The organism is Pedobacter sp. A2324, from assembly GCF_059693705.1.
The window spans coordinates 922,747-966,665 of sequence record NZ_JCASSK010000002.1 but is presented as its reverse complement, the minus strand read 5'-3'; the positions used below and the strand labels follow the sequence as shown (position 1 = coordinate 966,665).

At 40.2% G+C, this 43,919-nt stretch carries 36 protein-coding genes and 1 tRNA gene (1 of these 37 running past the window's edge); 15 read left to right on the top strand and 22 right to left on the bottom strand.

The annotated features are described in order from the left end of the window. Nucleotides 1–715: 715 nt before the first annotated feature. The 3 genes from AC570I_RS09315 to AC570I_RS09305 all read right to left on the bottom strand — a co-directional run bounded on the left by AC570I_RS09315 (nt 716) and on the right by AC570I_RS09305 (nt 2,845). Nucleotides 716–789: transfer RNA gene (locus AC570I_RS09315), tRNA-Asp, on the bottom strand. Between the two features lie 102 nt (nt 790–891). After that, entirely contained in the window at nt 892–1,965 is a 1,074-nt protein-coding gene (gene prfA, locus AC570I_RS09310; protein ID WP_497405239.1) for a peptide chain release factor 1, read from the bottom strand. 136 nt (nt 1,966–2,101) lie between these two features. Continuing rightward, on the bottom strand, nt 2,102–2,845 hold the full coding sequence (locus tag AC570I_RS09305) for a UDP-2,3-diacylglucosamine diphosphatase (protein ID WP_497405238.1): 744 nt from the start codon (nt 2,843–2,845) through the stop codon (nt 2,102–2,104). 150 nt (nt 2,846–2,995) lie between these two features. Here AC570I_RS09305 and AC570I_RS09300 point away from each other — a divergent pair, with 150 nt between their 5' ends. From AC570I_RS09300 to AC570I_RS09290, 3 genes are all read left to right on the top strand, one after another. Next, nucleotides 2,996–5,122 (top strand): prolyl oligopeptidase family serine peptidase, encoded by a 2,127-nt coding sequence (locus AC570I_RS09300; protein WP_497405237.1) that lies wholly within the window; start codon nt 2,996–2,998, stop codon nt 5,120–5,122. 234 nt (nt 5,123–5,356) lie between these two features. After that, the gene (locus AC570I_RS09295; protein ID WP_047799586.1) at nt 5,357–6,367 is read left to right on the top strand and encodes an NAD(P)/FAD-dependent oxidoreductase; all 1,011 of its coding nucleotides are present in this window, start codon (nt 5,357–5,359) and stop codon (nt 6,365–6,367) included. A gap of 112 nt (nt 6,368–6,479) precedes the next feature. Next, a complete protein-coding gene (locus tag AC570I_RS09290; protein WP_047799587.1) occupies nt 6,480–6,806 on the top strand; it encodes a 2Fe-2S iron-sulfur cluster-binding protein in 327 nt (108 codons plus the stop codon). 65 nt (nt 6,807–6,871) lie between these two features. On the opposite strand, the gene AC570I_RS09285 is transcribed toward AC570I_RS09290, so the two are convergent. From AC570I_RS09285 to AC570I_RS09270, 4 genes are all read right to left on the bottom strand, one after another. Further along, the gene (locus AC570I_RS09285) at nt 6,872–9,478 is read right to left on the bottom strand and encodes a glycoside hydrolase family 2 protein (protein WP_497405236.1); all 2,607 of its coding nucleotides are present in this window, start codon (nt 9,476–9,478) and stop codon (nt 6,872–6,874) included. Nucleotides 9,479–9,708: 230 nt separating this feature from the next. Then, entirely contained in the window at nt 9,709–11,037 is a 1,329-nt protein-coding gene (locus AC570I_RS09280; RefSeq protein ID WP_497405235.1) for an alpha-L-fucosidase, read from the bottom strand. A 14-nt stretch (nt 11,038–11,051) separates the two neighbouring features. Beyond that, complete coding sequence (locus AC570I_RS09275) at nt 11,052–12,743, bottom strand: S41 family peptidase (protein WP_497405234.1); 1,692 nt, start codon at nt 12,741–12,743, stop codon at nt 11,052–11,054. Nucleotides 12,744–12,904: 161 nt separating this feature from the next. Then, the gene (locus AC570I_RS09270; protein ID WP_047799590.1) at nt 12,905–13,120 is read right to left on the bottom strand and encodes a hypothetical protein; all 216 of its coding nucleotides are present in this window, start codon (nt 13,118–13,120) and stop codon (nt 12,905–12,907) included. A gap of 171 nt (nt 13,121–13,291) precedes the next feature. Between AC570I_RS09270 and AC570I_RS09265 the strand changes: the two genes are divergently transcribed. Then, nucleotides 13,292–13,894 carry a porin family protein gene (locus AC570I_RS09265; protein ID WP_047799591.1) on the top strand — a complete coding sequence of 201 codons (603 nt, stop codon included), beginning with the start codon at nt 13,292–13,294 and terminating at the stop codon, nt 13,892–13,894. A 178-nt stretch (nt 13,895–14,072) separates the two neighbouring features. On the opposite strand, the gene AC570I_RS09260 is transcribed toward AC570I_RS09265, so the two are convergent. The 5 genes from AC570I_RS09260 to AC570I_RS09240 form a co-directional block, all read right to left on the bottom strand. Then, the gene (locus AC570I_RS09260) at nt 14,073–14,195 is read right to left on the bottom strand and encodes a T9SS type B sorting domain-containing protein (RefSeq protein ID WP_497405233.1); all 123 of its coding nucleotides are present in this window, start codon (nt 14,193–14,195) and stop codon (nt 14,073–14,075) included. A gap of 465 nt (nt 14,196–14,660) precedes the next feature. Beyond that, nucleotides 14,661–15,014 carry a hypothetical protein gene (locus AC570I_RS09255; protein ID WP_497405232.1) on the bottom strand — a complete coding sequence of 118 codons (354 nt, stop codon included), beginning with the start codon at nt 15,012–15,014 and terminating at the stop codon, nt 14,661–14,663. Nucleotides 15,015–15,099: 85 nt separating this feature from the next. Then, nucleotides 15,100–15,903 carry a DUF4397 domain-containing protein gene (locus AC570I_RS09250; RefSeq protein ID WP_497405231.1) on the bottom strand — a complete coding sequence of 268 codons (804 nt, stop codon included), beginning with the start codon at nt 15,901–15,903 and terminating at the stop codon, nt 15,100–15,102. A 17-nt stretch (nt 15,904–15,920) separates the two neighbouring features. Next, complete coding sequence (locus AC570I_RS09245) at nt 15,921–17,471, bottom strand: SusD/RagB family nutrient-binding outer membrane lipoprotein (protein WP_497405230.1); 1,551 nt, start codon at nt 17,469–17,471, stop codon at nt 15,921–15,923. 11 nt (nt 17,472–17,482) lie between these two features. Continuing rightward, on the bottom strand, nt 17,483–20,566 hold the full coding sequence (locus AC570I_RS09240) for a SusC/RagA family TonB-linked outer membrane protein (RefSeq protein WP_497405229.1): 3,084 nt from the start codon (nt 20,564–20,566) through the stop codon (nt 17,483–17,485). Nucleotides 20,567–20,805: 239 nt separating this feature from the next. Between AC570I_RS09240 and AC570I_RS09235 the strand changes: the two genes are divergently transcribed. Together AC570I_RS09235 and nagB are read left to right on the top strand one after the other, a co-directional pair. Beyond that, nucleotides 20,806–21,552, top strand: a complete 747-nt coding sequence (locus AC570I_RS09235) for a DeoR/GlpR family DNA-binding transcription regulator (protein WP_497405228.1) — start codon at nt 20,806–20,808, stop codon at nt 21,550–21,552. A 331-nt stretch (nt 21,553–21,883) separates the two neighbouring features. Beyond that, a complete protein-coding gene (gene nagB / locus AC570I_RS09230) occupies nt 21,884–23,809 on the top strand; it encodes a glucosamine-6-phosphate deaminase (RefSeq protein WP_497405227.1) in 1,926 nt (641 codons plus the stop codon). 60 nt (nt 23,810–23,869) lie between these two features. Here the strand turns inward: nagB and AC570I_RS09225 are convergent, their stop codons facing one another. The 3 genes from AC570I_RS09225 to AC570I_RS09215 form a co-directional block, all read right to left on the bottom strand. Next, nucleotides 23,870–24,883 carry a LacI family DNA-binding transcriptional regulator gene (locus AC570I_RS09225; protein WP_497405226.1) on the bottom strand — a complete coding sequence of 338 codons (1,014 nt, stop codon included), beginning with the start codon at nt 24,881–24,883 and terminating at the stop codon, nt 23,870–23,872. A 55-nt stretch (nt 24,884–24,938) separates the two neighbouring features. After that, nucleotides 24,939–26,099 carry an acyltransferase family protein gene (locus AC570I_RS09220; RefSeq protein ID WP_497405225.1) on the bottom strand — a complete coding sequence of 387 codons (1,161 nt, stop codon included), beginning with the start codon at nt 26,097–26,099 and terminating at the stop codon, nt 24,939–24,941. 66 nt (nt 26,100–26,165) lie between these two features. Next, nucleotides 26,166–27,707 carry a glycoside hydrolase family 10-like protein gene (locus tag AC570I_RS09215; RefSeq protein WP_497405224.1) on the bottom strand — a complete coding sequence of 514 codons (1,542 nt, stop codon included), beginning with the start codon at nt 27,705–27,707 and terminating at the stop codon, nt 26,166–26,168. 203 nt (nt 27,708–27,910) lie between these two features. Between AC570I_RS09215 and AC570I_RS09210 the strand changes: the two genes are divergently transcribed. Continuing rightward, nucleotides 27,911–28,813, top strand: a complete 903-nt coding sequence (locus AC570I_RS09210; RefSeq protein ID WP_497405223.1) for a DUF8428 domain-containing protein — start codon at nt 27,911–27,913, stop codon at nt 28,811–28,813. A gap of 13 nt (nt 28,814–28,826) precedes the next feature. On the opposite strand, the gene AC570I_RS09205 is transcribed toward AC570I_RS09210, so the two are convergent. From AC570I_RS09205 to AC570I_RS09190, 4 genes are all read right to left on the bottom strand, one after another. Beyond that, nucleotides 28,827–32,558, bottom strand: a complete 3,732-nt coding sequence (locus AC570I_RS09205; protein ID WP_497405222.1) for a sensor histidine kinase — start codon at nt 32,556–32,558, stop codon at nt 28,827–28,829. 90 nt (nt 32,559–32,648) lie between these two features. Further along, a complete protein-coding gene (fabD, locus tag AC570I_RS09200) occupies nt 32,649–33,530 on the bottom strand; it encodes an ACP S-malonyltransferase (RefSeq protein ID WP_497405221.1) in 882 nt (293 codons plus the stop codon). An 86-nt stretch (nt 33,531–33,616) separates the two neighbouring features. Beyond that, nucleotides 33,617–34,252 carry a GTP cyclohydrolase I FolE gene (folE, locus tag AC570I_RS09195; protein WP_047799603.1) on the bottom strand — a complete coding sequence of 212 codons (636 nt, stop codon included), beginning with the start codon at nt 34,250–34,252 and terminating at the stop codon, nt 33,617–33,619. A 12-nt stretch (nt 34,253–34,264) separates the two neighbouring features. Next, on the bottom strand, nt 34,265–34,675 hold the full coding sequence (locus AC570I_RS09190; protein WP_047799604.1) for a 6-pyruvoyl trahydropterin synthase family protein: 411 nt from the start codon (nt 34,673–34,675) through the stop codon (nt 34,265–34,267). A gap of 85 nt (nt 34,676–34,760) precedes the next feature. On the opposite strand from AC570I_RS09190, the gene mqnB reads away from it, so the two are divergent. Both mqnB and AC570I_RS09180 read left to right on the top strand, forming a co-directional pair. Beyond that, entirely contained in the window at nt 34,761–35,384 is a 624-nt protein-coding gene (gene mqnB / locus AC570I_RS09185) for a futalosine hydrolase (protein ID WP_497405220.1), read from the top strand. A gap of 40 nt (nt 35,385–35,424) precedes the next feature. Next, a complete protein-coding gene (locus AC570I_RS09180) occupies nt 35,425–36,276 on the top strand; it encodes a menaquinone biosynthesis family protein (RefSeq protein WP_497405219.1) in 852 nt (283 codons plus the stop codon). A gap of 47 nt (nt 36,277–36,323) precedes the next feature. Here the strand turns inward: AC570I_RS09180 and AC570I_RS09175 are convergent, their stop codons facing one another. The 3 genes from AC570I_RS09175 to AC570I_RS09165 form a co-directional block, all read right to left on the bottom strand. Next, a complete protein-coding gene (locus tag AC570I_RS09175; RefSeq protein ID WP_197082400.1) occupies nt 36,324–37,019 on the bottom strand; it encodes a response regulator transcription factor in 696 nt (231 codons plus the stop codon). A gap of 171 nt (nt 37,020–37,190) precedes the next feature. Continuing rightward, nucleotides 37,191–39,017: a sensor histidine kinase gene (locus tag AC570I_RS09170; protein WP_497405218.1), complete on the bottom strand. Its 1,827-nt coding sequence runs from the start codon at nt 39,015–39,017 to the stop codon at nt 37,191–37,193. Between the two features lie 441 nt (nt 39,018–39,458). Continuing rightward, nucleotides 39,459–39,824: a DUF3127 domain-containing protein gene (locus AC570I_RS09165; RefSeq protein WP_047799608.1), complete on the bottom strand. Its 366-nt coding sequence runs from the start codon at nt 39,822–39,824 to the stop codon at nt 39,459–39,461. 70 nt (nt 39,825–39,894) lie between these two features. Between AC570I_RS09165 and AC570I_RS09160 the strand changes: the two genes are divergently transcribed. From AC570I_RS09160 to AC570I_RS09135, 6 genes are all read left to right on the top strand, one after another. Then, complete coding sequence (locus tag AC570I_RS09160) at nt 39,895–41,073, top strand: THUMP domain-containing class I SAM-dependent RNA methyltransferase (RefSeq protein ID WP_497405247.1); 1,179 nt, start codon at nt 39,895–39,897, stop codon at nt 41,071–41,073. A 65-nt stretch (nt 41,074–41,138) separates the two neighbouring features. Further along, the gene (locus AC570I_RS09155) at nt 41,139–41,633 is read left to right on the top strand and encodes a hypothetical protein (RefSeq protein WP_053058391.1); all 495 of its coding nucleotides are present in this window, start codon (nt 41,139–41,141) and stop codon (nt 41,631–41,633) included. Between the two features lie 325 nt (nt 41,634–41,958). Then, nucleotides 41,959–42,240, top strand: coding sequence for a helix-turn-helix domain-containing protein (locus tag AC570I_RS09150; RefSeq protein ID WP_047799609.1), 282 nt, complete (start codon nt 41,959–41,961; stop codon nt 42,238–42,240). Between the two features lie 75 nt (nt 42,241–42,315). Continuing rightward, on the top strand, nt 42,316–42,960 hold the full coding sequence (locus AC570I_RS09145; protein WP_497405217.1) for an HD domain-containing protein: 645 nt from the start codon (nt 42,316–42,318) through the stop codon (nt 42,958–42,960). Nucleotides 42,961–43,041: 81 nt separating this feature from the next. Next, entirely contained in the window at nt 43,042–43,569 is a 528-nt protein-coding gene (locus tag AC570I_RS09140; protein ID WP_497405216.1) for a hypothetical protein, read from the top strand. Nucleotides 43,570–43,658: 89 nt separating this feature from the next. Then, a protein-coding gene (locus AC570I_RS09135; protein ID WP_497405215.1) for a putative DNA modification/repair radical SAM protein crosses the window boundary here: on the top strand, nt 43,659–43,919 show its beginning. The gene runs 999 nt beyond the window's last position; 261 of the gene's 1,260 nt are visible here — the first part of the coding sequence; its start codon is at nt 43,659–43,661; its stop codon lies beyond the right edge, outside the window.

Genomic DNA, 43,919 nt, shown 5'->3' with positions numbered 1-43,919 from the left:
TTTCTTCCCTTCCTTTCGGTTGGGAGTGCAAAGGTAGAAAACTTTTTTTAACTTCCAAATAAAATAATTTTTTATTTTTCTGTTAACGTTTTCTTCTCTTTTCAATCTGGCCCTTCAGCCATCCCCATCTTCCTCCGAAGCGGAGTGCAAAGGTAGGAAAAATAACCACCACCCAAAATATATTTCAGCTATTAACTCCTTCTTTCTCCTAAACCACTGTTTTTCAACCAGAAAAATTTAACCGCCATTAAAACATTTATCGCTTTGGGTTGTTTGCAAGCCCCGGCAGGAAAAGAACACTATATATAAGCTTCACTTTTCCTGTATCCTTTTGTGTCTTTGTGGTATAATCATTTAAGCGCTCTATTCCCTGGTTCACCGACACCAGGCTACAGCACACCCAACATCGAAAGCAGTAATAACCCCAAAATCCAACTCACAAAACCCCGTTTCCAGCATTCCGCTAGGATAAAAGCACCCAAAATCGGCCTTCAACCCAATAAGATGGCACTTTTATAGGCTCCTGATCCTAGCATGTTCCTTTCTTGTTCCTACCTTGTTCCTTTGTGGTACCTATCTGTTAAGTGCCATGGTACTGCGAAACACGAACCAAACACCTATTGCAAATACATGAAACTAATCGAAAAACCTAAAGTAGAATTGAAATGGCATCGAAACAAAAAAGCCTCAACTTTTTCAAGTTAAGGCTTTGTTGCGGAATGGACGGGACTCGAACCCGCGACCTCCTGCGTGACAGGCAGGCATTCTAACCAGCTGAACTACCACTCCTTTTGTTCTCCTTTAAAGTTAGAACCTCTTTCTCTTTCGAGGATGCAAATATAGAGACTATAACTTAATTCGCAAACTTTTTTTTAAAAAAATCACAAGGCGCTAATTACCAGCGCCTTCCTGCATTTTCTCTGCATTCTCAGCAAACTGTAATGCATCAATGATCTCCTGAATGTCCCCATCCATAATGGTAGGAAGATTATAAAGTGTCAATCCGATACGATGCTCGGTCACACGTCCCTGGGGATAATTATAGGTTCTGATCTTCGCAGAACGGTCACCCGTAGAAACCATCGTTTTACGTTTAGCCGCTATATCACCATTTTTCTTTTGCAATTCAATATCATAAAGCTTGCTACGCAACATCTCCATCGCAATAATACGGTTACCCAATTGCGATCGCTCACGCTGACAAACCACTACAATTCCAGATGGCTTATGCGTGAGCTGTACTTTCGTCTCCACTTTATTCACGTTCTGTCCACCAGCACCACCCGAACGGGATGTCTGTAATTCAATGTCAGCAGGATTAATGAATAAATCGATTTCTTCTGCTTCAGGTAAAACGGCAACGGAAGCAGCAGAAGTATGTACACGACCCTGGGTTTCCGTATCAGGTACGCGCTGTACACGGTGCACACCACTTTCATACTTTAGCTGACCATAAACGTCTTCCCCACTCACTTTTAAAATCACCTCCTTGTAACCGCCAGCCGTACCTTCAGTTACATCCACCGTTTCGACATTCCAGCCCTTGGTTTCAAAATAACGAGTGTACATCCGGTATAAATCCCCTGCAAATAGCGCAGCCTCATCTCCACCTGTACCACCACGAATCTCAAATACCGCATTTTTAGCATCTTCCGGATCCTTAGGAATCAACATCAGCCGGATACGGCTCTCCATTTCATCCTGCTGAGCCAACATCAGATCCAGCTCTTCTTTTGCCATCTCCCGCATTTCAGCATCCTTTTCGGTCGCTAAAATCTCTTTATTGGCATCAATATTACTCATCACATTTTTGTAGACTTTATATTCATCTACAATTTTGCCTAAATCCTTGTATTCTTTATTTAAAGCTGCGAAACGTTTCATATCCTGAATCACGTCCGGATTACTCAACGATTCCTCTACATCTTCCCAACGTAGTTTTATAGCTTCTAATTTATCTAACATAATATATTCTAATTGAAATCCTTAAAATTAAGTAACCCCGAAATCTTAAGAAATGCAAAAATAAGGAAAAAAGCTGAATTAGTTTGAACGCACAAATAACCTATGCCGAAAACATTAAACCCTGAATAAACTATTATTATGATTTGTAGTATTCAAGTTTTAAGTCAATACCATCAAAAACGGCATACGAACTGTAAGTTAACCACTCTCCTATGTTAACATACCTGCTACCATTTCCCAGGGCAAGATCTAAAGGCAGGTGCCTGTGCCCAAATATGAAATAATCGAAATGCTGTTTCTGCAATTGTTCTTTTGCATAAATGGCCAGCCAGTCGCGATCAACACCCGAAAAAACTTCTTGCACCGTTTGAGCAGCCCTGCTTCCCTGACTCCAGGCATTGGCAATTCCAATACCTAAATTAGGATGCAACCGCGCGAAAAGCCATTGGCAAAGCTTACTTCTAAATATTTTTCTCAAGAATTTATATTTGGCATCACCCGGACCCAAACCATCTCCATGATGCAGATAGAATTTTTTATTGCCACGGTCAATCACCAGCTCATCACTAATGATCTCCATTCCAATTTCCTGAGCAAAATAATCCCGAACCCACATGTCGTGATTGCCTTTAAAGAAATAAATCTTGATTCCGGAATCGGCCATAGCGGCCAGCTTCCCCTGCAATCGGATAAAACCTTTGGGAATCACCTTGGCATACTCAAACCAAAAATCGAAAATATCGCCCATTAAGAATAGCTCACTACAATTTGGCTCGATAAATTCAAGCCAGCTTACAATACGCGCTTCACGGGCACGGCTTTCCTCATAATTTGGAGTGCCTAAATGAAAATCAGATGCAAAATAAATGTTCTTGGCCATGCGCAGCTTCAAAGGTAAATGAAAAAGTTGGGAGTCTGAAGTCGCACCATCCAATTGCAATATAAAACAAATTCCCCAAATGAACATTGAGGTACATAGCATAACCAACCCAATGGAAAAACATATATTAGTAAATAAATTTTCCTTTCTATGAAAAAACAAATTCTATTAAGCTTATTTGCATTCACGCTGTTTGCCTGTAATGAAAGCAAAAAGCCCGCAGAAAATATCACAAGAATGAAATATCCTGAAACGAAAAAAGATAGTACCACCGACAATTATTTCGGAACAACCGTTGCCGACCCCTACAGGTGGTTGGAAAATGACACTTCCGCAGAAACAAAAGCATGGGTAGAGGCTGAAAATAAGGTTACCCAAAACTACCTGTCACAAATTCCCTATCGTGATGACATGAAGAGAAGGCTGACAGAAATATGGAACTACCCTAAAGAGTCAGCACCATTTAAAGTTGGGGATTACTATTTCTTTACCAAAAACAACGGACTCCAAAATCAAAGTATCTGGTTTATAAAAAAAGGACTGGATGGAATGGAGCAGGTTTTTCTTGACCCCAATACCTTAACTGCCGACGGAACTGCAGCGGTTTCTCTATTGGGTTTCTCTCATGATAAAAAATACGTAGCCTATTCTGTTGCACAGGCCGGTTCAGACTGGAGCAATATATATGTAATGGAGGTGGCATCAAAAATGAAACTCGGCGATGAACTAAAATGGACAAAATTCTCTGGTGCAGCCTGGAAAGGCGATGGTTTTTATTATAGCAAATTCGATGAACCGTTTAAGGGTACTGATCTTTCAGCAGCCAATAAGTTTCAAAAGGTATATTATCACAAACTCGGCGATCAGCAAAAAGACGATCAATTGATTTTTGAGGACAAAACCAACCCAAACTTATATTTTGGAGCCAGTGTTACCGAAGATGAACGTTTTTTGATCGTATACGCCAGTGCAGGAACATCAGGAAATGCACTATACTATCAGGATCTGAGTGCCGCAGGAAGCAAACTTGCCATATTGGTTAAGGGCTACGAAAATAACCATAGTATTATCGATAATGTGGATGACAAATTATTACTGAACACTGATCTTGATGCCGAAAATAAACAGGTTGTTTCAATCGATCCCAAAAACCCAGATCCCAAAAACTGGCAAAAGATTATTCCTGAATCTAAACTTGCGCTCGAAGGTATCGGTACCGGAGGTGGTTTTTTATGGGCTTCATACCTGAAAGATGCCAGTACAAATATTGTTCAGTTTGATTTGTCGGGCAAAAAAATCAGGGATGTGAAATTACCTGATATTGGCACCGTTGGTGGATTTGGTGGTTACAAGGAGGATAAAGAGTTCTTTTATACCTTCACCAATTTTACTACACCCGGAACAATTTACCGTTATGAAATTAATAAGGCTGAATCTGAGCTGTATAAAAAGTCAGAGCTGAAATTTAACACTGAAAATTACGAAACCAAACAGGTATTCTATACATCTAAAGACGGAACGAAAGTGCCGATGTTTATTGTTCATAAAAAAGGAATCCAACTTGACGGTAACAATCCTCTTTACTTATATGCTTATGGAGGATTTCAAATCAGCCTCACGCCCGCCTTTAGCTTATCAAGAATGTTGTTTATGGAAAAAGGTGGAATTTACGTGCAACCAAGCCTGCGTGGAGGAAGTGAATATGGCGAAGCCTGGCACAAAGGTGGAATGCTGAGCAAAAAGCAAAACGTATTCGACGATTTCATCGCTGCCGCAGAATACCTCATTAAGGAGAAATATACCAGTGCAGATAAAATTGCCATTTCGGGAGGTTCAAACGGAGGCTTGCTGGTGGGTGCCTGCATGACCCAACGTCCCGACCTGTTCAAAGTAGCCTTGCCTGCCGTAGGCGTTTTAGATATGCTTCGCTACCACAAGTTTACAGTCGGCTGGGGATGGGCAGTGGAATATGGCACAAGTGATAAGAAGGAAGACTTTGATTATCTGATCAGGTACTCTCCGCTACACAACATAAAATCAGGCATAAATTATCCTGCAACATTGATTACCACAGCAGATCACGACGACCGTGTAGTGCCTGCACACTCTTTTAAGTTCGCGGCTACATTACAGGAAAAATACAAAGGAAACAACCCAATGTTGATCCGGATTGAAACCAAAGCGGGCCATGGGGCAGGTAAACCAACAACAAAAATGATTGAAGAAGCCAGTGATGTATGGAGCTTTGTATTTCAAAATTTAGGGATGTCCTGGTAAGCAATCACGTGAAGTAATGCGTTCACATAGAATGCAAACTCCGCCATTATCTACCAAACCCATAGACCAATTATAATTCGCTCTGAACGTTAAAAAAACATTAAGTTTTGCTTTAATTCAAGTTAAAGCATATAAAATATTGAATAGAAAAACATTACAGAATTATCTAGAATATTTCTAAATAGAAAACATTGTAATGGTTTATTTAGTAACTTTGCGTCAAATTTTTTTAGAATGATCTCTACAGATATAGCCGTAATAGGCGCCGGTCCGGTTGGTTTATTTGCCATTTTTGAAGCCGGTTTATTGAAAATGCGTTGTCACCTGATTGATTATCTACCGCAGGTAGGTGGACAACTTTCTGAAATTTACCCTAAAAAGCCAATCTACGATATCCCAGGTTATCCATCGGTTTTGGCTCAGGAATTAATTGACAACCTGATGGAGCAGGCTAAACCCTTTCATCCGACCTTTACATTAGGTGAGCGGATCGAAGGTTTAGAAAAACGTGGTGAAGCCGATTTTGTGCTGACGACTAACATGGGCACTGTTATAGAGGCTAAAGTGGTTGTAATTGCAGGTGGATTAGGCTGTTTTGAACCACGTAAACCAGCAGTTGAAAACCTGGAGAATTTTGAAAACGGCAAGGGTGTTAACTACATGATCCTTGATCCTGAGAAATACCGTGGCGAGAAAATGGTAATTGCGGGCGGTGGGGACTCTGCATTAGACTGGACGATTTATCTTGCTGAAGTTTGCTCTGAACTTACCCTGGTACATAGAAGTGAAAGCTTCCGTGGTGCACCAGATTCGGTAGCTAAAGTAATGGCTCTGGCAGAAAGCGGAAAAATCAACCTGGTTTTAAACAGCAATTTACAGGCTGTACACGGAACTGATAAACTTGAAAAAGTGGAGATTGTGCAGAACCGTACCATGGAAAAAACGGTTGTAGATGCTGATCACTTAATTCCATTGTTTGGTTTAAGTCCAAAGTTAGGCCCAATTGAAGACTGGAATCTAAACATCAGTAAAAGTGCAATCGAGGTTAATGTAGATGATTATTCTACTAACATACCGGGAATTTATGCCATTGGTGATATTAATACCTATACAAATAAGTTGAAATTGATTCTTTGCGGTTTCCATGAAGCAGCACTAATGAGTCATAGTGCTTATTCCTATATGAATCCCGGTGTTAAGTATACCATGAAATATACAACTGTAAACGGAGTTTCAGAATTTTAAGCTTTGCGCTAATATTATTTTAATAAAAACTATTATGAATCTGTTGTTTTTTTCAATTGTATTCATGAATGCTTCGCAGTTTTAGTTATTTTTGCGCCTATAAGCGAGCAAAATGGAGAACAACATTACAATATACATGCAGGAGCCGGATGGCTCAGTTACAGAACACGAAGCACCAACTGATATGGGCTTAAGTCTGATGGAATTTCTAAAGGCATCAGAATACGATATCTTAGCCACTTGTGGCGGAATGGCCCTATGTGCAACCTGCTGTGTAGATGTTTTGGAAGGCGAAGAGAAGTTAAACGAAATGACGGATGATGAATACGCCATGCTCGATACTTTACCAGACCTGTTACCTAATTCACGTTTAGCTTGCCAGTTGCAGTTAAATAATAATATGGATGGCTTGAAAGTAAAATTACATGGGGTAAGTTAACCAGGAAAATATGATAAATGAAAAAGGCGATACTGCAAACAGTATCGCCTTTTTTGTGCCTTCAGCTATTGAATGGCTATTTTTTGTCGCTCAACATTCCAGCCGTAATATTCGATTGATAAATTACTTCCGCCGGAAGGATATTCGATGGTAATCGTTTTGCTTTCCCCAGGAAGAACGCTCACATAATTATCATCGTAAAATGCCGGCAATATCCGTTTGCCTGTGCCGCTTTCAATCAAAGCAACACGGTTAAAAAAGGCCACCGGGTTACCTGATGGATTACTCAGCGTTACACTAACCTGATTACTTTTCTGCTTAGCAGCAGTAACTTTTAATGCCGCTTGTTTTATATTTTTCAGGCCTGAATACTCCCCGTCCTTACCTGCAAGCCAGTAAATATTATCACTGATAACCTGCTGCTTAATATTTAAAAGTTTCAATGAAACAAAAACACCTTCTTTTTTATCAAGCTTTTTCAGAAAGTCGGTTAATGGAAAATACCTGCGTACTGATGATGAGCCGATAGAATTAAATGCCTGCGAATAAAAATAATCTTTACCGTCCATATCATAAACCTTTGCCTGAACCATCAGGTTAGTCAGGTCGGTTAGTCCGTTATTCACCACAGTTACCATGCTGTCTAATGGGTTCATCATGATGTGTAATGGCTCACTGCCTTTACGTAGACCATACAAACAGGCATTGGGGTCCAGGTAATAGTCGTACATCTGTCCACGTAATGCAGTCCACGGATTTTGTGTTTTCCAGATAATGGAGCCAGTGTACCAGTCCCACATCTTATTTGAAAAACCTTCCATAAGCGCACGATACTGATCGTAATTGACCAGCTGAGCTTTCATTGCAAAATCCCTGGCATCTTTAGCCTTACCATAAGGATTAATGTATTGATCATAACCAATATATTTATGGTAATCCCATACCGAATCCAGCTTACTTCCGAACTGTGGCGATACCATATTTTCTTTTGGCATAAAACGTTCAAGCGATTCGTAATCACCAACGCCTACAGAACCAACCTCTGAGTTATACGGAAATGTCTTTACCCCCCAGAAATGTTTTGGATCTTGTATACCATATGGACCATCACCATTTCCACCCAGTGCATTGAACGACATTTCATCGCTGTTTGAAAAGTCAAAAAATTTGCGCGTACCATCAAGGCGTGGTAAAATGTCATTCTTTATCGGATTTAAAATATCGTCAGGTGGGGTAATCTCGTTACCACCACACCAAAAGGCAAGAGAAGCATGATTTCTAACCATTTTTACCTGATCTTCTATCGCCGTTAATACCAATGGGTGGTTATCGGGATAATTCCGCCTGGTCCACTGATCTTCTTTTTTCATTGGATCTACCCAACGGCCATTACAGTCGCCACTAAACCAAAAATCCTGAAAAACCAATAAGCCATATTTATCACAGGCATTATAAAACTCCGGGCGCTCCAGAATAGCACCGCCCCAGATTCTGATCAGGTTCAGGTTCATATCCTTATGATACCTGATTTCAGCATCATAACGCGCATCAGTAAACCGCAGCATCGCATCCGAAATAATCCAGTTACCACCCTTAATAAAAATTTTCTGCCCATTCACATAGGTACCGATACTTTGAGTATGCTCATTCCAGATATTATCAATCTGTCTGATCCCTACATTCAGATTTTCCTGGTCCAACACCTGTTCTGCAATGATAAACTTAATGTTCATCGGATACAAATCCTGTTTACCATAACCACTGGGCCACCATAACTTCGGATTTTCCAAAGCCAGATCTGCAAAGGCAACCTCAGTATTCTTGTTTGCAGCAACAGAGATAGTTTTGCTTATCGTTTTACCTGCCATCTGATATTGTAAAATACCGGAAACTGGTTTCCCGGTTGGGTTTTCAACTTCTACAGAAACTTTAATGATGGCAGGCTTCTGTTGTGAATCTGGCAAACGTTTTCCGGGAACAAGCGTCACCACGTGTGGATTCTGGATGTTAATACCTTTGGTTTTTTCTATAGTTACTTTATCCCATATACCGGTATTCCGATCGCGGATGGGCTGAATCCAATCCCATCCCGCAGTATATTGGGTGGTTAGATTTTTGGCAATGGTACCATCTCCACCTTGTCCGCCGTTCGGGTCACCCGGAAAATCAGGCGGGTAAACAATAACAGCCAAACGGTTTTTACCTGTAGCATTTAAAAGCCTGGTAATGTTATATTTTGCCCTAATGTGCATGCCCACATGCGTTTGCGGATTTACCTTTTTACCATTCAGATAAAACTCAGCTTTGTAATTAATCCCGCGGAATTCCAGATAAACCTGTTCATTGCCAATGGCTTTTTCATTGAAATCCTTTACAAACCAATAAGTATAATAGTCGTTTCCCGTATGATAAATGTCAGGAATCTTTAAGTTGTTCATCCCGTAAAACGGATCAGGAACTTTTTGATTATTAAGTAATGTAGTCAACACTGTGCCCGGTACCGTAGCCGGAAGCCAGTTAGATAACGGGTAGGCCACATCCGAAAGCTGAATGCCATTTACTTTTACATCCTTGATATTACTGCAAAACCAGTCTTTATTAAGTTCATAACGTTGTTGCGCTCCAGCTACAAGACTAAAGCAGATTAACCCCAGCAATAAAATTTTTCTCATGTTCATTGATTTGTTTAGTTTACTAATTACCATCGGTTAAATGGGTCAGGCCAGTCGTCACGCAATCAATCCGGGGGTATTGTCTACGATTTGTATCAACCTGTATCTGTCATTAATCATCGACATCATTTCCGACGCCAATAAATTACTAAAGTAAAACGTTTTATGATTTTTCCCGCCAAATAATGAAATATTTTCGCCTTTCGAGCTATATTTAACAAAAATACGACCTAAATCACCTCTAATACCACCACGTTATCAATAGCAGGATCACTATAGATATTAGAAATCTCATACTTGCCTTTTTTGAAAATAACTTTAACAGGCACTCCGCCCTGCAGGCGGTAAGCTTTTTTGATTTTCTTAAAACCTGTGGGCGCAAAGCTTACAGAAATATAGTCAGAGTTAAGAAAGTGCAGATATATTTTATTGCCTCTCTGGGTCATGCTCCAGGCTTTTTCAGGTTTCAAAAACCCGGCTTTCGTACCATAAACACTTTCACCATTAATTTTTAGCCACTCCCCTACCTCATTTAGCCTGCGCTGAAACTCAGGCTGAATTTTACCGTTTGGCATCGGACCGATATTTAATAACAGATTAGATCCCAGGCTTGCAGCTTTCACCAGCATGTGCACGAGTTCCTTTGACGATTTGTAGCCTGTATCACTTAAATTATATCCCCACGAATTGGATATCGTTTCGCAGGTTTCTAATGGAAGTTGCTCAGATGGTTTCTGAAAACTTAACCCCGACTTATTCTCTCCGGGCAAATCACGCTCAAACATTTGAAAATCCTCGCCGGCGAAGGGAGTAAGGTGGTGGTTATTACCGATCATACACTGGGGTTGCAGTTTATGTATTAAACCATAGATTTCATTATACTTCCAGTCAATCCTCGATGTTCTGTCTGATGAACCTTCCGGCGCAGTCTGATCCCAGTGCCCATCAAACCAGATTCCACCAATCTCACCATAGTTGGTCAGTAACTCCGTTAACTGGTTTTTCATAAACTGAATATAACTGGCATAATCTCCCTTCCCTTTTCTCGCAGAGTATTGCCCCGTACGGCCGGTTTCATGTGGATAATCCTCCCGACGCCAGTCAAGCAATGAGTAATATAAGTAAAGTTTAACCCCTTGCTTATGACATTCATCTGCCATCATTTTCACCACATCCATTTTGTATGGCGTATTCATAATATTGAAATCCGAATATTTCGTTTCCCACATACTGAAACCATCATGGTGGCGTGTGATGAGTGTAATATATTTCATGCCCGCATTTTTAGCTAGGCTTACCCATTGGGCTGCATTAAATTCTACCGGATTAAAAAAGTCTTTGAGGTTACTGTAATTCGCCACAGTAAGTTTCCTGTCGTTCATCACCCATTCGCCACTGCCCGGAATGCTGAACGGGCCCCAGTGAATAAATAAACCGAAGCGGGCATCACTGAACCATTCCCTTTGTTTCAGGTTTGTAGCAGATGGACTGTAATCCTGGGCATGAAGCTGTATAAACCAGAACAATAAAAATATCGCAAAAGAAAGTCTTCTCATCATGGCATCCGGTTAATCTAATCAATAGAAGCAGTAGCCTTTGATGGCTTTCCAATCACCTTGTAATTTCCATCACCCTTTAAAATCGCGAGCATCTGTGGCTGATTGGTGAACAGGTTCTTAGCCGCAGCCAATTCCTTGTCGTACTGAAAGCTTTGCTCAATGCGGCCTTTTTCATAAAAATAACGACTCACAATCTGCGTTTCCAGTACGCGCTTGATTTCAGCCTTATGCGTTACCAGGTCGGTCTTTTTAGCAGAAGTTAATCTGGCCTTCAAATCATCCAAATCATTCTTTACCTCTACCGACTTATTTTCCTTCTCTGCCTCTGTACGGAGTTCGGCAAGTAACCTTTCCGTACGACTTTGATAACTAAGATCTTTATCTGCTAAACCATTTGTGAAGGCAGTGTAATCGGCATCAGTTAGTTGAAAAGATTTAGCAGAAGCTACATTCTGATTCGCTTTCCGGTATTGATTGGCGTAATTGAAAAACTGATTTTTGTTAATCATCGCAATCGTGATCGGGCTCAATTTATCTGCACTCACTACCACATCAGGGTATACGCCGTTACCACTATAAACATTTCGCCCGGATTTTGTATTGTACATTACCATTACCGAATCTGCAAACCGTCCTGCTATGCCATTTACATCTTTATGTGCATAGTCGAGTTTTTGAATACATCTGCCAGAAGGCGTGTAATATTTGGCTACGGTCACCTTTACCAGACTGTTATACGGCAGATTGAAAGTTTGCTGCACTAGCCCCTTTCCGTAACTCCGCTGACCAACAATGATCCCACGGTCCAGATCCTGCAACGAGCCTGCTACAATTTCCGATGCCGACGCAGAATTGCCATTTACCAGTACCACAAGTGGCAAATCAGCCGCAATAGGTGCAGATAGTGTTTTATATGCAATAGTTTTTTCTGCATTTTTTCCTTTTTGTGTTACAATCAGCTGATCCTTCCCCACGAAAAGGTTAACAATTTTAACCGCTTCCTGCAAAATACCGCCTCCGTTATTTCTCAAATCCAATACTATACCTTTTGGATTCTCTTTTTGTATAGCAACAAGGGCATCCTTTACCTCCTGTCCGGAGTTTTCTAAAAACTTATCTAGTTTAATATATCCTATCCCATCCCCGACCATCCCTGAATAGGAAACATTAGGCTGCTTAATTTCATCACGCACCAATTTCTTACTGAGTTCTTTGCCCTCACGGATGATAACCAGATCCACAGGGGTACCTTTCGGGCCACGCAAGAGCTGGCTGATCTCCTGCCGCTCTTTACCCTTTACTGCAATGCCATTGATGCTTACCACCTGATCTCCAGATTTTATGTCGCCTTTGTTCGCCGGATACCCCTCACTAATGTCGTTCACAAACAATTTCCCATCGATGAATACAGTGCTGGCCCCGATTCCCCCATATTGCGTACTTACATATTTTAATTTGTAGTCCTCTATCTCCGATTCAGGTACATACTCCGTGTAAGGATCAAGGCTGTCTAACATGGCGTCGATGCCCGTTTTCATCAGTTGGGGCGCATTGGTATCATCAACATAATTGATGTTGATCTCCTTATACAGGGAGGCAAAAATATCCAGGTTCTTAGATACCAGAAACAAATCTTCTTTAAAAGAATAAGATAGAACCGCACCACTGAATGCTGCTGCAAAAAGAACATATTTTAATTTTTTCATTCCCTTTAGATTGTAGATCCGATGAAACAGCTCAGCGCATAGCCGGGATTGCTCGGTTATAAACAAAGTAAATGTACAAAAACCTCAAAGGATTAAAAACAGTAAAATAGGAAAGTGGGTAAATTAAGCGTTACCCATAGGGGTGGCCCGAAGGTTAGTAACTACAATCTGTTACCCTTAGTATCGGCTAACGCTTTTTGAATGGTAAACTCAATATAAGTGCGGTCGCGTTTAACCAAACGCATCAAATCTGTCACCAACTGATCTTCATTACCCGGTGTAAAATCCAAAGGCTCATTTGCAAGGTCGCGGTATTTACGTAAGAACTTTGTTTTTACCTTAAATGCAGTTTCTGAAGTAAGTTGAAAATTAGCCATAGCACTTTTTATTTGCTGCAAAAGTAATAAAAAATATTTGTTAAGGATTGTGCTTTTAATCGCGCGGATGATAAATTATGCGCAGAAAGAGTTTCTGCACGATAATTGTGTTAAATCGCCGTTATAAAATCTAAACACATATTAAAGCCTTTTGAACTAAAAAAATCAATTATGAAAAAGATCATTTTATCTGTTGTTTTCCTAACAGTAAGTTGGGCAGCAGCTCAGGCACAAAGTTTTAACCTCGGTGTTAAAGCAGGTGTAAATCTTGCCAAAATAAATGCTGATTTTGCCAGCGAAGAAAACAGATTGGGTTACCAGATTGGTGCCTGGGCACGCATTGGTGGCTCCAGCTTTTATGTACAGCCCGAAGCTTACATTGGCAGTAAAGGAAATAAATTTGTTAGTGTGACTACAAATAACGGAACCGAGGTATCTGCAGAAGGTAAGGTTAAATTTACCACATTAGATGTGCCGGTTTTACTGGGAACTAAATTCGGTGCGAAAAACTTAAACTTCCGCTTAATGGCCGGCCCTGTCATTTCATTTGTATTGGATGAAAATTCCAGCTTTAGCTCGGCCTATCAGCAGGCTACAGATTTTGATAACTACAAAAACCAGGCATTGGGCTTACAGGCAGGTGCCGGTGTAGATGTAGGTGCAATTTCTGTCGACTTACGTTACGAAGCTGGTTTATCTAATATTAGCAAAAGCGAAAAGTATAGTCAGAAACCAAACTTGTTTCAGTTGAGTTTAGGGTTTAAGATTCTTTGAAAGATGACATACAAAGGCAGCCTCGAGGTTGCCTTTTTTATTTAATAATTGTCAAAATGCCACTTAGTGTCCCTCAGTTATTTACCAAGTCGATCAGGTAATAATAAATATCAACGGGAAGAGGTTTCACGTTAAAAGTCCCGTCAAATGCTTTTGTGTAACCTTTTGAGTAAAACAATCAGCTACCTATTCTGTTTAAGACCACAAATTCGGCGTTAGGGTAGTTTTCAACGCCCTCGATCTGCCAGATATCATTTATGCCATCCCCATTTGGTGTAAATGAATTAGGTACTCTGGGCACTTCTTTATTCTGGTTTTTAAAGTTTATCAGGCCGCTTCTTACTTCACACCCATAGCCGATTGGTTACCAGCAAACGATAAATCCCCGGTACGATTTGTTTAAACATTAGTTCTTCGGAAAGTACATTACCATCTACCCATTGATAACGAAAAGGTTGTGTACGCCCACTATGTCAATTACTATAATACTTATAGTTTTGCCATCACAGCTGGTAAAACTTTGCATTTTTGTTAAATCAATTACAGGAAGTGCTGCTTCAGTTACAATAAAACGTCCCGCCTCATTGCTACAACGCTCCCCATCTGATGCTATGAGTCTATATGTCCCTGGGAAGACATTCTCTAGGTTTTAGAGATTTGATTACCGTCTTCATCCAACCAGGTAAAAAATAGAGGAACATCTGCTTGGTAAGTTTTGATCTGAATCCCTCCATTGTTATTTCCGCAGCTTGCATTTATAATCCCATTAAATTTCAATTTTTTTAGAATTCATCAGCTTAAGTCCGTTAAAATACTCTTTTGCTATCCTGATTAACGAAATTTTGATGTTCGGATTATTGAGTGTCGAAACCGGCTGTGAGGTGGCATCTATAACGACATTAAAACTTATCTGAGGATGCTCACTTGCCAATGATACCGTAACATCTGATGATGTGCTTCCACTTAAATCAAAATAGATATAGTCGGTGGTGACGGTTCCATTTGCATTCGCCATGATAATCGCTTCACGCAGCGTACCGGGCCCTGAATCGCTGTTTGAGATAATAGTAAAAATATCCGCACTAAGCTTTCCCGTAATTAGGATGCAAATAAAAAACAAGATTGTCTTTGTCAGTACTTATGTCCCTCGAAAGAAAAGAAAGCAAAGTCAGCGAACTGACTTTGCTTATGGTAACAATCTTTACTTAATAGAACGTGGTATAAGTTGTAATAGTAGGGATAAAATTTGCGTTGCCTAAAACTCCTTTTATATAAATTGTATATGCCCTTCCTTTAGAAAATGTAAGTGAGGCTGAAGTTGTAAATGCAGCACCTGTTGCAGAATTAACTAAAATAAACTTATTTACAGGAGCTACTCCTGATCCAGGGGTTGGGATCTCTGCCCAGTTCGATGATGCATTATAAGAAACATTTGAAATAAGTTTTGGACCTGTGGCTACATCACCTCGAACCAAATCAAGATTTGGTGCACCATTTAAAACGTTGATTAATCTAACGAATATTTTTGAGGTGTCAAGAGCAGGTTTGATATCCTCGATGATTAGTGAAGAGGGAATTTTCTTGGTAGAGGTAGAGTATTGGCCAGTGGTAAATATGGTATAATATTTTCCTGCAACGGGATTGATAGGAGTGTTAAAAACTTCTAGCCCACCATCGGATGTTGCTGCAGCTACAATTTTACCGGTTAAAACATGGGCTCCTGGAGTAGTAGTGGCATAACCTAAATCGGGAAATAATGATGTTGCTGTGGTATAATTGTAGCCTGCATTTTCAGTACCCGTACTAGACAAACCAGCCGAAAATTTAATTCCGTCAATAAAGTAATTTATTGTTGGACTACTGGGAGTTACGTTGATAATCTTCAAGTAGGAGTACTTTGGATCACCTGGAGCAATAGTTTCATATTTACTATTCTCCACAAGGGAAAGTTTCTTACATGCTGAAAGCAGCAATACACAAACCGCGATTAGATAGAATATCTTTTTCATCTTTTGAATTTAGGAGTTTAAGGCTGCGAGAACCACATTTTAACGGTATGATAATTTAACTGATCAGCACCAATTTTTTTCAATGCTTCTACGTTCCAGATATACTCTGAGTTATATCTTGGACGGAATCGCTGTGCTGGTTTACCTCCATTATCGGAAAAGAATAATGGTGGGAAAAAGAATGTATTTAAGTAAGGATTATTACCCTTAGAGTCTCCTTCATTGTAGTTATATTTCCTCAGGTCGCACCACGTTTCTACAAAACCATAACCATACAGCGCTAAATATTTCTGCAACATAATATCCCTCAAAGTTAATGTAGCAGGCGTTTGTTTCACCGCAGCACTAGCAAGATAAGCTGTTTTTTCTGCTGAAGTAATTGCCGTGCCTAGTGCACTTACAAAATCTATGCTCAAAGAAATGCCATTAAGATAAGCAGTATGTGCCAAACCTAAGTTCCCCATTCTAAAAGCAGCTTCGGCTTTTATAAATTGAATTTCGCTCGCCGTCATAATCGGAAAACCAGCATTATCCTTGAACAAATATTTACCAAATGTTGCCCCAGGATTGACCCCATTCAAACTTCCCCATGGATTTGGAACTTGATTTCGAAGAGCCACAGTTCCTGGATCTGACGAGCCTGGATTAGTTCCTCTGTAAAGTCCATCTTGAGACGGTGAAATCATATTGTTCCGCCTTGGATCAATTACTGTTCCGCTTATTCCAACAAGATAGGTACCGTCAAGCAAACCAACAATCATCCTGGTTTGACGATACGAAGCCAGGTTAGCTCGTAGTGGGCCAAAGAAGTTACCATTAGCAGCGGAAGAGCCGGTATTGGGGACAATGAAATTATCTGAATTAGCTGCCAGAGACTTATCAGCATATTCAATAACTTTTGCAGGGTCATAACTCGCTTTATTGATTAGATTATTTGCATTTCGCGCTAAAAGGCCATAATTAAACTTGATCCATTTGGAATTGTCCCCTGCGTAAGCTAAATCGGAAGTTGCCATCTTCGCTACAGTTCCGGTGCCATCGGTTCTGGAAAAATTAGCTATTGATAGATTTGCCAATCTTACGACTTCAGCATATACATCCGCCTGGGAATCATAATCAAAAGTATAGCGATTAGGTTCATATGCTTGTTTGAGGATAATCTCTCCGTGATAATCCGTTGTGATCTGCCAACCCCAGGCTTTTAATGCCTGAGCCAATCCAACAAAATTCCACTCTTGCTTATCAGTGGATTTAGAAATGATAAGGTTTAAGTTACCGCCTAAACCATAATAATTGGTACGCCAGATTTCACCCGCCGCATCACTTGATGCAATGTACCCGTGGGTCTCACCTACATTTACGTTTCCGCCAAAGTATTGTACAATCGGTCCCACATATCGGGAATCAAACTGAGTTCCCCTTTCCATCTGCGCAAATAACGGAGGTGTCAATGTTCTGCTTTCAGCTTCTTGAGGAGTTGCAGGATCTGTATTAATATCCAAATATTTCTTACAACCGGATGATAGTATAATTGCACAACATGCAACTAATAAATATGCCTTTTTCATTTTACTTCTTGTTAAAAACCAATTTTAAGACCAAAATTATAACCTCTTGGCTGCCCCGCAGATCCATAGTCGATTCCATTACCTCCCAATCCTCCAGCAGCTGCGCTCAAACCACTGGTTTGCGGATCAACACCATTATAATTAGTTAACATTAACAGGTCTGTTCCGGTAAAGAATACACTTGCACTTTTAAAAACTTTGTTATTTGTAAATAAACTTTTAGGCAAGTTATAACTAAGGGTAATATCTTTTAGTCTTACCCAGTTAACATCTTTCTGAATAAAATCTGCGGTATTAAATGATGTTGAATAATAACTGGTCGTGATATAAGGGATCACTACAATATTATTTTTTGTTGGATTAGCAGTATTTTCCAATCCATCTCTAAAAACCCCCTCTATTATACGGGGAGTTTCACGATCTAAACTTAATTTAGACAATCCCCGAATGTAAAGGTACTCTTCAGTAGCGTTGTAAATATCTCCTCCAACTTTAATGTCGAGTAAGAATGATAGGTTGAAATTCTTATAGGTGAAACTGTTTGTTATACCAGCTGTAAAATCTGGAGTTCTGTCACCAACAAAAGTATAATTTGTATCCTTTATAGGCATTCCACTCGCAGGATTAATTAAAACCTGTCCAGCATTATTACGTAAATAGTTTGTTGCTGCAATAGAAAGCAGAGATGATCCTAATGAATACTGAGCTCTTGCATAATCAGTTAGCCAGGTATCAGATAAATAAAAGACATCTTGACCGGCAGGTAAAGAGATTAATTTTCCACGATTTCTTGAAATATTGGCTGATATATCCCAACTGAAATCTTTTTGCTTGATTGGCGTGCCCTTAACCATGAGCTCAAAGCCCCTGTTCCTAATCTTACCGCTGTTAATGTACCCTAAAATTGCACCCGTAGCATAACTTAAACGGGGAGCAGTTATTTGCTTGTCCGAAACATTTTCATAAATTGAAAAATCAAATGAAAGCCTGTTGTTAAAGAAACCTAATTCAAAACCTGCTTCCTTTGAGGTTGTAAATTCTGCCACCAAATTAGGATTACCTGCAGTAACGTCTGTTGCGAACCCACCACCGGTTGTGGTCTGGGCTAGTAATTTGGTAGAGGTCACATATGCATTTCTTGCATCCTTCCCAGATTGACCGTAGGAAGCTCTTAACTTTCCAAATGATAACCATTTTAAATTCTTTACAGCTTTAAGATCTGAAAACACAAAACTTAGTGATGCCGCGGGATAAAAAAAGCTGTAGTTAGCAATTGGTAAGGTGGAGGAGTAATCTTGTCTTCCTGTCAATGTAAGGAATAATACGTCGTCGTACCCTAATTCCGCTTGTGCAAATCCCCCTACTTTTCTTTTGATAATGTTATTGTAAGCAACCCGTTGTGTAGTTGGGTCGGTGTTATTAATGCTGTAATAATCCTGTTCGTAAAATCTGGTCCCGAATTGTGCATTGGTTTCGTCTGCATCATCTAATAAGTCGCCGCCGATACGTAATACGGGTTTAAATTTACCAAAATCCTTTCGAAAAGTGCCTACTAACGAGGCATTGAAAAGACGTTTAACATCGGTATAAGTATTTATACCACCTCCGGAATAAACGGTTCCAGAAACGTTAGACGAATAAGATTGCGGATGATAGGCTGACATTCCTGTTTGTGTGAACATATCAGCACCTACTCTACCGACAACGGAAAACCACTTAGTTGGCGTATAATCCAATCCGATGTTAGTGATAGAACGATTCAGTTTATCCGAGTTTGGGTTCTTATTAATTGCCCAATAAGGATTATCCAACTCTCCAGATAAACTTCCGGTAATAGTTCTACGTCCCCCGGTAGCCGGATCTATGTAATTACGCATATCATCAACAATTGGCCACGAAAGCGCACTTAGCATCGCACTACCTGACCCTTTGTAAATCTTGTCCGTTTTGGAAGATATGATGTTAATTGACGCGTTTAGACTTAGTTTATCGCTTATTCGGGAAACGCCACTCAATTTAAAGTTAATGCTATTATAACCTGTACTAGGAAGATAACCAGATTGATCTGTGTAAGATAAGCTTGATCTCACCGAGAGCTTTTCAGATCCTCCTTCCACAGATGCGTTATGTTTTTGAGTGAAACCAGTCTGATAAAAATTTTCAACATTATTATACATAGGCAGGTTCGCTGGATACTTCGCCCCAAAATAGGTACGCGTTCTCAACTCTTCATCAAAAATTCCCCCGGCGCCACCGCCATATACGGTCTGGATTTCCGGAAACCGGTAGGCATTCTCAACCCTGAAATTATTGCTATAACTTGCCCGCGCCGTTCCCGCCTTAGCTTTTTTGGTGGTGATTACTACCGCTCCTGAAGCACCTTCTGTACCATATAGTGCCGCAGCCTCGGGGCCTTTCAAAATTGTTATAGACTCAATTTCTTCTGGATTGATATCCATTCCCCTGTTGCCGTAATCATTTGTTCTGTTAAAATTTCCTTGTCCAACAAGGCTGTAATCAGAAAATGTTTTATTTGATATCGGCAGACCATCAACTACAAACAAGGGTTGATTATCTCCATCTAAAGAAACACCCCCGCGTATAATGATCTGAGACGAAGCTCCGGGAGCACCTGTGGTGGGTGTAATAATAGCACCAGCAACGCGCCCCTGCAACGCATTAAGAAAGTTATCTCTTTGCGTTTCCGCAATTTCTGTCCCCCTTAAAGTCTGGGCTGCATATCCAAGAACTTTTTTGGACCTGGATATCCCTTGGCCCGTTACCACAACCTCTTCCAGATTACTTGCGTCAGTAATCATGTTTATAGTAATTGATGTTTGGTTACCTACTGATATTTCTTGAGTCCGATATCCAATATAAGATACAACCAGAATATCCGTTTTAATAGCCTTTACAGAAAAATTTCCGTCAGCATTTGTTTGTGTCGCTACCATTGTGCCTTTCACGCGAATGGATGCTCCGGGAATCGGCCCATCCGTGGATGTGACCTTACCTGTTACCGTAATCTGTTGCGCTATGGCGTGCGCCAGCAACAAAAACGTACCAAGAATAGTTAGTAGTAGTTTTTTTTTCATAAACTTCCTAGTTTAGGATAATGAATTAGTTAGTTGATTGTTGTTAGTAGTTTGCCTTTAATAAAACACGCATAATCACGCACTTTACTTATCATTTAGCTAATATCACAATTGTTTTTTGAATTAAAAACAATTTAACAAACTATTTAACAAGGAGTAACAAAATTAAATTGCAGAAACACGCACAAACACGCAAATATTTGAAAACTATTTTTAAATTCGTTTAAACCAAACCATCTATGCTCAAAAAAGAACGCCACGACTTTATTATGCGACAGATCAATTTGCATAACCGCGTGCTTACCTCCGATCTTGTCCAGCTATTAAATGTATCAGAAGATACCATCAGAAGAGATTTACAAGAACTGGTCGACGATGGACTGCTATTTAAAGTTCACGGTGGAGCCCTCTCAAAATCATACCATAGCTCATTCGACGACAGCACCGTGTATGCACGTGAAAGCAAAATTACAATCGCCAAAAAAGCCATCACCCTCATCAAAGATGGAATGGTTGTTCTCATTGGCGGTGGTACAACAATTCTCGAATTCGTAAAACAGCTTCCACAGAACATCTCCGCAACCTTCTTTACAATCAGTCCCCTGGTCGCAGTTGAACTCGCAAAATATAATAACGTTGAAGTGATCCTGATTGGTGGCCTCTTCTCAAAAAATTCACAAATCACCTACGGAGGACATGTAATCAGCCAGTTATCCGAAATCAAAGCCGATCTTTGCCTCATGGGAACCAGTGCAATTCACCCAACCGAAGGCCTAACCGATACCGATTGGGAGATCAATCAGCTGAAAAAAGCCATGATTGCCTGTTCGAAAAAAACTGCTGTTCTTTGCATTTCCGAAAAGCTCGACATCACCCTCAGATTGAAAGTATGTTCAATAGAAAACATCAGCTATCTGGTTACTGAGCTCGAAAAAACAAATCAATCCTTAGCCGGTTACCATACCCGCGAACTGAATATTCTCTAAATAACCCTTAATCCATAGCTTAGGCTAGCATAAAGGCAGTATCAACTCAGGTTCCATGGGTTAAAAAATTCATACGAAGCAATATAACTCCACCTTTTAGCGTAAAAAGGTAGTCTCACTGTGGAGTAGAGGTGGAGTCAGAAATCACTATTTCCACTTGAGTACTAAGCGGAAGTGCTACATCAATTTGTTGTAAAAACGAACAAACGTTTGTTTGATAGCAGGAGACTAAATATAATTAAATACGTGAAATAAAAGTAATTGACCATCATTATAAATTGGTCATAACTATATATATTTACTGCTCCGTACATTAAAAACCATAAAAAAAATGGCTAGATTAAATCTACTGGAGGAGACACGCTTTGAGAAGCTTCCCGTAAGCGTGTTCGACAATCCAAAAATTGCTTCTGTTAATGTGGCACATCGCATTGCCAATCTCATTAAGTCAAAACAAGCAAATAATGCACCTGCAGTACTGGGCTTAGCAACAGGTGTAACCCCGATAGCAGTTTACGCCGAACTGGTTAGACTGCATAAGGAGGAGGGGCTTAGTTTTAAAAACGTAATTACCTTTAATCTCGATGAGTATTATCCAATGCAGCCTAACGCCGCACAGAGTTACGTTACCTTCATGAATGAAAACCTTTTCGATCACATTGATATCGATAAGAATAATGTCCACATTCCGGATGGCACCCTTCCTTTGGAAGATATTGCAGCTTTTTGTCTCGACTACGAGAAAAAAATTGGCGAACTGGGTGGTCTCGACATCCAGATCCTGGGTATCGGACGTACAGGACACATTGGGTTTAACGAACCAGGCTCAGCTCCAAATTCAGGTACCCGCCTGGTTACACTCGACGATTTAACCAGAAGAGATGCTGCCCGTGATTTTGGCGGAAAGAGCTTTGTTCCTACCAAAGCCATCACTATGGGTATCGGAACTATTTTCAAGGCGCGCGAAATCATCCTGATGGCCTGGAACCGTAAAAAAGCTTCGATTATTAAAAAGGCCGTAGAAGGTGAAATTTCAGGAGAAGTTCCTGCCACTTACCTTCAGCTTTCTGAACATGTCGAATTTATCCTCGATACACCTGCAGCCTCAGAACTTACACGCTTCGACACGCCCTGGTTGGTTAAAGATTGCATATGGACTGATTCGCTGATCCGAAAAGCGGTAATCTGGCTTGCAAATACACTTAAAAAACCCATCTTAAAGTTAACTGAAGACGATTATAATAATAATGGTATGGCACAACTGGCTACTGAAAAAGGGCCGGTTTACAACATCAACATTCATATCTTCAACAAATTACAACATACCATCACCGGATGGCCGGGAGGTAAACCAAACGCCGATGATTCTCAACGCCCTGAAAGAGCTGATCCTGCGAAAAAACGGGTAATTATCTTCTCCCCTCACCCCGATGATGATGTCATCTCCATGGGAGGTACATTTATCCGCTTAGTGGATCAAAAGCATGATGTTCATGTGGCTTACCAAACTTCAGGAAATACCGCAGTTTGGGATGATGATGCACTCCGTTTTGTAGAGTTTAACGTTGATTTCACGGAAAAGATGGGTGTAGAAAATGCACACCTAAAGGACCTCTATCAAAAAATGAGAACCTTTATTGAGCAAAAGAAACCAAATCAGGTTGATACCCCGGAAATTCAAACGGTAAAAGGCCTGATCAGGAAAGGCGAAGCAATAGCAGGAGCACGCTATTGCGGACTGGAAGACGATCATATCCATTTTCAGGCACTTCCTTTTTATGAGAGTGGAAAAAGTCAGAAAAATCCGGTTACAGATGCAGATATCGAACTTACAATTGAGCTGCTTCAAAAAGTAAAACCTCAGCAAGTTTATGCCGCAGGCGATTTTGAAGACCCCCACGGCACACACATTGTATGTTTTAACATCATCCTCGCAGCCCTTACCCGCCTGCGTAAAACCGAAGAATGGGCAAAAGATTGCTGGCTATGGATGTATCGCGGTGCATGGCACGAGTTTGAAACCCATGAAATTGAAATGGCAGTTCCGATCTCTCCAAAAGAACTCGAACGCAAAAAATACGCAATCTTTAAACACCAGAGTCAGAAAGACAGGGCCGTTTTTCCAGGAGATGATGCTAGAGAATTCTGGCAAAGAGCAGAAGACCGGAACCGGGAAACAGCAAAAGCTTATGACGACCTGGGCTTAGCAGAGTACGAAGCCATGGAAGCTTTCGTAAGATGGAAATTCGAAGACTAATGTAACTCATAAACTTCCGAAGTCTCGCCCATGCGGATTTCGGAAGTTTTAACGGCAAAACTACTTAACCGTAGATTGTCTTTCCACAATTGTCGGCTCAATCACCACCTTCGAAATTTCCTGATAGGGGTGCTTTTGAGAAACCATTTTTAAAAACAGCTGCGCACAAGCCTCCCCAATCTGGTTTGGATGCTGATCAACAGTTGATAACTGGGGCGTAACGTAAGCAGAAAACGATTCGTTGGAAAAACCAATTACCCCAACCGCAGGTGCCGCATACCCTAACTCCTTTAACCGCTGACTGGCGCCCAGCGCCGTAAAATCATCGCCGGCAAGGCAGGCGTCTGGCCGGTTACCAAGCTGCATTAATGTATCCGCACCGATCCTGCCATCCTCAATAGATAAGCCACCAAAAACCATATGCTCACTAACTATAGGAAGTTGATAATCTTTTAATGCTGCCTGATAACCCTTCAACCGGTCATCGAATAATTTAATGCCATGGATTGTGGTAATCATTGCGATGCTTCGGTAACCCTGCTTAATCAAATGTTCAGTCGCCTGATACCCCGCTTTGAAATCATCAAGGGTAACAGTAGGAACATTCAGTTCTTCAATAATACGATCGAATAGAATAAGTGGTTTATTCTGCATCACTACTTCTTTAAAGTGCGCCGCAGTTTTTGTTTCGAGGGATATAGATGCCATAAGCCCGTCGACCTGAGCTTCCAGAAGCGTGGTCACCCCGTTAATTTCATCCTGTAACGACTCATTAGATTGATAAATAATCACGCGGTATCCATGCGCCTTCAAAACTTCTTCAATACAATGAATGATGGTCGCAAAAAAATAAGTTTGTACGCTGGGTACAATTACGCCAATGATATTCGTTTTCCCTGATTTCAGCGCTGATGCGAGTTTATTCGGACTATAATTCAGTTGCTTCGCCTTTGCAATTACAGCCTTGCGTGTTGCATCACTTATTGCCGGAAAACCACTTAACGCCCTCGATACAGTAGAAACGGTAATATTGAGCGCCTCCGCGATATCATATATGGTTGTTTTTTTCTTCAAAATGGAAATTGATGGAATCGAAATTAATCAATTCAGAAGGTTATTTTCAGGTAGCTTAAACTTTGATGATGATGTTTCGCTTATACATGAAGTATAGCAGCACATAAAACCCTAATACGTATGAAATTGCCCACACCAAAGAAGCATTAATTGGAGAAAAGAATGGTGTGTAGCAGGTGCTATAAAATTTCTCCAGCAAGGGCGTTTTTGATCCGTCAGCATTGCTGATTTTAATGAAGTTTAGAAGCCTTGGCATGAGTCCTGCCAGAAAAAACACCGTGATGGCATTCACGCCATATACCACGAATGGTGTAGTTATCTTCTTATAACCCTGAACATCAATCAACCAGTAACAAAGTGCCAAGCCCACAACCGCTAGCCCACCCGCGTATAGGACATAGGAGCTCGTCCACAAAGCTTTGTTAATGGGAAACTGAAGGTCCCACAATAAAGCCAATATAACCGATGCAATACCAATAGTAAAAAGCCAGGCCACTTTTGTAGGATGGTCTACATCTTTTCGCCGCATCCAAACACCAACTAAAATACCAAACAGGCAAGTCCCCACCGCTGGCAATGTGCTTAACACCCCTTCAGGATCCCAGGTTTTGGATGATGCCCATGTATGCGCTTCTGTTAAAATACCCCTGTCAATCCATGCAGCCAGATTGGTTTCTTTTTCCAGGTTTGGATAACCTACTCCCGGAACGGGAACAAAAGTCATAAGCGCCCAGTAAATGGCCAGAATAGCAATGAAAACCCTGAATATTGTTTTAGTGGAGCATTTTAAGAAAATGATACTGCTGATGATGAATACAATGCCAATTCGCTGTAAAACCCCAAGTATACGTACGGTTTGAAAGGCTTCCAGTAAGCTTTTTCCATCCATAATCACAGCCATTAGCTTCCCGAAAATAGCTAGAAAAAACCCCAATAGATAAAGTATTACACCCCTTTTCACCGCTTTCAGGATAACCTTACTGTGATTTGCCGGATCTTTTTTACTGTTACCCATCGCAAATGCAATGGATACACCCACAATCCACAAAAAAAATGGAAAAATTAAATCGGTTGGTGTACACCCATTCCATTCTGCATGTTCCAGTGGTGCATAAATGTGGCCCCAGCTTCCGGGATTGTTTACCAGAATCATTGCAGCAACAGTTAAGCCCCTAAAAAAGTCTAACGACAGCAGGCGTTGTTTGGGTTCGGTCATAGTCTGGTTTGGTTAAGCAAACTAATTTAAAGCTTTTGCTTACCAATTCAAACTATCATATATACATTATTTTGCAAGCGGCACCTCAACACCTACCGGCCCGCCTGGTTCGCTTTCGTTCTTCAGGCGATCCAAAGCAGTAACCAGGTAACTATAGCGCTTTCCGGCTTCCACACTGGTATCAATAAATGTCAGATAATCCTCAAAACTGATTTTAAGAATGTTTTTGGGATCAAGCACCGAAATCTTCTCCCCTTCATCAAAACGATAAATCACATATCCGGATGCGGTTTCTCCATCCTTTGCTTTTAGAGGATTCTGCCATTTTAAATGCACACCATCCTTAAGCGCGTCAGCAGTTAATGCCTGGGGTTCATTCGGCGGAACTTCATCCAGCCATGGCATTTGCGGAGGTAAGGCCTGGTATTTATAAAGATCATTTTTCAGGGAATCACCTACGGCTCTACCCACAGTACTTAATGATTTAGAACTGAAAAAAACACTCCCCTGAATTCTATTGTTGTCTCTGATATAGCGGATTTGCCGCGGAAGTTCTGAAAGATTTCTCCAAGCCAGCTCCGCTTTAGAGTTTACCAGATAGGCGCCCTGACCGATATATACGTGGCGGGCGTAGTTGTTATTACTCCACCAGTCTACCAGCGTACCAAATGGGGCTACTCTTCTGGTAAAGGTAAAGTAGATCTGGGGATTGATATAGTCTACCCAGCCTTCTCTAACCCATTTCCTGCTATCAGCAAACAATTCTGCATAATTCGATAAGCCACTGGTTGCAGATCCTTCCGGATCTTCATTCTTATTCTTCCAGATACCAAAAGGACTCACACCAAACTTGACCCATTTTTTGTAATGATGGATACTGTCATCCAACTGCTTGATCAGCATGTCTACATTGTTTCTGCGCCAGTCTCTGATGTCTGTAAAATTGTTAGGAAACTTACTGAACGTTGCGCTGTCATTGATGGTTTGTCCCTCAATTTTATACGGATAAAAATAATCATCAAAATGAATTCCATCAACATCATAACCTTTCACCACATCTAAAATAACCTGAACAATATACTCCCTTACATCAGGAATCCCGGGATCAAACTGCTTTTTGCCGCCATAGGTAAAAAACCAGTCGGGATGTTTACGAAAAGCATGATCTTCACTAAACACCGTGCTGCTACTCATGCTTGCCCGGTAAGGGTTAAACCAGGCATGTAGCTCCATCCCCCTGAAATGAGATTCTTTTATGGCAAACGCCAATGGATCATATCCCGGTGCTGGCGCCAGCCCTTGTTTACCCATCAGCCATTGGCTCCAGGGCTCCCTCGACTTTGAATAAAACGCATCCCCGGCAGGCCTAACCTGTAAGATAATGGCATTCATCCCCTGGCTTTTATGCCGCTCAAGGATGCCAATAAGTTCCTGTTTTTGCTGATCAACCGTTAAACCAGGGCGTGAAGGCCAATCTATATTGGTTACTGTGGCTACCCAAACGCCCCTAAATTCTCTTTTTGGTGCAATTTTTGTTAAAGGTTGTGCATTTAATATATTCGGTATTACAGTTAAAGTTAAAAGTGCGTATAGTAAGTTTTTAAGCATTATTTCTGTATTGTTTTTTGTTCAGGGTGTGTGTTTTTGTTATTTTAATACAAATCAACATTAGCATTAAACGATTTTTTTCAAAAAGTCTTATAATCTTTTTAAAAATTATAATTTGCGCCCGCTAAAATTAATTGTGTACCCCATTTACCTATGGAACAACAAAAGTATATTAATTTAAGAAGATACAGCATTATTAAAAAATGGAACCACAAAAGATTAATAAGGGCGATAGAAACAAAATTTACTTCCTGGTCATCGTTATCGCTGCACTTGTTGGAGTAAATGCCTACCTTTTCTTTAAGGATCGACAGCAAAGCGAAAAGTTTGTTACTGTAAGCACTGAAAAGGATAAGTTACGGCTAGAGGTTGAGAAAATTGAAGTGGAGCTGGATAAGGTGAACGCCCTGAACCTTGATCTTAACGATAAACTTGTGGAAGAACAAAAGCTTGCCCGGGAAAAAATTGAAGAATTAAAACAGTCACTGGAAAAGAATCAAATCACTCAGGGGGAGCTCGACAAGGCCAATTCGCAAATCAACGAACTCAAAACCTTTGTAAAGAATTATAACGATCAGATCATACAACTTCAAAAAGACAATATCTTTTTAAAGAATAGTAAAGATAGCCTGGAAAATACCTTAAAAAGTATTAGCAACAAAGCTTCCAGCCTCGAGAGTGAAAACGCAAACCTGAATGCCAAGGTAAAGAAAGCCGCAGCCCTAAAACTCCAATCGGCCGACATCGTAGCTTTCAGAACTAAATCCAGCGGAAAAAAAATCGAAGTAACTAAATCTTCAACTGCAGAAAAGCTCAGTGTACGCTTCAATGTTGTGCCAAATCAGGTAGCCGAAAAAGGTCACCACAATGTTTACCTTAGGGTTTTTGATCCTGCGGGAAACCTCCTTGCCGACGAAAGCAACCGTTTCGAAGCCGACGGTCAGGAAATGCAGTTCAGCCATTCCATCTACATTGATTACAATAACGACGACAGCACCTACGTAATCGATTGGGCCAATCCAAAACCATTTATAAAAGGAATCTACACCGTTATCCTATATGCAGACGGAAATACCATGGGAAAAGCCCAGATCGAACTCAGGTAATTCCTGATGATGATTAGGCCAGTTTCAAACTTAAATAAAAAGTCGTCCCTGTTCCACTACCCGAAGTAAATCTGATAGTCCCCCCTGCATTTTCTATTGCTTGTTTTACAAAGGCCAGTCCCAAACCGGTCCCAGAAGTTTTGGTAGTAAAATTAGGCACAAAAATCTTATCCTGCAGCATTTCAGGAATTCCCTGGCCGTTGTCTTTGACTTCGATGTATGCCCTTAAATCATCATTATACAAACTCACGTTGATAATGCAATGGGTATGGCTGTCCATTGCTTCAATTGCGTTTTTAAATAGGTTATTAAACGTTCGAAGCAGCTGGTCATGATCAGCCAGTAACCTGATATCATGATCAGTTTTATTGAGCACATTAATTTCCACATTTTCAGTATTTTTATATACCTCCCTCGCCTGCTCAATAACCGGAACAATATCCAGCTTTTCAAGGTTCATATCAGGCATTTTCGCAAAGTTTGAAAACTCAGAGGCAATTTTCGAAAGGCTTTCAATCTGCTCAATAAAAGATTTACTGAACTTATTAAATTTCAGCTCGAAATTCGGATCCTTCTCCCTCCACGATTTATCCAGCAGCTGCACACCGAGTTTCAACGGCGTAAGCGGGTTCTTGATTTCATGGGCAACCTGTTTGGCCATTTCTCTCCACGCACTTTCCCGTTCAGACCGCGCAAGCTTCAAAGCACTTTCTTCCAGTGCCGCAATCATATTATTGTACTCTTTAATTAACGAACCAATTTCATCATGGCGCCGCCAAACTATCGGCTCACTCCTTTGCCCGATCTTGGTTTTACTGATACTTTCCTGAATAAAAGTCAGCGGACTGGTAATCTGATTAGCCAGAAATACCGCCAGAACACCAATGGCAACAAAAACCAATGCATAAATATTGATCAGATTACTCACAAACAAGGCAATTTTATCAGAATATTCTTCTTCATTAGAATAGTTTGGAAGGCCAATGTAGGCCACTGTTTTATTCTGTGCATTTCTAACCGGGGCATAGGCTGCTGCATAGGTCAGCGTTCCGATTTTTTCCTCTGAATTGATGTATTCTGACCGGTTTAAACTGTGGAGGTACGCGTATGCCAATGGACCCATTTTTCTACCAATCACTTTATAATTATACAGTTTCGGATACGTAGTCATCAATAAGTTACCATCAACATCGTAGAGATTCAAGTCGGCATTATTGATGTCAGCAAAGTTGTTAAATTCAGCAACGGCATTTTCGTCATTGGCAATCGTTCCGTTGTTGAATATCTGCTTCTCGAAATTCTGCTGAACTTTTCTGATCTTATCTTTAATCAGCAAATCCTGCTGTCCACGGTACTCCTTATCCATATAATAATAGGTTACCCAGCCCACTACAACCAGGGTAGCCACTACCGATAATACAATAACAACCTGGATTCTGGTTTTATAAAGAATCTTATTTGCGTTGATCATCAGCGACCGGTTGATACTGAACCAGCCTACTTTATCGTCATCCAGGCTTTTGATCAGCCAGATCAATCCATATAAAACCAGCGAAAAGATGATGAATACAAGGAAAAAGAAAGATAAGGCAGCCAGGCGCTCCACATAATCAACCTTTTCCTTACTAATCACAATCATTTTACTCGCACTCGGCTTATAAATCAAATGGCTGTAATGCAAATCAGGGTCATTGGTTACCACGAAGTCGTCCAGCTTTCCTTTAAATATACTGCCATCCAAGGGATAGGTATAGTTACCCGATTGGTTGAGTAATTTATTATTACTGTATAAGGCAATGGAATAACCCTTGAACTCCTGGTCCCGGGCCTGTTTCTGATCGCCTAAAAGATCTGGCAGCCGGTTGTTGTAGTTATAGGGTTTAGATCGCAGCTCCAGTACCAGTGTTCCCAAAAGACTCCCTTTGTCCACGATGGAAATGATTCCAAAATAATCCTGGTAACCAAAAGTATTATTAACCTGATAGAAATAATTCGATCCCTCAATTTTAACTGAGCCAACCTCAACCAGATTTTTATACTTGCTGATAGGCGGACTATCCGGATTGGCAATGGCCACGCCGGAGCTGTTATAAGGATAAATCTGATAATCGTAACGGGTCAGATAACCATCCAGATAATCCTTGATGTGGTTTTTCAATACCGCAGGATTTGTGGTTTGGATGTTGCTGAAATATTTGGTAAAAAAACCATCGTTAACCAGCTCGTCACCCAGAATTCCAAGCGCTACAATGGCACTGGGATCATAGGACGATTGCACCCTGGTAGCCAACGGCTCTCTTAAGCTTCGTTCTTTAATGTCTTTATACTTAGTGTACTTGATTGAAGTGTTAAAAGCCAGGCAAAAGAACACAATTGCAAATAATCCGATTGAAAATGTTTTCTCCTGAACATAAACCGCTCTGGCCACAATAAATAGAACCAGGGCAAACACAATGAAAAAGGCATTAAAGTCTACTACCAGTTTGTATACAAAAACACCCAGAAAGCCCGCCAAAAATATAACGATCCGGTCTCTGTTGGTAATGTTGAGCTGCATACTCACCGTTGCAGAGACAATGGTAATCAGATAAATCTGAAACCAGGCCAAACATAGAATCACAATCCCGACCCAGCTGGTGCCACTGAGCTTTAAGATATTGATAATGTCGAAGTTAATCTTCGAATTGTAGATCAGCCCAAAGAAAATATCATCAGTTTGCCACCCGATCCATCCGATAAAAACCATCAGTAATGCCTGAATGCATAAACCTACTGCCTTATTCTTTTTAACCCAGCCCGGAAACTGATATTGCGCTTTATGGTTAAACATGAAAAGCAAAAGCCATGTGGCCACGACAACATTTAAAAGAAAATCGCCAAGGGATGGCATAAGGGAACTATCGGCGTAGATCTTCGGGTCGAACAACTCAAGCGCAAAGCGGTGGTTGAACCAGCCAAAGTATAGATCAGAAAGCCTGAAAGCCAGAAAGAAAAATAACAAAAGGAATGTTGCCCAGGCGATATGCCCCCTCCGGGCAATGTATGAGCATAATGAGTTAAAGAACATACAAATGCAAGCGATACCTGCAATAAACATCCACAACTGGGTGTTGGAGTAATAAGAGTCGATGTAGCCAGGCTTAACCTTCAGGCCGAATAAAAATTTATCATCGCTGCTTTTAATAGTATAAATATCTTTATCCGTAAATGAAGCAATGGTTAACAGCCTGGATTTGGATAACAGCGGATCGAGATCGTTCTTGAAGTACTGGGTTTCTTTAAACTGATATTGCGACTGAATGGAGATTAAGAAAATAAAAGTAAAGTTCCCCTGCGTACTTTTAACCACCTCATACCAGCCATTTAACAGGTATAGTACCGAAATTCCTTCTTTAATCCCCAGCGGATCGATATCCGAAACCTTATAAGTGCTCCAGAATTTGAGCTGATTATTTTGATAGGTGAGCAGGTTAATCCCGTTGATTTTACGGTAAGTAGTAATGAAACGGATGGCATGCTCAGGTTTAAGATGAAACTGCCTGGCTAGTGCAACCTGCTGCTTATCGGCCAGAAAATCCTGTACTGCTTTTTCTTTGATCAACAGGTTTTCCTGTATCTCTTTGGCATCGCGGTCAAGGAGTTCATTTTTGGTGGTAAATCTGCTTAATGAAATGGAAGTTGCAATAAGGCAGCAGCCTAAAACAAACAAGAGAAACCTTATTTTTACACCAAAGCTCAATTTCATCGATTTTGATAAAGATATTAAATATTGATAAAAAACAACGCCATAAACTGCTTAGTTTATGGCGTTGCAAATATTTTAACAGGCTGTAAATTAAGCTATGTTGGCGCTACTCGTTTGCACTTCGCGGCTTACTTTTTTAACCAGTCCCTGCAATACATTTCCAGGCCCAACCTCAACAAAATCAGTTGCCCCATCTGCTAGCATATGCTCAACAGTCTGAGTCCAACGTACAGCGCCAGTTAATTGTTTGATCAAATTCGCTTTAATTTCTGACGGATCAGTATAAGGCTTTGCATCAACATTTTGATAAACCGGACAAATAGGCACGGAAATATTGGTTGCCTCAATCGCTGCCTGTAATTCTACCTTGGCGGGCTCCATCAAAGGTGAGTGAAATGCACCACCTACGTTTAACTTCAATGCTCTTTTAGCACCGGCTTCGGTTAACCTTGCACAAGCCAGGTCGATTCCTTCAATACTACCGGAAATAACCAGTTGCCCCGGGCAGTTGTAGTTAGCCGGAACAACAACGGCATCTATCTCCGCACAGATTTTCTCTACCACATCATCAGCTAATCCCAAAATAGCAGCCATTGTTGAAGGCTGTGCTTCACATGCTTTTTGCATGGCATTTGCCCGCGCAATAACCAGCTTCAATCCATCCTCAAAACTGAGTGCATTGGCAGCCACTAAAGCAGAAAATTCTCCTAAAGAATGTCCTGCAACCATATCAGGTTTAAACGCTTCGCCTAAAACCTTAGCCAGAATCACTGAATGCAAGAAAATTGCCGGCTGTGTTACATTGGTTTGTTTCAGTTCCTCGTCTGTTCCGCCAAACATGATATCGCTGATACGGAAACCGATAATTTCATTTGCTTTTTCAAATAATGCTGCAGCTTCGGGATTCTCATAAAGATCTTTACCCATGCCCACAAATTGTGCTCCTTGTCCAGGAAAAATGTATGCTTTCATTAAAAATTAAATTGGAGATATGGGGTTTTAGAAAAAGAAAACCTATTGCTTAAACCCAGATATCTGATACTTTGTATTTAACTTGATTAGTCTAAACTCGCGGTAATTAGCCTTAAAAACTCAGCTCTTGTTTTATCATTACTTAAAAACGTCCCGGTAAAAGCAGATGTGGTGGTGACAGAGTTTTGTTTCTGCACCCCGCGCATAGCCATACAAAGATGACGGCACTCCATTACCACCGCTACACCCATCGGGTTTAGAGTATTCTGTATACAGTCTCTGATTTCATTGGTTAAACGTTCCTGCACCTGTAAACGACGCGCGAAAGCATCTACAACCCGGGGGATTTTACTTAACCCAACAATATGTCCGTTTGGAATATAAGCGATATGCGCTTTGCCGAAAAAAGGCAACATGTGGTGCTCACACATGGAATAAACTTCAATATCTTTTACAACTACCATCTGGCTGTAGTCTTCTTCAAACATGGCCGACTTCAAAATCTCATCGGGTTTCAGGTCATAGCCATGGGTGAGATATTGTAAAGCTTTAGCCACACGCTCAGGTGTTTTAATCAAACCTTCACGTTCAGGGTCTTCACCCAGCTGACCCAGGATATCTTTATAGTGCGTGGCAACGGCTTCGATTTTTGCCTCATTATAGCGGTCTATTTTTACATAGCCGTCTCTGGATTCGCCTTTTAATACGTCTTTTGTGCTCATTAATTGGGGTTATTAACCAAAGTATTCAACATAATTATTTTCCGTCTCATAGATTTTAACGCAATGCAAAATCGCGCCGCTCTCTGAAATCGGGCCCAGCAACTGTTTCCAGATTTCAATGGCCAGATTTTCTGTTGAGGCCAGTTTGCCTTTCATAAAATCGACATCCAGATTTAAGTTTTTATGGTCAACCTTATCTACAACATACGTATTCATTACATCCTTAAGCCACTTCAAATCTACAAGGAAACCAGTTTCGGGGTTTACCTCGCCTTTTACCGTAACGTATAACCAATAGTTATGTCCATGCCAGTTCGGATTGGCGCATTTACCATAAACTTCACTATTCTTATCATCGTCCCAATCGGTACGGGCTAATTTATGTGCGGCGTTAAATGATGCTTTTCTCGTTATATAAATCATTATTATCAAATAAAGTACAAATATACTCATTAAGCTTTAAGACTAAGAAAGCCATTTAATTAAAACAATCTCCTACATTTACCTGATGAAAACTTTAGTTGTAGCCGCCACAAAAGCAGAACTGGCTTTTTTCTACCAGCATTTCAATTTGCCAGGAGGCGACTTTGTGGAGAGCAAAAGCTTCGATGTACTCATTACCGGGGTTGGTATGGTAGCAACTGCTTTTGCCCTTGGGCAACACCTCAGTCCAAAATACAACCTGGTTTTAAACTTTGGTATAGCCGGTTGTTTCAATAGAAATATTGAATTGGGCACTGTTTTGAACATTACCGAGGATATTTTTGCCGAACTGGGGGCAGAAAACGGAAATGAATTTATCAGCATCACTGACCTGGGCTTTGGCGACAATCATTATAAGTCAAAAACGGATAAGAAAGTGGGGCTGCCTTTAGCAAAAGGTATTACCGTAAACTGTGTGACAGGGAGCGAGAAAAGTATTGCAAGCCTGGTTAAGAGGTTCAGTCCAACAACAGAAAGCATGGAAGGCGCAGCTGTGCTATATGCCTGCAAACAACAGCATATAGACTGTATTCAGATTAGAAGTGTTTCCAATTATGTAGAACCCCGCAATAAAGAAAACTGGAAGATCGGTTTGGCGATTAAAAACCTGAACGATTGGGCCATCTCATTTATCGGAGAAATGAACTGAGCATGACTTTTTAATTTTTCGCAGTAACTACATTTGAAACATGAAGCTTACACTTGGTTTTTCTCCCTGCCCTAACGACACCTTCATTTTTGATGCGCTGATTCATCATAAGATTGATACTGAAGGTTTAGAGTTTGAAGTTTTTTACGATGACGTGGAAACACTAAATCAAAAAGCGCTTGTAGGGCAACTCGACATTACCAAGCTTAGTTTTCATGCTTTCGCCTATGTGGCAAATCAATACGCGTTATTAGATGCAGGTAGTGCATTAGGCTTTGGCGTGGGGCCGCTCTTGATTAGTCACAAGTATACAGCAGAAAGCCTGGCCGAAGCGATCAATCAAGATAGCAGCAATCTTAAAATCGGCATTCCCGGGAAATATACAACTGCCAACTTTTTATTAGGGATTGCCTATCCTCAGCTTCAGAATAAACAGGAAATGGTTTTTTCTGAAATTGAATCAGCCCTGCTTGATGATCAGATTGATCTTGGACTGATCATTCATGAAAACCGTTTTACTTACCAGGATAAAGGTTTGACTAAAATCGTGGATCTGGGCGATTATTGGGAAAAGCTTACCGGATGTGCAATTCCTCTGGGAGGTATTGTAATCAATAGAAAACTCGACAGGGATGTGCAATTAAAAGTTAACAGGTTAATCAGAAAGTCAGTTGAATTTGCCTTTGCTAATCCTAAATCAGGCATTGATTTTATACGCCGGCATGCACAAGAGATGGACGAGGCGGTGATGTACAAACACATCGAACTGTACGTAAATCAATATAGTATTCATTTAGGCGAAAAAGGCAGGCAGGCCGTTGATACACTATTTTCCCTGGCACAGGAGAGAAAGCTGATTCCGGCAATTCAACAGGACTTATACATCGAATAATTCCGGAGACCTCCCAATCCTACACAAGAAAGCAGATAAATATGGTTTTAATTAACCAATAACTTATAACCTTTACCATGAACGTTGATAATCTCAACACTCGAATCGCCCCGCAAGTACTTCCGCAGTTTACTTAAAAACACATCCATACTACGCCCGTTGAAATAATTATCGTCGTGCCAAATACTTAACAAGGCCTCTTCACGTGTTAAGACAGTGTTTTTCTTCAGGCAAAGCAAACGCAAAAGCTCAGCTTCTTTGGTCGACAATTTTTGATGTTCATCGCCACTGGAGATGATCTGCGTAGTGTAATCAAAAATATATTTCCCTACTGAAAACTGAGTTTCAGCAGCTTCTTCACCCTGGTCTCCTTTATTTGCCACACGCTTAAACATGGCGTTGATGCGAAGCAGAAGTTCTTCGATGCGAAAGGGCTTTGTAATATAGTCATCCCCTCCTAAATCATACGCAGCAGATTTATCCTCCAGCATGGTTTTAGCAGTGGCAAAAATAATCGGAACATGAGCATTCACCTTTCTAATGTCTTTACCTAGTGTAAAGCCGTCTTTTTTAGGCATCATCACGTCGAGAATACAAAGATCAAAACTTTGCTTATTGAATGCCCTCAAGCCATCCTCACCATCAGTACAAAGCACAACCTCGAACTTGCCCTTTAACTGCAGGTAATCCTGTAGCAATAATCCTAAATTCGGATCGTCCTCAACCAAAAGTATTTTCTTCATTTTCTTAATTTTATTCACATATGTAGCATTACCTACACTGAAGGTTTGATTATGAGTGTGCATAACGGTTTAATTAATATGGTGATTAAATTAATTCGACACTATATTAGATAAATTAAACTGTTGTGTTATTGATGTATCGATAAAGCAAGCTTTTGTACCGACAGTTAGTTAATTTGATAAAGGTAAAGATATTTCGAATGTCGTTCCTTTATCTTTTTCACTACTCACTTTAATTGTACCATTGCTTTGTTTCACAATGTCCTGCACGTAATTTAACCCTAAGCCAAAACCTTTCACGTCGTGCAGGTTACCTGTTGGAACACGATAGAACTGATCAAAAATTCTTTTCGTCTGGTCCTTTGTCATTCCGATACCTTTATCTGCTATTTCTATAATCAGCCGACTGTGAGTATTTCGTGTGGTAATGGTAATTTCTGGCGTTTCAACACTATATTTATTGGCATTATCAATCAGGTTATAAATCACATTTGAGAGATGTAATTCATCACCCAACACTGTGGCATTTTGAGCCTCGGTATTGATGTTGATGATGGCATTTTTCTTTTCCAGCTGTAAACCCATGCTATCCAGCACAATTACAATTAGATCATTCATATCAACCTCTTCAATCTCCATTTTTAGCTCCCCTTTTTCTAAACGGGCAATGCTCAAAACCCGCTCAATGTGACTTCCGAGTCGAACATTCTCATCGTAAATAATACTCGCTAAACGCTTCAGCCGGTTTTTATCTTCGGTAACCTCCGGATCTTTAAGCGCTTCACTGGCAATCATAATGGTTGCCACCGGAGTTTTAAACTCGTGTGTCATGTTGTTAATGAAATCTGTTTTCATCTCCGATATTTTCTTTTGCTTTAAGATGGCATATAACGTGTAAGAAAATATGAAAACAAGCACGAGTAACAGCCCTACAGATGAAGCTAAAGTAGCGCTTAAATTAGAAACTATAGCTGAGTTTTTATTTGGGAAACTAACAAATAGCATTCCCGGATCCCGAAAGATATCATTTCCAAACAAAGGGATTTTATAGGTGTTTTCAGGTAAAAACTCACCTTTAACATTGGAAGCTGTCATGAAAATCGTGGAATCTTTCTTTGCCAGCGATACCCGGTAAGATGGTTCCAGATTAATATTGTGCGCCTGCAACTCACCTTTTATCAAATTACCCAGCGAATCGAAATTGATTCGTTTGTAAATGGGGATATTAGTTTCCTGCAACTCTTTAGATACATCTTCAACTACACTTAAACGGGTATAAGTAAAAGTATCCTTCCCTAGTGCCGCAATTTTAATTTCGAGCTGCTTTTTGGCAATATCGTCTTCACGCTTAAACTTCTTTTCTAAATCGTTCGGTATTTTCGGCACATTGGCAAAACCCGGACTTCCATCTCTCGGGTCAAAAACCAGATATCGTAAAGTATCTGGTAAGCTTTGCATGCTTTTAAATTCGAAAGCTTTTGGAGGAGCAGAAAATGGCTTGGTACGCATACTATAACCCTTTAAAATCAGGCTTCTCATATCTACAATGGCATCCATTTGCAAATCGAGTTTATCGCCGTTTTTGGATGTTAGAGAACTATACTCTTTTTCAGATATCACATCTGGAGCACGGTAAGATACCCGGATGATACTATCCTGCTGGTTCAAATAGTTTTCAATCTCATTCTCCCGTTCGGCTTGCCGCAATTCTGCTCCCTGAATATATTGCTGTCTTAAATCTTTAATGTCGAGTGCGCGCTGCCTGGAATCCTGCAGTTGCTTTAATTTGTTTTCAGCATCTTTCCTGTTAAGGTGATCAGCAACGTTTCTACGCTGAACTTTATTGGCTACCGAAGTGAGTGTTTGATTTACCTGCTCGTCAAATAGCTGAGATTTTAGCTTATACGATTCCCTGATGTAATACAATTGCATTACGAAAACCCCGAGCAAAGCTACCGTCATTAACACGGTAATTAACCAAAAACCTCTCTTCTTCATTTACCCAAATATCTGGTTCATGTTTGAACTGAAAACTTACGCGTTGTAAATTTCAAAAATAACCATTAAAAGACTGAACCATTTGTTTTTAACAAAATTTAACATGAACATGCCGAATACTTGAGATATGAAATTACAAGATCTTAAATCCAAATGAAACTGGAAGAGTGTGAAAAAATGTCTTACGATTCAGATCCTCTTCGGATCCTGTTCAGATCCGAGACACTACCATGACAATTACAAGTGAATAATCTGTGTCTAACTACTGTGTTTATAAAGTGAAATAATTGAGCAATATCTTCATCATCTAAAACACTTTCCATGATCAAGCATGATCCGTAAAAGGTTTAATAAAGATGATTCAGGATGATTAGAAAAAAAAATGCCGGGACAAAAGCCCCGGCATGGTTCAAAATTGTTTGCTTAAAAAAGAATCTTTATTTAGAAAGGCAAATCATCGTCTTCACCAGTGGTGTTACTTACATCAACCGGAGCTGCATAAGCTGGGGCTGAAGCCGGAGCACCTGCAGCAACTGCATTAATTCTCCAGATTACCAAACTGTTAAAATATGATGTTTTTCCTGATTTATCTGTCCAGGGACGGCCACGTAAGTTAAAGAAAACTTCCACTTCATCGCCAGTTTTGAATGTATCTAATAATGCTGTTTTATCTTGCAAAGCCTCAAAACGAATATATTCTGGGTATGTTGGATTTTCTGCGTATTCTACTATTAAATCACGTTTTTTAAACGTTTCACTCACTTGCTGCGTTGCGCCTACTTCGTGTACTTTTCCTTTAATTTCCATAACTAATACTAATATTGTACTCTAAACATCAAATCTCAATAATTTTATTGATAACTTCGCATATATTATGATGCAAGTTTTCCACAATAAAAGCAGGGTAATTATCACCTGCAATAAACGCCTGTCGCCTTATTTACAAAATGAAGTTACGGCTTTAGGTTACACCATAGAAAGAGCATTTGCCACCGGCGTTGAGCTCCATATCACCTTTACAGAGTGCATAAAGCTCAATTTAAACTTGCGCTGCGCCAGCCAGATTTTATACTCCATAAAAAGCTTTAAAGCAAACACACCGGACGATCTATATGAGGAGATTAAAGCTATTGAGTGGGAAGAACTGATTGACTTTACCGGTTACTTTTCCGTTACTTCAAATGTTGATAACCCTAATATCACTACGCCGCTTTTTGCCAATCTAAAAGTTAAAGATGCAATAGTCGACAGAATGAAGGAGAAAAAAGGTATTCGCCCTAATTCCGGATCTGATGCCAATAAAGCAGTTGTTCATTTATACTGGAAAGATGCAGAAGCGGAAGTGTTTATCGATTCTTCGGGCGAAACGCTGGCTAAACATGGTTACAGGAAAATTCCGGGAAAAGCACCAATGCTTGAAGCGTTGGCTTCGGGAGTGATTTACGCAACCAACTGGGACCGTAAATCTGCTTTTATCAATCCAATGTGCGGATCAGGAACACTGGCCATTGAAGCCGCACTGATTGCAACCAACCGTGCACCAGGTTTATATAGAATGAACTATGGATTTATGCATATTATCGGATACGACGAGCAGGCATTTTTCTCAGAGCGCAGGATTTTAAAAGACCAGGTTATTAAAAATGTTGACCTGAAAATTGTAGCTTCAGATCTTTCTGAAGATGCAGTAGAAGTTACCCGCAAAAACGCCAAAACTGCTGGCGTTGACACTTTGATTGAATTTGAGGTTTGCGATTTTGAACTTACTCCCGTACCGGAAGATGGAAAAGGCGTTGTGGTTTTTAATCCTGAATATGGAGAGCGGTTAGGCGTGCATAGTAAACTGGAACTTACCTATAAACGCATGGGCGATTTCATGAAAACCAAATGCAAAGGTTTTTCGGGCTATATCTTTACCGGAAATCCTGATCTTGCAAAAAAAATCGGGCTGAAAGCCTCGAGAAAAATAGAATTCTATAATGGCAAGCTGGATTGCAGGATGCTGGAATACGAATTGTATGATGGATCCCGCCGCACACCACAAACTGACGCATAGTCTTTTTAACTGAAAATTAATATATTACGCTCTCTTACGTCCCATGACGTGAAAAATTGAAGAATATGGAGTTTGATGACATGGACCATATGCCCGAATGGGAACACTTTAACCGCTTTGGCAGAGACGATGAGGATGTAGAAAATTTATCTCCTTTCGAGGCTGACAAAGTAAGGTTAAAAGCCAATCGCGCAAAAAATCTTTACAACCAGGCAAGGGCTGTGTATAAATATGCAGCCTTGTTTTGCGAAACCCTGGAAGGTGAAATGGCCGACATGACCGGAAGCCTGATCATGCAAAATGCCATGATGCTGTGTCCAAAAATAATTGGCGCAGAAGGGGCTAACATGTACATCCTGAGAATGGAAAATGCATCTGTTATCCGTACCAATTGCAAAGAGCTGGAAACTCAGGTAAGAGCAGCTGATATGTTTGAGATCTGTACACCTGAATACAGAGATATCGTATTGGATGAGATTGATAAGTTTCGCTTGTTATTCATCGAATGGGTAAAATGTTTCGAAAAAGATGAATTTGAGGATGACTGGGGTCTGTATTAAAATTTGCTGAATTTTACCTTTGAACAATCTAAGGCTGGATCATGGTCATAAGTATCTCCTATTGCTTTAGAAGAAACGCCTTGATTATAGTCAAATCTTGAAATGGATCTTTATAGCTGATTACACCGTAAATAAATCAATGACAATGTATTGATTAACAACAACTAAAAGGAATTTAATAAACTTTTCAGTTGTTGTTATGTTTTGATTATGCTCAAATAAGCCATAGTATTTTATTCCCTACAGTATTAAAAGTTGTTGTTTCAGGAATCTGCCATCTAAAAAAACGCGTATATTATCAAAATGTTAAAATTATCCCTATTTTATGGAAGATGTACTGGCTTTAAAAACAAAGAATGTTGCTGGAAATATTAGAAAGATAAGGGAGTATAGAGATTATACTCAGGATTATCTGGCAGCAAAATTGAAGATATCGCAGAATGCCTATAGCAAAATTGAACTTGGCTACAGTAAGTTAACTGTTGATCGCCTTTTCCAAATCGCTGCCATTTTGGAAGTGGAGGTTGCATATCTGCTTACCTTGAACCATCAGGATTTGATTAAGATCATTACGGATGATGAGAACAGAGCACTTTCAACAGGTTAAATTTATGATTAACTGTTGAAATCATTTCTTTCGTTGTGCATAGATTTCCAATACCTTTGGAACAAATTATAATTTATGCAGTCTATCCTTAATGAAACCGTAGAATTTGTAAAATTGACATTGGCTAATGCTGAGGCTGGTCATGATTGGTTTCACATCGAACGTGTGCTTAAAACAGCATTAAATATTAATAATCAGGAAAATGGCGATGAGTTGATTGTTGCCCTGGCTGCCCTGTTACATGACATTGCAGATCCTAAATTTAATAACGGCGACGAAACGGTTGGGCCACGCGTGGCAGAAGAATTCATGTTGTCGGTTAATGTCGATCTGGCGGTTGTCAAACATGTTAAACTGATCATTCAAAACATGTCGTTCAAGAATAGTTTTGACAACACTGGTTTTTCGTCAAAAGAGATGCAAATTGTACAAGATGCAGATCGTTTGGATGCAATTGGTGCCATTGGGATTGCAAGGGCTTTTACTTATGGTGGATTCAAAAACCGCGTGTTGTATGACCCGGAGGTTTCAGTGCAGCAACATCACTCCAAAGAAAGTTATAAAAATACTACTGCACCTACAATAAACCACTTTTACGAGAAATTGTTATTGTTGAAAGACATGATGAACACAGTTACCGGAAAGGCACTGGCACAGAAAAGACACGACTTCATGCTCCTTTATTTGGATCACTTTTATTCAGAATGGGAAGGGAATTAACTCCTTACACTTCTAAAAATACTCATTAATCAGTATTCTCAGATAGACTAATTGTGCATATTTTTACTAAAAATAATGCTCATGAGTTCTTATAAAGTGAAATACCACAAAAACAGTGTGCTATTAATTGCAATGGCTGGCATTCCAGTGTTTTTTATTTCGCTGATGTTTTATTTCCTGTTCAACATTCCCACACCTAGTTCTGAGCTCGTTATCTTATTACTTACAGCCCTGCTCGTAGCCACAATCTTTTCGCTTTTGATATGGATTAAAAATACCCAGATTTTTGTAGCAGCAAAAGTTTCATTAGAGAATGAGGGCATAACGATTAAGCTGAAGAGGACATCATTTCTATACCGCCGGACAATGGTATTTTCAAGCTGGAAAAATATCGATCGAATAACCGAAATGTTTGACAACCACAATGGAGGTGTTTTTTATCAGATTGCGTTTAAATCTCCTAATTATGTAATTAATTTGGGAGCATTGAAACATGCTGAAGCAGAAGCAAATCAATTTTTTAGAGAATTACAATATTATCGGGAACAGGCGATACCCAATCAAACCTTCGGGCAATCTGCAAAACCTGCATTCTTACTGGAAATCTAGCTTTCATACTCCCCTACCGAATATCATTTATTAAAACAAAAGCTAATTTAATTAGTTTTTTAGCTATTTTTGTTAGTAAAAAATATCTTATGCAATTTGACAGAATTCGTGAAAAATTAAACATCCTTGCTGATGCTGCTAAATATGATGTTTCCTGTTCATCGAGTGGTAGTACACGTAAGAATGAAGGGAAGGGTCTTGGCAATAGTCATACTTCTGGCATTTGCCACACTTACACTGAAGATGGCCGCTGTGTTTCTTTACTCAAAATCCTTTTAACCAACCATTGTATTTACGACTGCCTTTTCTGCGTATCAAGAAAAAGCAATGATGTTAAAAGAGCCGCTTTT

Coding starts and splice junctions, on each gene's coding strand:
- AC570I_RS09240 (WP_497405229.1), bottom strand. CDS start 20,566: ATGAAAAAAAAACTACTACTAACTATTCTTGGTACGTTTTTGTTGCTG.
- AC570I_RS09145 (WP_497405217.1), top strand. CDS start 42,316: ATGCAGTCTATCCTTAATGAAACCGTAGAATTTGTAAAATTGACATTG.
- AC570I_RS09205 (WP_497405222.1), bottom strand. CDS start 32,558: ATGAAATTGAGCTTTGGTGTAAAAATAAGGTTTCTCTTGTTTGTTTTA.
- AC570I_RS09155 (WP_053058391.1), top strand. CDS start 41,139: ATGGAGTTTGATGACATGGACCATATGCCCGAATGGGAACACTTTAAC.
- AC570I_RS09305 (WP_497405238.1), bottom strand. CDS start 2,845: ATGGCCAAGAACATTTATTTTGCATCTGATTTTCATTTAGGCACTCCA.
- AC570I_RS09295 (WP_047799586.1), top strand. CDS start 5,357: ATGATCTCTACAGATATAGCCGTAATAGGCGCCGGTCCGGTTGGTTTA.
- AC570I_RS09210 (WP_497405223.1), top strand. CDS start 27,911: ATGGAACCACAAAAGATTAATAAGGGCGATAGAAACAAAATTTACTTC.
- AC570I_RS09220 (WP_497405225.1), bottom strand. CDS start 26,099: ATGACCGAACCCAAACAACGCCTGCTGTCGTTAGACTTTTTTAGGGGC.
- AC570I_RS09215 (WP_497405224.1), bottom strand. CDS start 27,707: ATGCTTAAAAACTTACTATACGCACTTTTAACTTTAACTGTAATACCG.
- AC570I_RS09190 (WP_047799604.1), bottom strand. CDS start 34,675: ATGATTTATATAACGAGAAAAGCATCATTTAACGCCGCACATAAATTA.
- AC570I_RS09275 (WP_497405234.1), bottom strand. CDS start 12,743: ATGAAAAAATTAAAATATGTTCTTTTTGCAGCAGCATTCAGTGGTGCG.
- AC570I_RS09180 (WP_497405219.1), top strand. CDS start 35,425: ATGAAGCTTACACTTGGTTTTTCTCCCTGCCCTAACGACACCTTCATT.
- AC570I_RS09285 (WP_497405236.1), bottom strand. CDS start 9,478: ATGAGAAAAATTTTATTGCTGGGGTTAATCTGCTTTAGTCTTGTAGCT.
- AC570I_RS09250 (WP_497405231.1), bottom strand. CDS start 15,903: ATGAAAAAGATATTCTATCTAATCGCGGTTTGTGTATTGCTGCTTTCA.
- AC570I_RS09280 (WP_497405235.1), bottom strand. CDS start 11,037: ATGATGAGAAGACTTTCTTTTGCGATATTTTTATTGTTCTGGTTTATA.
- AC570I_RS09170 (WP_497405218.1), bottom strand. CDS start 39,017: ATGAAGAAGAGAGGTTTTTGGTTAATTACCGTGTTAATGACGGTAGCT.
- AC570I_RS09290 (WP_047799587.1), top strand. CDS start 6,480: ATGGAGAACAACATTACAATATACATGCAGGAGCCGGATGGCTCAGTT.
- AC570I_RS09140 (WP_497405216.1), top strand. CDS start 43,042: ATGAGTTCTTATAAAGTGAAATACCACAAAAACAGTGTGCTATTAATT.
- AC570I_RS09270 (WP_047799590.1), bottom strand. CDS start 13,120: ATGGCTAATTTTCAACTTACTTCAGAAACTGCATTTAAGGTAAAAACA.
- prfA (WP_497405239.1), bottom strand. CDS start 1,965: ATGTTAGATAAATTAGAAGCTATAAAACTACGTTGGGAAGATGTAGAG.
- AC570I_RS09245 (WP_497405230.1), bottom strand. CDS start 17,471: ATGAAAAAGGCATATTTATTAGTTGCATGTTGTGCAATTATACTATCA.
- AC570I_RS09165 (WP_047799608.1), bottom strand. CDS start 39,824: ATGGAAATTAAAGGAAAAGTACACGAAGTAGGCGCAACGCAGCAAGTG.
- AC570I_RS09160 (WP_497405247.1), top strand. CDS start 39,895: ATGCAAGTTTTCCACAATAAAAGCAGGGTAATTATCACCTGCAATAAA.
- AC570I_RS09150 (WP_047799609.1), top strand. CDS start 41,959: ATGGAAGATGTACTGGCTTTAAAAACAAAGAATGTTGCTGGAAATATT.
- nagB (WP_497405227.1), top strand. CDS start 21,884: ATGGCTAGATTAAATCTACTGGAGGAGACACGCTTTGAGAAGCTTCCC.
- folE (WP_047799603.1), bottom strand. CDS start 34,252: ATGAGCACAAAAGACGTATTAAAAGGCGAATCCAGAGACGGCTATGTA.
- AC570I_RS09300 (WP_497405237.1), top strand. CDS start 2,996: ATGAAAAAACAAATTCTATTAAGCTTATTTGCATTCACGCTGTTTGCC.
- mqnB (WP_497405220.1), top strand. CDS start 34,761: ATGAAAACTTTAGTTGTAGCCGCCACAAAAGCAGAACTGGCTTTTTTC.
- AC570I_RS09265 (WP_047799591.1), top strand. CDS start 13,292: ATGAAAAAGATCATTTTATCTGTTGTTTTCCTAACAGTAAGTTGGGCA.
- AC570I_RS09235 (WP_497405228.1), top strand. CDS start 20,806: ATGCTCAAAAAAGAACGCCACGACTTTATTATGCGACAGATCAATTTG.
- AC570I_RS09175 (WP_197082400.1), bottom strand. CDS start 37,019: ATGAAGAAAATACTTTTGGTTGAGGACGATCCGAATTTAGGATTATTG.
- fabD (WP_497405221.1), bottom strand. CDS start 33,530: ATGAAAGCATACATTTTTCCTGGACAAGGAGCACAATTTGTGGGCATG.